The organism is Micromonospora globosa (genome assembly GCF_000717585.1).
In the GTDB taxonomy this organism is placed as follows: Bacteria; Actinomycetota; Actinomycetes; order Mycobacteriales; family Micromonosporaceae; genus Micromonospora; species Micromonospora aurantiaca.
Window position 1 is genome coordinate 57,672 of sequence record NZ_JNZR01000015.1, and the last position, 57,184, is coordinate 114,855.

Consider the following 57,184-nt stretch of genomic DNA (forward strand, 5'->3'; position numbering starts at 1 on the left):
AAGCGCTGGGTGAAGAAGACCACCGACGCCACCCCGGACGCCTGCGCCGCGTCGACCACCCGGTCGGCGTCGGCGAGGTCGAGCGCCAGCGGCTTGTCCAGCAGCAGGTGCCGCCCGGCGGTGGCCGCCCGCACGGCGATGTCGGCCTGCACGTCCGGCGGGAGCGCCACGGCGACCGCGTCGCAGGCGTCGATGAGCGCGTCGACGTCGGTGAAGGCCGGTACGCCGTGCCGGGTGGCCAGTTCCTCCGCCTTCGCCGGGTTGCGCCCCCAGACGCCGGCGAGCCGTGCCCGCGGGTGCGCCTCGATGGCCGCGGCGTGCGTCTCCGCCGCCCAGTAACCCGTGCCGAACAACCCGAACCGCACCCCGGCCCCCTGCCGTCGACGTCCGCCACCGGCGTACGCCGGGACCGTGATCCACGCTAGTCCCCCGGCCCGTCCGGCGCGCCCCGACCCGGCGGGCGAGCCGCTACTACACGGATTAGTAGGCTGTGCCGGTGAACGACACCGTGTCGACGACCAGCGCGGCGGCCGCCTCCGCCTCCCCGGTGGACGGGCCGCTCGCCACGGTCGCGATCGTGATCTCGCTGGCGCTCGCCGTCTGGGCCCTGGTGGCGGCGGTACGCCACCGGCCGCCGGACCGGATCCAGTTCGCCGGCCTGGCCGTGCTGGAGGTGGCGCTGCTCGCGCTCACCGTGACGGCGCTCGTCGCGCTCGGCGGCGGCGAGCGGCCGGGCGAGCCGGGCGCGTTCTTCGGCTACCTGGCGACGCTCGTCTGCCTGCCGCCGCTGGCCTGGGTGCTGGCCCGGATGGAGCCGACCCGCTGGGGCTCGGGCATCGTCTGCGCGATCTGCCTGGTCACGCCCGTGGTGGCGGTACGGCTCCAGCAGACCTGGGAGGTCCTCGGTGGCTGACACCACGACCGCGCACGAGCAGCGCGCCACCAACCGCGGCCCGGGACGGCTGCTGATCGCCGTCTACATCGTCTTCGCCATCGCCGCGACCTCGCGGGCCGGCTTGCAGATCGCCACGAAGTTCGACGAGGCGCCGGTGGCGTACCTGCTCTCCGCGCTCGCCGCGCTGATCTACATCGTGGCGGCGGTCGGGCTGGCCCGCGCCGGGCACACCGGCCGCCGGATCGCGCTCGCCTGCTGCACAGTCGAACTGGTCGGCGTGCTCGGCGTGGGCGTGCTGAGCATCGCCGACAAGGAGCTGTTCCCGGACGAGACGGTGTGGTCCGACTTCGGCAGCGGCTACGGCTACGTGCCGCTGGTGCTGCCGGTGCTCGGCCTGTTCTGGCTCTGGCGCACCCGGCGCGACCCCGCCTGAGCGGGCCCGCGCCGGGTCGGGCCGGTCAGTCCTTCGGACCGCCGGCGACGTAGATGACCTGACCGGAGACGAAGGACGCGCCCTCGCTGGCCAGGAACGAGATGGTGTGCGCGACGTCCTCCGGGCGGCCGGGACGGCGTACCGGGATCTCGGCGGCGGCGTGCTTCTGGAGATCGTCGAAGTCGACCTTCATCCGCGCCGCGGTCGCGGCGGTCATGTCGGTGACGATGAAGCCCGGCGCGACCGCGTTGACGGTCACCCCGAACGGGCCCAGCTCGATCGCCAGCGTCTTGGTGAAGCCCTGCAGGCCGGCCTTGGCGGCCGAGTAGTTCGCCTGGCCCCGGTTGCCGAGCGCGGAGGTGCTGGACAGGTTGACGATCCGGCCCCACTTCGCCTCGACCATGTGCTTCTGCGCGGCCTGGCTGAACAGGAACGCCCCGCGCAGGTGCACGCCCATGACCGTGTCCCAGTCGCCGTCGGTCATCTTGAACAGCAGGTTGTCGCGCAGCACACCGGCGTTGTTGACGAGCACTGTCGGCGCGCCCAGTTCGGCGGCGATCCGTTCCACGGCGGCCTCGACCTGGGCCCGGTCGGACACGTCGGCGCCGACGCCGAGAGCCCGGCCGCCGGCCGAGCCGATGGCGTCCACCGTCTCCTTGGTGGCGGACTCGTCGATGTCGACCACGGCGACGGCCATGCCGTCGGCCGCCAGCCGGCGGGCGGTCGCCGCCCCGATGCCGCGCGCGGCTCCGGTGACGATGGCGACGCGGGGCTCCTCCGACATGCTTACCTCCCGGTAACTTGTGGCTCGATCGAAGGAGCTTAACCCGCCGGTACGCCGCCCCCTACCGCTCGTGGCCCCGGCAGAGCCGGATCCACCGGTAGCCGTACCCGCCGAGCTTGAGCCGGTCGAGCTTGCCCACGTCCTCGTAGTTGCGGTCGCTGAGCACGTCGATCGGCAGGTCCGCCTCCGGCGCCAGCGTGCTCAGGTCGACCTCGACGTCTTCGGTGCCGAGGTTGTGCAGGAAGACCATGGTCCCGGTACGACCGTCGGCGCGGTGCGCGAGCACGCCCGGCGGCATCGGCACGTCGATGTGGGTGGTGCTGCCCGAGCCGGTCTCCGGCGCCTCGCGCAGCGTCCGGATCATCCGCTCGAACCAGCCGAGCAGCGACCGCGGATCCTTGCGCTGGGCGGTGACGTTGACCTTCTGGTAGCCGTACTCGCCCTTGTCGATCACCGGGCGGACCAGCTTCTCCGGCTCGGCCGTGGAGAACCCGGCGTTGTCCGCGTACGACCACTGCATCGGGGTACGGATCGCGTCGCGCCCGTCCAGCGACAGGTTCTCCCCCATGCCGATCTCCTCGCCGTAGCGCAGCACCGGCGTGCCGCGCAGCGAGAACTGGAGCGAGTACGCCAGCTCCATGTGCCGGCGGTCGTTGCCGAGCATGGGCGCGAGACGACGGCGGATGCCCCGGCCGTAGAGCTGCATGTTCTCGTCCGGCCCGAACTTCGCCAGCACGTCGTTGCGCTGGTCGGCGGTGAGCCGGGACAGGTCGATCTCGTCGTGGTTGCGCAGGAACGTCGCCCACTGGCCGCCGGTGGGCAGCTTCGGGGTGTCGCGCAACGCCTCGATGATCACCTCCGGGTCCTCCCGGGCCAGGGCGAGCATCAGCCGGCCGTTGAGCATGAAGTCGAAGAGCATGTGGATCCGGTTGCCCGAGCCGCTGCCGTCGCCGAAGTAGACGGGCAGCTCGTCCGGCTCGACGTTCGCCTCGGCCAGCAGGACCGCGTCGCCGCGCCGCCACTGCACGTGCTGGCGCAGGTCGGTGAGGAAGTCGAAGTCCTTCGGCGAGTTCGGGTTGCCCGGCTCGGTGCGCTCGATGATGAACGGCACCGCGTCCATCCGGAAGCCGGAGACGCCGAGCTGGAGCCAGAACGAGGTGATCTTCTTGATCTCCGCGCGGACCTTCGGGTTCTCGATGTTCAGATCCGGCTGGAACTTGTAGAAGCGGTGGTAGTACCACGCCTTGGCGGTCCGGTCGTAGGTCCACGTCTCGTGCTGCTCGCCGGGGAAGACCATGCCCTGGTGGCGGTCGTCCGGCTCGTGGTCGGCCCAGACGTACCAGTCCCGGTACGGCGAGTCGGGCGAGGACCGGGCGGACTGGAACCACGGGTGCTGGTCCGAGGTGTGGTTGACCACCAGGTCGATGATCACCCGGATGCCCCTGTTGCTCGCCTGATGCAGCAGTTCGGCGAAGTCGCCGAGCGTCCCCAGGCGCGGGTCGACGTTGTAGAAGTCGGTGGCGTCGTACCCGTCGTCCTCGTTCGGCGAGGGGTGGATCGGGTTCAGCCACAGGCAGGTCACGCCGAGCCGGGCCAGGTAGTCCAGCCGGCCGATCAGCCCCTGGAAGTCACCCACCCCGTCGCCGTCGGAGTCTGCGTACGTGTCGACGTCGAGGCAGTAGACGACCGCCTCCTGATACCACCTGTCACCCATGCGAGGACTACTTCTCCGAACGCGCGCGACGGCAAACCCGGTACGGTGCCGGGATGAGCGAGGAGGCGTACGACTGGTCCGCCGGCACCTGGCTGAACCCGCCGGAGCGGGCCGAGCCGGTCGACGGCGGCCTGCTGGTCGAGCCGCACGGCGGCAGCGACTTCTGGCGGCGCACCAGCTACGGCTTCGTGCACGACGACGGCTCGGCGCTACTCGCTCCGTTCGGCGTGGACAGCGCCGTGGAGGTGTCGTTCCTGCTCGACTACTCGGAGCAGTTCGACCAGGCCGGCGTGCTGGTGCGGGTGGACGAGCGGCGGTGGACCAAGGCCGGGGTCGAGGTGAGCGACGGTTCGCCGCAGGTGGGCGCCGTGGTCACCGACGAGTTCTCCGACTGGTCGGTGGCGCCGGTGCCACAGTGGTCGGGCCGGGAGGTGACGGTCCGGGTGAGCCGGGCCGGCGACGCGCTCACCGTGCGGGCCCGGTGCGCGGACGAGCCGTGGCGGCTGGTCCGCGTCGCCCCGCTCGATCCGGCGGCGCAGGCGTCGGCCGGGCCGTACTGCTGCTCGCCCAGCCGGGGCGGCCTGCTGGTCCGCTTCACCGGCTGGCGGCGGGGTCCGGCGGACGCCGCGCTGCACCCGGAGGGCTGAGTCACAGGTGTGACAGCCGCCGGTCCGGGTAACACCTTCGGATCTCCGGCTCTCGCGTGGAAGGACCCCCATGGCCCTGGCCCAGGACGTCGACCCGAACCAGTTCACCGGGCTGACCGGCTGGGTGGCGAGCGTGATCGACTCGCTCGGCGCGGTCGGCGTGGCACTGCTGGTGGCGCTGGAGAGCATCATCCCGCCGATCCCGAGCGAGATCGTGCTGGCGATGGCCGGTTACCTGTCCGCCGAGGGCCGGTTCAACGTGGTGTTCATCGTGGTCGCCGCGACGGTCGGCTCGCTGCTCGGCGCGCTGGTGCTCTACTGGCTCGGCGCGGCGCTCGGCGAGGAGCGGCTCAAGCGCTGGCTGGACCACATCCCGCTGGTCGACCTGCAGGATCTGGAGAAGGCCGACCGCTGGTTCGAGCGGCACGGCCGGTGGGCGGTGCTGATCGGCCGGGTGGTGCCGGTGGTCCGCAGCCTGGTCTCGATCCCGGCCGGCGCGAACCGGATGCCGCTCGGTGAGTTCATCCTGCTCACCACGCTCGGCAGCGGGGTGTGGAACGCCCTGATCGTCGGCGCCGGGTTCACCCTGGGCTCGCGGTGGGAGGACGTCGACAAGTACAGCCAGTGGTTCAACTACGCGATCTTCGCCGTCTTCGGTTTCATGATCGTGAGCTGGGCGGTGAAGAAGGTGCGCCGGCGGCGCGCCCGGCAGTCGGTGACCACCGGGCGCTGACCGCCGCGCGGGTCAGAAGCCCGCGGTGATGCCGGTGAACTCCCAGGTGTTCTGCGCGATGCCGGAGCAGTTGGCGACCACGCCGCCGCCGGGGCAGGGCCGGTCCCGGTTGACCGACCAGAACGTGAACCGGGCCAGGCCGCGCGCCTTCGCCCAGTCGCGGATCTGCGTCCAGGTGGCCGGCGAGGTCAGCTCCTGCTGGTCGGAGAGGCCGTTCATGCCGGACAGGCCCATGTGCGCGTACGCGGTGGCGTCCGACCAGCCGAACGCGTTGCGCAGCGCGGTCTTCAGGCCCTCGGCCGCGTTCACGGTGTTCTGGTACATGTTCGCGCCGCCGCCGAAGTCGAACGGCATGATGGTGAACACGTCGATCCCGGCGCCCTTGGCCGCCGCCTGGTTGATCAGCCGGGTGCCGTAGTACGACGGCCCGGTGGTCGAGGTGCCGAACGTGATGATCGTCTTGATCCCCGGGTTGTTCTGCTTGACGATCTTCAGGGCGTCCAGGATGCGGTCCTGCACCACCTCGTTCTCGAACTCGTCGCTGTTCTCGATGTCGATGTCGATCGCCTTCAGCCCGTACGCGTTGATGACCTGCTGGTACGCGCCGGCCAGGGCAGCGGCGGACGAGCAGTTCGGGCCGAGCTTGTTGCCGCTCCAGCCGCCGAAGGACGGGATGACGTCGCCGCCGGCCGCCTTGATCGCGGCGATGGTGGCGGCATGCGTGCCGCCGGTCAGCGGGCCGCTGCCGTCCCAGGCCGGGGTGCAGCCGCCGCCGGAGAGCACGAACGCGATGGTGAACCACTTGATGCCGGTCGCGCCCATCACGGTGGCGGGCGCGGGCGGGTCACCCCAGCCGGGGTAGAGATACGGCGCGGCGGCCATCGCGCCTCCGCCGCCACCGGTGCACCCGCTGGTGGTGGCCGCGACCGCCGCCGACTTCGCCGACTCGCCGGTGCCGTTGTACGCGGTCACGGTGTAGCTGTGCCCGCTGCACGCGGCCAGCCCGGAGACGGTGGCCGAGGTGCCGGTGACTGTGGCCTTGACCGTGCCGCCCTCGTACACCCGGTAGCCGGTGACGGTGCCGGAGACCGCGTTCCAGGCGAGCGAGACGGCGGACGCGGTGGTGCCGGTGACCCGCAGCTCGCCCGGCGTGGCCGGTGCGCCCGGGTTGCCGGGGTTGCCGCCGCCGGTGCAGGAGGCGCCGTTGACTGTGCAGTTCACCGGGTCGCCGGTGCCGCTGACGACGAAGCCGAAGCTGGTGCTGGTGCCCGGGGCGAGCGCGCCGTTCCAGGACTGGTTGACGGCTGTGACGTGCTGGCCGGAGGTGGTCAGCCGGGCGTCCCAGAACGAGCCGAGCGTGCTGCCGGACGGCAGGTCGAACTGGACGTTCCACGAGGAGATCGCGGCGGAGCTGTCGTTGGTGACTGTGAACCGGGCCTCGTACCCGCTGCTCCAGCTGGAGGTGCGGACGAACGCGGCGGTGGCGGCGGAGGCGGGTGGCGCGGCGAGCAGGGCACCGGCGACCACGGCGGTGGTCAGCGCGGCGGCGAGCGTCGCCAGGCGGGGGCGGAGTCTCACGGCGTCCTCCAGGGGACGGGCGGGGGTGGAGAGGGATTCACAACCGTCGACGTGCGCCTATTATTAAGAGTGTTAACTGTTTCTGTCCAGCACCGGTGCGGCCCGAACCCCGGAGGGGGTCCGGGCCGCGTCCCGGCCGCACTCAGCGGCGGAAGGTGAACCAGTTGACGTTGACGAAGTCGGACGGCTGGCCGCTGCTGAACGTCAGGTAGACCGTGTGCCGCCCGGTCACCGCGCCGACGTTGCCGGGCACCGAGCGCCAGGTCTGCCAGCCGCCGGTGTTGCCTACTGCGAAACTGCCGATCGGCGGCGCGGTCGGGCTGTCCACCCGGACCTCCACCAGCCCGCTCACGCCGGACGCCGCGCCGGAGGCGACCCGGGCCACGAAGTCGCGCGGCGGCGTCGAGCCGAAGTCGACGTTGTCGTAGCGGGCCCAGTCGCCGTTGGCGAGCCAGCCGATGTCCTGGCCGCCCTCGGCGCACGTCTCCACCTGCACGCCGTTCTGCGCGTTGAACGACTCGGCCTGGATCGTCGCGTACGCGTCGCGCACCCCGCCCGGCGGCGGCGTGGTCGGCGTCGGCGACGGGTTGCTCCCGCCGCCGCGGGTGTAGACGGCCACGTAGTCGACGAGCATCGACCGGCCGGGCACCGTCGCCGCGGTGGGCGTCGCGGAGCCGGCCACGCCGTCCGGGAAGCCGCCGCCCATCGCCACGTTGAGCAGCAGGAAGTAACCGGCGTGGTTGGTCATCTGACTCCAGTACGGCTCACCGATCTGGTTCTGCCCGACGGTGTGGAAGAGCTGGCCGTCGACGTACCAGCGCAGTTGCTGCGGGCTGGTCGAGGCGTCCCACTCGAACCGGTAGGTGTGGAACGCCGACTGGCAGGTGCTACCCGGGCAGGCCCGGGAGGCGCCGATGCCGTTGAACTCCCCGCACGGGCCGCCCGGCGCGACGCCGCAGTGCAGCACGCCCCAGACCGAGTTGATCCCGTTGACGTTCTCCATCACGTCGAACTCACCGATGCCCGGCCAGTTCTGGTAGTTGCCCCGGTACGGCGAGCCGAGCGCCCAGAACGCCGGCCAGTACCCGGACGCCGCCGCGCCCGTCACGTTCGGCATCTGGATCCGGCCCTCCAGGGCCAGCACACCACCCGACGGCGGCTTGAAGTTCGCCCGTACCGTCTCGATCCGGGCCGAGGTCCAGCGGCCGGCCGAGTCCCGCAACGGCGTGATGCGCAGGTTGCCCGAGCCGTCGTGGGCCAGGTTCGCGGTGCTGGACGTGTAGGTCTGGATCTCGCCGGTGCCCCAGTTGGCCGGGCCGCCCGGGTAGCCGGTGCCGGTGTCGATGATCCAGTTGGCGGACGAGGGCAGCGTGCCGGCGGAGCCGGTGAAGTCGTCGCTCCACACCAGGTTCCATCCGGACGGTGTCGGGGGCACCGCGGCCTGGGCGGTCATCGAGACGCCCGCGAGCGCTGTGGTGAGCGCGAGGACACCGGCGGCCAGGGCGAGCCGGCGGCGTGTTCGGGGCACGGTGGCGGAGGCGGCCGGAGCCGCCGGGATCGAATTCATTCGGGGTGCCTCTCTGCGGGGACGGGTCCGGGAGAGCGCTCTCTGAGAGCGATTTCTACGCGCCCGCCCCCGCACTTGTCAACGCTTGTCGATGGCCGCCGCCGGCTGCGGCCGGCGCAGCACCACCTGCTCCAGCGCCGTCCACGCCGTGGTGGTGACCAGATAGAGCACCGCTGCCAGCGGCACCACGAGCGCCACCAGCACCGTGCCGTACGGCAGCAGCGGCAGCACCCGCCCGAGCACCGCCGCGCCCGGACCCTCGGCCGGCGTCCCGGCCACGGTGCCGGTGGCGGCCGCCGCCCGGCGCATCCGCCGCGACGACCACCAGGCCAGCGCCAGCAGCGCGGCCAGCAGCACGCCGAACACCAGCGGCACCGGGCCGGCCAGGCCGTCGCCGAGATGCCACCCCAGCGGTACGCCGGCGAGCCGCTCCCCCAGCAGCTCCGGCGCGCCGTCACCGGTGGCGAACAGGCGGTACATGACCAGAAAGAACGGTGCCTGCAACAGAGCCGGCAGGCAGCCCGCCACCGGGCTGGCACCGGCGTTGCGGTAGAGCGCGAACAGCTCGCTCTGGAGGCGGGCCGGATCGTCGGCGTACCGGCGCTGGAGTTCCCGTACCTCGGGGGCGAGCGCGGTGCGACGCCGCTCCCCGCGGACCTGGGCCACTGTCAGCGGGGAGATCAGCAGCCGGACGGCGACTGTGAACAGGACGATGGCGGCCGCAGTCGCGGCGCCGCCGGTGAGCGGGGCGAGCACGTCGGCGAGCCAGGTGACGACTGTGGCCGCGGCCGAGGCCGCGGAGTGCAACGGTGCGAAGGCGAGCATGGGTGGACCCCTCGATGGCGATTCCGGGTGTCCCGGGCGGCGACGTGCCGCACGGCGGGACGGATGACGACGGAATCGGCCGCGGAAGCCGGGATGGAGGGATCTACCGGCCCGCCGACGCGGGCCGGAAGAAGGTGGCTACGCGGCCGAGGGGTGCAGGCCGGGAGCGCGGGGGCGCGGACGCCCCGGTGCGTCCGGGTCGACCTGCCGGGGCACCCCGCGGCGGCGGGCGCGGGCACGCAGCGCGGCGGCGAACCGGGTGCCGGGCGGCGTGGGCAGCGCGCGGACCCGCAGCGCGAGCAGCGTGGCGAGCAGCAGCGCGGCGACGACCGCCGCACCGGCGATCAGCCCGGCCGGCCGGTCGGCGAACAGGGCGAGCGCGTACGCCCACGCTCCCGTCAGCACCGCCAGCATCCCCGTCACACGGCCACCCTAGCCCGCCGTGTCACGCCCCGCGGGCCCGTGCACGCCCACCGGCGGCACGACCCGTTCGGGCGAACCGGCGCCGACACGCCCAGCGGCACGTTTCCCCAAACGGACACGGTGGGTAACAGGTCCTCGACCACGCGGCACGGTGCCGCGAGCGGTCCGGAGGAGACGGTGGTGACGATGAGTGGCTCAGTGGCGGAGCGGGAGCGGAGCGCCGCATCGGGCGGAACCGACCTGCTGACAGTCGGCGTCGAGGAGGAGTTCCTGCTCGCCGACCCGCACACCGCGACCGCCGTACCCGCCGTCGACCTGGTCATGGAGCAGGTGCCGGCCGAGCTGCGCGGTCAGGTGGAACGCGAGTTCCAGACCAGCCAGATCGAGATCGGCAGCCCGCCCGGGCTGGACCTGTCCTCGATCCGGCACTCGCTGTCGATGCTGCGCGCCGAGCTGGCCGACGCGGCCGAGCGGGCCGGCGTACGGCTGCTCGCGATCGGCACCGGGCCGGTCGACGGGCCGGTGCCGCCGGTGGTGGACAAGCCGCGCTTCGACCGGATGATCGAGCGGTTCCGGCTGCTGGTGCCCGGTCCCGGCAACAACGGCATGCACATCCACGTCGGCATCCCCGATCCGGACACCGGTGTGCAGGTGCTCAACCATGTCCGGCCCTGGCTGCCGATCCTGCAGGCGGTCACCGCGAACTCCCCGTTCTCCCGGGGCGAGGACACCGGGTACGCGAGCTGGCGCTCGGTGGAGTGGGAACGCTGGCCGTCGGTCGCGCCCACCCCGTACCTGGAGTCGCACGAGCACTACGAGCGGCTGATCCGGCAGCTCATCGCCAGCGGTGTGATGCTGGACGAGGGGATGCTCTACTGGTACGCCCGGCTGTCCGCGAAGTACCCCACGGTGGAGATCCGCATCGGCGACGTCTGCCCGTCGGTGGACGACGCGGTGCTGGTGGCGGCGCTGGTCCGCGCGCTCGTCGCCACCGCGCTCACCGACATCGCCGCCGGCCGCCCGGCCGTCAACACCGACCACCACCTGCTGGTGGCGGCGCACTGGCGGGCCGCCCACGACGGGCTGGAGGGCGAGGGCGTCGACCTCACCGACGGTGAGCTGCGCCCGGCCTGGGAGCTGGTGGACCGGCTCGTCGACCGGCTGCGCCCCGAACTGGAACGGCACGGCGACCTGGACCGGGTGACCGATCTGCTGGGCGGGCTGCGCCGGCACGGCAGCGGCGCGGCACGACAGCGGGCGGTGTTCGCGCGTACCGGCAGCCTCGTCGACGTGGTCGCGGACGTGGCGCGGCAGACCCGTGGCTGAGCGGCCACGCGGCCGTGGCCCGGCGTGACAGGATGGGCGACGTGGCCGAGCGCATGATCGTCATCGGCGGCGACGCCGCCGGGATGTCGGCGGCGTCGCAGGCGCGTCGCCGCCGCGACCGGTCCGAGCTGGAGATCGTCGCGTTCGAACGCGGGCACTTCACCTCCTACTCGGCCTGCGGCATCCCCTACTGGGTCAGCGGCCTGGTCGAGGAGCGGGACGAGTTGATCGCCCGCGACCCGAAGACCTTCCGCGACGACTTCGGCATCGAGGTCCGTACCCGGCACGAGGTCACCGCCATCGACCTGGACCGCCGCGAGATCCTCGCGCGTGACCTGGACGGCGGCGGCGAGGTCCGCGCCGGTTTCGACACCCTGGTGTACGCCACCGGCGCGTCCCCGGTGCAGCCGGACTGGGCACGCGACGACGTGTCAGGGGTGTTCGGCGTGCAGACGCTCGACGACGGCGCGGCGCTGATCGGCTGGCTCGAACGCGAGCCCCGGCCCCGGCGCGCGGTGGTCGTCGGCGGCGGCTACGTCGGCGTCGAGATGGCCGAGGCGCTCGTGCAGCGCGGGCTCTCCGTCCAGCTCGTGGAGCAGGCCGACCAGCCGATGTCGACAGTCGACCCGGACATGGGCGAGCTGGTGGCCGACGCGATGCGCGCGACCGGCATCGGCGTCCGCACCGGCCTTCAGGTCACCGGTCTCCAGGAGCGGGACGGCCGGATCTCCGCGGTGGTCACGAACGAGGGGCCGATCCCGGCCGACGTCGTGGTGCTGGGTCTCGGCGTACGCCCCAACACCGCGCTCGCCGAGGCCGCCGGCCTGCCGATCGGCCCCTCCGGGGCGGTCCGCACCGACCGCCGGATGCGGGTGCCGGGCGTACCCGGCGTGTGGGCGGCGGGCGACTGCGTCGAGTCGCTGCACCGGGTCAGCGGCATGCCGGTGCACATTCCGCTCGGCACGCACGCCAACAAGCAGGGCCGGATCGCGGGCATCAACATCGGTGGCGGGTACGCCACCTTCCCCGGTGTCATCGGCACCGCCGTCACCAAGGTCTGCGAGCTGGAGGTGGGCCGCACCGGGCTGCGCGAGCGGGACGCGCGGGAGGCCGGCTTCGAGTTCGTCACAGTGCTGGCCCAGTCGACGAACCGGGCCGGCTACTACCCGGGGTCGCGGCCGATGACGGTCAAGCTGATCGCCGAGCGGCCCAGCGGGCGGTTGCTCGGGGCCCAGATCGTCGGCTGGTCCGAGGCGGCCAAACGGATCGACGCGCTCGCGGTGGCACTGTGGAACGGCATGACAGTGGACGAGATGACGGCGCTCGACCTGGGGTACGCGCCGCCGTACGCCCCGGTGTGGGATCCGGTGCTGATCGCCGCCCGCAAGGCCGTCGACGCCCTCGCCGCCGTGTAAGGAAGGGCCCCCTATTAACGCCTCCGGTAGAGGAAGGGCCCCTTCTTAACACCGACACCCGGGTTTGTCGGTGCCGGGGGTTAGCGTGTGCGCGTTGCCGGTTCGGCACTTCCCCTCGGAGGTATACCCCCATGTCCCAGGAGACGACCTACCTCGAACTGTCCGAAGTGGATGGTGGAGCGCACAAGTTCTACGAGGTGGTGGTCGACGACACCGCGATGACAGTGCGCTACGGGCGGATCGGCGACCAGGGCCAGGTGAAGACGAGCACCTACCCGGACAACACCCGCGCCCGCGCCGCCGCCGCGAAGAAGATCGGCGAGAAGGTCCGCAAGGGGTACGCCCCGGCGGTGCCCGGCGTACGCCAGAAGCGGACGGTGTCGCGCCGGCAGATCGTCAGCACCCGCTCGACCGCCCGCACCGCCCCGGTCCTCTGGCGGTACGCCTCGGGCGCGCCCGCCTTCGGCATCTTCGTCGACGACCGGCACTGCATGGTCGGCAACGAGTACGGCGTGATCACCACGCTCGACCACGACGCCCGGCTGGTCAATCAGGTCCGGCTGCCCGACGGGGTGAAGTGCATCGTCGCCGACGACGCCTGGGTCTACGCCGGCTGCGACGACGGCAACGTCTACGACCTGTCCGGCAAGGTGCCCCGCGCGGCGTACGCGATCGCGCCCGAGATCGACATCTACTGGCTCGACATCCACGACGGCGTGCTGGGCGTGTCCGACCGCGACGGCGGCATCTCCGCGATCGACCACGAGGACGAGTTCCTCTGGCGCCGGCCGGGGCGGGGCCGGTCGGCGTGGATGGTGCGCTGCGACGCCGACGCGCTCTACCACGGCCACTCGCAGGGGGTCACCGGCTACGACTGGCGCACCGGGCGCGAGCTGTGGCACACCGGCACCGGCGCCGTCCTGTTCGGCTGGCAGGAGCGGGACGCCGTCTTCGCCGGCACCGGCACCCGCGAGGTGGTGCGCCTGCGCAAGGACGGCCGGGCCGAGCAGGTCTACCGCTGCGACGCCGCAGTCTTCTCCTGCGCCACCGCCGAGGGCGGCCGGTACGTGTTCGCCGGTGACAGCGCCTCCTCGATCTACTGCTTCGACCAGGCCGGCAACCGGCTGTGGAAGCTCGGCACCGGCTGCGGCTCGGCGTACTCGATGCAGTACCACGACAACCGGCTCTACGTGGTCACCACGAGCGGCTACCTGGCCTGCATCGACGCGAGCGAGGCGGCGATCCGGGCGGCCGAGGCGGGCAGCGTGCCCGACGTGGTCGACGTCAAGGCGCCGGCCCGGATGCCCGAGACGGCCGCCTGGACGTCGGTCGAGGTGACCACCGACGACCGCGACGGCGTGCTGGTGCAGTGCGTCGAGCAGGGCGGCCGGCTGCGGGTGCACGTCCTCGCCGACGGCTACCGGCGGGACTGGTCGGTGCAGTTCCCCAAGGGCATCCGCGAGCCGGGCGCGCGTTACCTGGTCACCGAGGTCCGCGAGTCCGGCCGGGGCGGCTTCTACCGGGCGTACGGGGACATCCGCCGGCTGCGCTGACCGCAGACCGCAGACCGGCGAGACCCGGCCCGGGACAGCGGATCGTCGCCGCACCGGTCAGGATGTGCCGATGCGGTGCGACATTCCTGACGGGCTGCGCTGGGTCGAGCAGACCGAGGCCGGCCGGGCGTGGCTCGCGGAGCTGCCCGGCCGGCTGGCCCACTGCGTCGCGCGGTGGGAGCTGACGGTCGGCCCGCCGTTCGCGTACGCGTTCGCCTCGCTGGCGCTGCCCGCGACACTCCCCGACGGCACCCGGGCGGTGCTGAAGCTCCAGTACCCGGACGACGACAGCGTCCACGAGGCAACGGCGCTGGCGCACTGGGACGGGCGCGGCGCGATCCGGCTGCTCGCCCACGACGCCGATCGGCGCGCACTGCTGGTCGAGCGGTGCGACCCCGGTACGCCGCTGCACTCGCTGGCCGCCGACGCGGCGCTCGACGTCGCGGTCGGCCTGCTACCGGGGCTCGCGGTGCCGGCCGGTGAACCGTTCACGCCGCTGGCCGAGGAGGCGGCCGGCTGGGCGGAGCGGATGCCTGGTAACTGGCGACGGGCCGGCTGCCCGTACGAGCGGCGCCTGCTCGACACCGCGCTCGGGCTGCTCGCGGAGCTGGCGCCGAGCCAGGGTGAGCAGGTGCTGGTCAACCAAGACCTTCACGCCGGCAACATCCTGGCCGCCGGGCGCGAACCGTGGCTGGTGATCGACCCGAAGCCGCTGGTCGGCGAGCGGGAGTTCACGGTGGTGCCACTCGTGCGCGGCGCCGAGCTGGGTCACTCCCCGGCGGCGGTCCGGCACCGGCTCGACCGGCTCAGCGCCGAGCTGGGCCTCGACCGGGAGCGGGTACGCGGCTGGGCGATCGGCCAGACGGTGGCCTGGAGCATCGGCGGCGACCAGGTCTTCCCCGGAAACGTCGAGGCGGCCCGCTGGCTGCTCGACGAGATGTGACTCAGCCCGCCTGGCAGGTGGGGCACCAGTAGAGGTTGCGTCCCGCGAGCGCGCCCCGGCTGACCGGGGTGCCGCAGACGTGGCAGGGCGCGCCGGGGCGGCGGTAGACGTACACCTCGCCGCCGTGCCTGTCGACGCGCGGCGCACGGCCGGTCACCTCCGGCAGGTCGGCGTCGCGCACGGTGTCGATGCGGCCCCGCTCGACCGCGCGGGTCATCAGCGTCACCAGGTCCGCCCAGAGCTCGGCCCAGCCGGCCGGCGTCAGCTCCCGGCCGGGCAGCAGCGGCGGCAGGCCGGCCCGGAACAGCGCCTCGGTCACGAAGATCAGGCCGGTGCCGGCCACCACCGACTGGTCGAGCAGCAGCGCGGCCAGCGGGGTGGGGCTGCGGCGGATCCGGGCGTACGCCCGGTCCGGGTCGGCGTCGGCGCGCAGCGGGTCCGGCCCGAGCCGGTCGCGCAGCGCCGCCACCTCGGGCGGGGTCAGCAGCTCGCAGGCGGTCGGGCCGCGCAGTTCCAGCCAGTGCCGGTCGCTGTGCAGGCGCAGCCGCAGCTGCCCGACCGGGGCCGGCGGCTCCCCCGGCCCGTCGGCGAACTTCCCGTACAGACCCAGGTGTACGTGCAGCGTCAACTCGCCCGCGTAGTGGTGCAGCAGGTGCTTGCCGTACGCCTCGGTGCCGTCCAGAACGGTGCCGCTCAGGCGGGCCGCGCCCTCGGCGAAGCGCCCCTGCGGGCTGTCGGCGTGCACCTTGTCGCCCGCGAACAGCTCGGCGTGCCGGGCGGCGAGGCGGTGGATGGTGTGTCCCTCTGGCACAACGACCAAGCGTAGCCAGCGGATCGGACCGCCGGCGACGTCGGGTCCTGGGACGACATTGAATCGATGTTCGTCGACTGAAAGACTGGCGGCGGCAGCGCTCGGGAGCCAGTGCGAGCCGCTCGATCTCGCCGGAGGGACAAGCGCGGGGTGATGCGCCACCCCGGTGCCGGGCAGTCGTCTCCGGCGCTCCGCCGTGTCGTCACGGCGGCGACATCGCGGTCCACCACCACTCCGGCGCCGACCGCCCCCGGCGCCCCCAGCTCGGGAGAGACAGATGCTCCGTACGCTCGGCGCGGCACTGGCCGCCGCCCTCGCCCTCACCGGCCTGGCCGCCTCGGCCGGCGCCGACCGGTCGCCCGCCACCACGACGACGACGCTCGCCACCGCGGCGACGCCGACCCCGACGCCCACGTTCGCGTGCCCGCCGGCGTTGCCGGTCAGCGGCCAGGTGACGGGGGCCACCACGACCAGCATCACCATCACCTACTGGATGGTGCTCAGCCCGCCCTGCGGATACGACCCGCCGCTGGTCGTCAGCCTCTTCGCCAGCCGCGAGGACGCCACCGGGTGGCGCGATCCGGTGGCCGAGGCCGTCACCGGGCCGGAACGATCCGGGACGGTGACCATCGGCGGCCTGGCCCCTGGTACCGAGTACTGGTTCCGGTTCGGCGACACCAAGGGCACGCGGGATCCGTACGTGATCGGCGGACCGGCGCGCACGCTGTCACTCTGCTCCGCGACGGCCACGATCGACAGCAGGTGGGGCGGTGGCTTCGTCGCCACTGTGACGGTGCGCAACGACGGCACCGAGCCGGTCCCGGGCTGGCTGGTCTCGTGGCGGTGGTCCGGTGACGAGCGCATCCAGTCGGTCTGGGGCGGGGTGGCCGAGGGCTCCGGCCAGGACGCCGAGGTCCGCAACGCCTCCTGGAACGGGACGCTGGCGCCGGGTGCTTCGACGACGTTCGGCCTGCTCGTGGCGACGAGCGCGACGCCCGCCGCCATCACGCCGGTCTGCGGGCGGTGACCGGCATGCGGTGGACGGCACGGCACGGCGGTACCGGCCGCCTCCTCGCGGCGGGGCTGGCGCTCGCAGTGGCCGTCGCGGCGACGGTGGTGGGACCGGCAGCGGGTGCGCTGGCGGCCCCGGTGACAGTCACCAACGGCACCCAGTTCACCGACACCACCGGCGCCGTGGTGCACGCCCACGGCGGCGGTGTCCTCAAGGTCGGCGACTACTACTACTGGTTCGGCGAGAACCGCAACCCGGACAACACGTTCCGGGCGGTCTCCGTCTACCGCTCCACGGACCTGCGCACCTGGGAGTTCCGCAACAACGTGCTCACCCAGTCGTCGGCCGCGGAGCTGCGGGTCGCCAACATCGAGCGGCCGAAGGTCGTCTACAACGCGGGCACCGGCCGGTTCGTGATGTGGATGCACAAGGAGAACGGGTCCGACTACAACGAGGCGCGGGCCGCCGTCGCCTCGTCGGCAACCGTGGACGGGAACTACACGTACCACGGCAGCTTCCGGCCGCTCGGGCAGCACATGTCCCGCGACATCACGCTCTACAACGACAACGGCACCGCGTACATGATCTCGGCGGCCGACGACAACTACGACCTGAACATCTACCGGCTCACCTCGGACTACCTCAACGTGGCCGCCCTGGTGGGCAACTTCTGGGACGGCGCGCACCGTGAGGCGCCGGCGATGTTCAAGCGGGGCTCCACGTACTTCCTGCTGACCTCGGGGGCGACGGGATGGAGCCCGAACCAGGCCCGGTACGCCACCGCGCCGAGCATCTCGGGACCGTGGAGCGGCTGGACCGACGTGGGCAACGGCACCACCTTCAACTCCCAGCCGGCCTTCGTGCTGCCGATCCAGGGCACGTCCGGCACCAGCTACCTCTATCTGGGTGACCGCTGGGCGGGCGCCTGGGGCGGGCCGGCCAACGACTCCCAGTACGTGTGGCTGCCGATCGCCTTCCCGACCGCCACCAGCATGAGCCTGACCTGGTATCCGTCAGTCACGGTCGACACGGCGGCGGGCACGGTCACCGGCAACTCGCCCACGTACTACCGCGTCACCGCCCGGCACAGCGGCCGGGTGCTCGACGTGATCAACGGCTCCACGGCGAACAACGCCGAGGTCAAGCAGTGGGGCTGGAACGGCGGCGGCAACCAGAGGTGGGAGTTCCAGGACGCCGGTGGCGGCTGGTTCCGCCTCGTCAACGCGGCGAGCGGCAAGTGTCTCGACGTCGCTAACGCGTCCACCGCCGACGGCGCCAACATCATCCAGTACACCTGCGGCAGCGGCGCCAACCAGCAGTGGCAGTGGGCCGCGCTCGGCGGCTGGTTCCAGCTGCGGGCCCGGCACAGCGGCAAGTGCCTGGACGTGGTCAACGCCGGCACCGGCGACGGCGCGGACGTCCAGCAGTACACCTGCGGTGCGGGCACCAACCAGCAGTGGTCACGCACGGTGTCGTGACCGGACGGCACGCCTGAGCGTGCGGAGCGAACCCAGGGGTGTCGATTTCGGCACCCCTGGGTACTTCCTGCATGTCATGCGCGGCCTCCGCGCCTGGATCAGGAGGTGCCATCGTGAAGATCTTGTCCCGCCGGAACTCTCCGGCGACCAGTACCGATACCAACGGCGACGGCGTGGTCGACGAGCGCGACCGGACCGCCGAGCAGCCGGCCGGCCAGCCCGTGGTCACCGACCGCGACGAGGAGCGGACCACGTACCGCAGCGCCGCCACCGCGACCGACGACGAGCGCGCCCGGGACGCGGCGACCGACCGGGACGCGCGCGACCTCGGCGCGACGACGACCGACGGCCGGACGGCGGCCACGACGACCGACGCCCGGATCGCAGCCGACGACGAGCGGGACGCGGAGGCCCGGCGACGGGCGGCGGACCGGGGCGCGGCGGCGCGTGCGGTCACCGGCCGCCGGGTCGACGCCGACACGCGGACCGCTCCGGTGACCGACGCCCGGACCGTCGGCGCAGCGCCCGCCGCCGAGCGCACCGTGGACCTGGACCGCGACGGCCGTCCGGACCGCACCGACCTCGACCGGGACGGCCGCCCCGACGGTACGGATACCGACCGCGACGGCCGGGTGGACCGTCCGGAGCCGTACACCACCAAGCGTCCCCGGGCCAGCCTGCTCGCCACGCTCGGCCTGATCGTCTCGGTGGTCGGGGCGCTGTTCGTGCTCTCCGGCACGCTCGCCGGGTACGGCATCGGCGTCGGCGCGGTCGGCGCCGTGCTGGCGGTGCTGGGCCTGATCGCCACCCGTCGCCGGCACGTGGCGGGCAAGACCGACGCGCTGATCGGCATCGCTGTCGGCCTGGCCGCCGTGGTGCTCGGCATCGTGGCGATGACCGGCCAGTTCGACTGGCCGACCACCGACGGCGACTGGGTGGGCCGCTTCCGCGAGTGGCTCGACTCACAGTTTGGCAACTGGTTCTGACGGGCACTGTCCCGATCGCCGGCAGGGCCGGCCAGCCCGATCAGTTCCGGTGGTTCACCGGCGGGCAACACCTCTTTCGGGGGCGGCGGTTCGCCGCCCCCGAAGTGTGTCCGGCGTCGGCGCAACGATCACTCGCTGCTGACCGATTCAACGCAACGATTCGCTGCTCAACGCAACTTCCCGCGGTGGATGTCGTCTACCCGGGCCGCATAACGTTGGACCACGGCGCCAGCCCGTGGGCCGACGGTGGCCGGGCGCGCCCGACTCTGGGAGCACGACATGACGATGGACGCCATCCGCCAGCGCTTTCTGATGTGCCGGCCGACGTACTTCGCCGTCGACTACGCGATCAACCCGTGGATGGACCCCACCGCCCCGGTCGACGCCGACCTGGCGATCCGGCAGTGGGAGCAGCTTCGGCGCACGTACCTGGACCTGGGCCACGAGGTCGACCTGATCGAGCCGGTCGCCGGCCTGCCGGACATGGTCTTCGCCGCGAACGGCGGCACCGTGATCGACGGCAAGGCCATGGCGGTGCAGTTCCGCGACCCGCAGCGCGCCGACGAGGCGCCCGCGTACCGGGCCTGGTTCGAGGGCGCCGGCTTCGAGATGTACGACCCGAAGCACGTCAACGAGGGCGAGGGCGACGTCCTGCTGGCCGGTGACCACCTGCTCGCCGGCACCGGGTTCCGCACCGCGCACGCCTCGCACGCGCAGCTCCAGGAGGTCTTCGGCTATCCGGTGATCACCATGCAGCTCGTGGACCCCCGGTTCTACCACCTGGACACCGCGCTGACAGTGCTCGACGAGCGCACCGTGGCGTACCTGCCGGAGGCGTTCTCCCCCGGCAGCCGGGCGGTGCTGCGCCGGTTGTTCCCGGACGCGATCCACGCCACCATGGCCGACGCCGAGGTGCTGGGCCTGAACGCGGTCAGCGACGGCCGGCACGTGGTGCTGCCCGCGCAGGCCACCGACCTGGCCGCGAAGCTGCGCGACCGGGGCTACGAGACCATCGGGATCGACCTGTCCGAGCTGCGCAAGGCCGGCGGCGGACCGAAGTGCTGCACGTTGCGACTCCGTCAGGGAAAGGCGAGCAAGTGATCATCGACGACATGCTGCGGACTCCGTCCGCGGTCCGGGACGCGGAGCGTCACACGGCGCACAACTACCACCCGCTGCCCGTGGTGATCTCGTCGGCCGAGGGCGCCTGGCTGACCGACGTGGACGGCCGCCGCTACCTGGACTGCCTGGCGGGATACTCGGCGCTGAACTTCGGCCACCGGCACCCGAAGCTGATCGAGGCCGCGCACGCGCAGCTCGACCGGCTCACGCTGACCAGCCGCGCGTTCATCCACGACCAGTTCGCCGACTTCTGCCGCGAGCTGGCCGCGCTGTGCGGCAAGGACCTCGTGCTGCCGATGAACACCGGCGCCGAGGCGGTGGAGACCGGCATCAAGGTGGCCCGCAAGTGGGGCTACCAGGTCAAGGGCGTCACGCCGGGCCAGGCCAACATCGTGGTGGCGGAGGGCAACTTCCACGGCCGTACCACCACCATCGTCAGCTTCTCCACCGACGAGGACGCGCGCGCCGACTTCGGGCCGTACACCCCGGGTTTCACAGTGGTGCCCTACGGCGACCTGGACGCGCTGACCGCGGCGATCGACGAGAACACGGTGGCCGTGCTGCTGGAGCCGATCCAGGGTGAGCAGGGCGTCGTGGTGCCGCCGGAGGGCTACCTGCCGGGCGTGCGCCGGGTCTGCACCGAACGCAACGTGCTGTTCGTCGCCGACGAGATCCAGTCGGGTCTGGGGCGTACCGGCGCGACGTTCGCCTGCGAGCACGAGGGCGTCGAGCCGGACATGTACCTGCTGGGCAAGGCGCTCGGCGGCGGCATCGTGCCGGTGTCGGCGGTGGCGGCGAACCGCGACGTGCTGGGTGTGCTCCAGCCGGGCCAGCACGGCTCGACGTTCGGCGGCAACCCGCTGGCCTGCGCGGTCGCGACCGAGGTGGTCCGGCTGCTCGCCACCGGCGAGTTCCAGCGCCGCTCGGCCGAGCTGGGCGAGCGGCTGCACGCCGGGCTGCGCGGCCTGATCGGCAAGGGCCTGGTGGCGGTACGCGGGCGCGGGCTGTGGGCCGGGCTGGACATCGACCCGGAGCTGATGACCGGCCGGCAGGCGTGCGAGCGGCTGATGGAGCGGGGCGTGCTGGCCAAGGACACGCACGGCTCGACCATCCGGCTCGCCCCGCCGCTGGTGATCACCGCCGACGAGATCGACCACGCGGTGGCGCAGCTCGCCGCAGTCCTGGCCGGCTGAGGCCGTACGCGGCCGACTCCGTACGCGAGAAGGCGCCGGGACCGCGACGGTCCCGGCGCCTTCGCACGTGCCCGTCAGGGACGCGGCAGCCGCATCGCCATGGTCGGCGCCTCGGCCATCACCGAGTTCGGGGTGTACTTCGCGTCGCTGCTCATGTCGTCCGCGCGGCCCACCTGCACGCCCGGGTACAGCTCGATCAGGTCGCTCTCGGCGAGCACCCGGGACTGCTGCGGCGCCAGCGCGATCCGCTCGTGCTCGGCCATCGAACCACCGGGGCGTACCCCGGAGCCGTTGGTGCTGGTGTCGGTGACCACCACCTCGCCCACCCGCAGCTCCAGCCGGATGTGGCTGCGGCTGATCCAGCGCCGGGCCTCGTCGTTGAGCCACTGGCCGAGCGTCACCCCACCCGGGCCGTCCGGTGCCCGGCCGATCGCCACCGGTTCGGTCTCGGTGAGCACGAACCGCTTGCGGACCAGACCGCCGATGCGCACGGCGAGCACAGCGGTACGTGGGCGCGGGCCGGCGTCGGAGAGCCGTGCGCCGTGCCGGGGGCAGGTCGGCGCGCCGGTACGCAGCGTGGGCGGCGGCTGCTCGGCCGGCACCCGGTCCACGGCGGCCAGGTCGGCGAAGGCGCCACCGCCCCCACCGCCCCCGAACAGCGCGCAGCCCGGCTCGGGGCAGCGCCACTTCCGGGAGAGCACCTTGACGCCCGCGGGTGAGCGACTGCCGGTGGCCGGGTCCTGGCCGCCGCCGACGTGCGCGATGAACACCGGCCCGCCGGCGCCGGGCACCGGGGCGAGCACCCGGCCCGCCTGCGCGACCCACGGGTACCGCCCGACGAGCCCGTCCAGCCGCGCCCGGGTGAGCACCGGCAGGCCGAGCAGGTCGGCCACCTCCAGCATCCGGTCACCGGGCTGGTCGAGCACCTCCACCAGGCCGTCGTCGGCCCACCGGCGCACCACCATCCGCTCGTTCGAGGTCAGGTCGGCGTCGGACAGCAGAGCCCGGTGCACGATCGCGTAGACCGGGACGCTGTCCTCGCCGATCTGCCGGGACAGCGCGTCGATCACCATCCCGAGTCGCAGCAGGCTGGCCGGACGGCCGCCGTCCAGGTTCTGCCAGCGGATCACCTCGGCCAGGTCGACCACGGCCCGGGCCAGCGACGGATCGGTGCAGACCCGACCCTCGATGGCGTCGAGCACCTTGCTGATCTCGAATCTCATGCCGCAGCTCCGCACGATGTCGTCCCGTGACGCGGCCGGGGCCGGTCGGCCCGCCGCGCCGCGCGCCACCACCGCGGCGCGTCCTCCACCATGCGACGACCCTACCGGCCACCCCCGTCGGCGGCGTGGCGGCGCACTCCCGAAAGGGGCGCACGCCACCGGGCTGGCGCCGCTCGCCCCCGCCCGGCCCGCCGCGCTCAGGCCGCGCGCAGCGGCCGGCCTACGTCGTGCAGGTGCGCCAGCGCCTGCCGGTACGACTCGAACAGCCCGGTCTCCGCGTACGGGACGCCCTGCTCGGCGCAGTACGCCATCACGAGCGGCCGTGCCCGGCGCAGGTTGGCACGCGGCATGTTCGGGAACAGGTGATGCTCGATCTGGTAGTTGAGCCCGCCCAGCGCCAGGTCGACGAACCGGCCGCCGCGTACGTTGCGCGAGGTCAGCACCTGCTTGCGCAGGTAGTCCAGCTCGTCGTCGGCGGTGGGCATCGGCATGCCCTTGTGGTTCGGGGCGAACGAGCAGCCCATGTAGAGGCCCCACAGCCCCTGGTGCACGGCGACGAACAGCAGCGCCTTCGCCGGTGACATGACCGCGAACAGCAACCCGAGGTAGCCGGCGGCGTGCGCGGCGAGCAGCAGCGCCTCCACGGCCCGGTGCCGCATCGGCACCCGCCACCGCCCGTCCGGTTCCCGGCCGACGAGCGCCTGCACGCTCGCCACGTGCAGCGCCAGCCCTTCCAGCAGCAGCAGCGGGAAGAACAGCCACGCCTGGCGGCGGGCCATCCACCGGCTCAGGCCGCGCGTCGCCATCGCCTGCTCGTACGTCCAGACCAGCGCGCCCGCGCCGACGTCCGGGTCCTCGTCGGTGTGGTTCGGGTTGGCGTGGTGCCGGTTGTGCTTGTCCACCCACCAGCCGTAGCTGAGCCCGACCGCGAGGTTGCCGGCGACCAGCCCGGCCGCCTCGCTCGGCCCGCGCCGGCGGAACATCTGCCGGTGCCCGGCGTCGTGGCCGAGGAACGCCACCTGCGTGGTGGCCACCGCCATCACCACCGCCAGCGGCACCTGCCACCACGAGTCACCGACGAGCGCCACCACGATCCAGCCGGCCAGGAACGCGCCGAGCGTGAGCGCGATCCGCAGCGCGTACCGGCCGGGCCGCCGCTCGAGCAGTCCCGCCTCGGCGATCCGGCGGGACAGCCGCGCGTAGTCGCTGCCCCGCCGTGCCGCGGGTTCCGTCGACGTGGAAGTGGTCATGTCGCCCCCGATGCCGCGAGCCACGCTCCGTACGCGACTCTCCGTCACCGATTCTGGCAATGACCGTCGCCGTGGGTAATCCCGCAGACCCCCGGCTCGGAGGTGGTGCTGGCCCTACCTCTCCGGGCCGGCGCGGCGCAAACGATCTTCGTCACACCGCAGCGAGCCCGTACGACGGTGGGCGCACCCCCTCTGACCAGCTAATCTGTACGTAAAGATGAGTACCACTCAGCTGAACGGCCGATAGGCAGGCTGCACGGTCATCGACAGACGGGAGACAGCGCGGTGCGTGGATTGACGGAAAAGGTGGTGTTGGTGACGGGCGGCGGCTTCAGCCCCGACCAGGTGGGCTCCGGACTCGGCATGTCCATGTGCGTCGAGCTGGCCGCCGAGGGCGCGAAGGTGGTCGTCTCCGACCTCTCCCTGGAACGCGCCGAGGCGACAGTCACGCGCGTCAAGGAAGCCGGCGGCGACGCGGTGGCGGTGGCGGCCGACGTCACCGACGAGGACTCGGTGCGCGCCATGGTGAGCGCCGCCCTCGACGCGTACGGGCGCATCGACGTGCTGGTGAACAACGCCGGCGTGTTCGGCGCGTACGTGCCGCTGCTGGAGATCGAGAACAGCCAGTGGGACCGCGTCATGGAGGTCGACCTGAAGGGCGTCTTCCTGGCCACCAAGGCCACGCTGCCGCACATGCTGGAGCGCGGCAAGGGCGTCGTGATCAACGTGTCGTCGGCGTCCGGCGTGGTCGCCAGCGAGGTCGGCGCGGAGTACACCACCGCCAAGCACGGCGTCATCGGGCTGACCAAGCAGATCGCCTACGACTACGGCCACCAGGGCATCCGTGCGGTCGGCATCGGCCCCGGCGTGATCAAGACCGCCGCCTTCGAGGGCGCGGAGATCACCAGCGACTTCCCGTTCTACGACCTGACCATGCAGGCGCCCGCCGGCCGGTACGGCGAGCCGCACGAGATCGCCCGTGCGGTCTGCTTCCTCGCCAGCGACGACGCGTCCTTCATCCACGGCCACACCATCCCGGTCGACGGTGGTTCGCCGATCAGGTGAGGCGAACGGATCGGCCCGGGCGGGATCGTCTCCCGCCCGGGCCGCATCCCCGCCGGGTCAGCCGAGCCGGGCGACGGCGTCGCGCAGCCGGACCAGGTCGCGCCGGCGCCGCTCGTAGGTGGCGGCCAGCCCGATCAGCAGCAGCCCGCCGAGGCCCAGGAAGATCCAGCGGGGCAGCAGGTCCCAGCCCCGGGCCAGCTCGTGCAGCGCCAGCGGCACCAGCGTGGCCGCGCCCAGCACCACTGGCGCCTGCCAGCGCCGGGCCGCCCCACCGAGCACGACGGCGAGCGCCGCCGCGCCGAGCGCCAGCCGCCGCCACGGCTGCGGCTCACCTGACACCAGCACCGACACGAGGCTCGGCAGGAACGCCGCACCGAGTCCCGGACCGAGCGCCAGCCAGCTGGTCAGCCCGGGCCGGCACCGCAGCGCCAGCAGCCCGGCACCCAGGGCGAGCGCCGCCGCCGGCAGCGTGTACGCCTCCAGCACGACCACCCCGCCCGCGGCGAGCAGCAGCCACCCGCCGACCAGCTCGCTGCCCGCGGCCACCGCCGCCAGCACGCGACGCCCGGCCGGCGACTCGCCCCGGCGCGGCACCCGGACCGCGACGGCCACACCCCACAGCACGCAGACCGCCGCCGCGTACCGCAGCGAGCCACCGGTGAGCAGCAGCGCGAGCAGCGCCACGGCCTGCGCCGCCGCCTCCAGCGCCCACGCACCGGCCAGCCCCGCGCCGACGCCGCCCGGCCCTCGGACCACGCGCAGCAGCGGCGCCGCGTGCAGCGTCACCGCCGCGACGGCCAGGGCGGCGAACGCCGCGGTACGCAGCGGCAGCCCCGCCGCCAGCGACGCGGTGACCGCGAACCCGGTGGCAGTCCCGACCGCGCCCAGCCACCCCGCGATCCGGACCACCGCCGGCCGCCCGCCCGCCCCGGTCACGGCACCGGCCACCACCAGCGCCCCGAGTGCGGCGAGCGTCCCCGCCCGGGTGGCGAGCAGGCCACCGAACCCGGGTACGGCCAGCACCGCCCCGAGCGGCACGAGCACCACCGGGCGCGCACCGGTGAGCGCGACGACCAGCAGCGCGGCCAGCCCGACGCCGAACGCGACCGCCGGCACCACCGGCCAGGGCGCACCGGCCGCCTCCGCCAGCACCGGCAGCGCGACAGCGCCGAACGGCAGCGCGGCGAGCCACCAGGCGACGCGGCGGTCCGTGGCGGCGTACGCCCCGGCGGCGACGCCCAGGAGCAGCAGCACCAGCCCGGCGCGGGCGGTCCCGGCGGACGCCGCCGGGGCGGCGGGCACCCCGGACCAGGGTTGCACCGGCAGGTCCACGAGCAACGTCAGCACCACCGGGGACACGGCCAGCAACGCCACGACGGCCAGCACGCCGCCGACCGCGCGCAGCGCGACCGCCGGCCGGGAGCCGGCCCCGGCGGCGAGCGCCAGCAGCACCCCCACCGCTGCGTACGGCGCCACCGGTTCCCCGCCCGGCGCGACGAGCGGCCCGAGGCCGACCCCGGCGAGCGCGACGGCGAGCCCCGTCGAGGCGTACCCGATCAGGTCGGTCCACAGGCGACGGACGGCGAGGACGACGACGACCGGCACCACGACGGCGGCGGTCGCGCCGCGCAGCTGCCACCAGGCCGGCGCGCCGAGGCCGAGCAGCGCGACCGCCACGCCCGCCGGTACGGCGAGCAGCGAAACGGCCAGCGCGACGCCGCCGACGACCGGCTGCGCGCCCTGTCCACGCCGGCCCAGCGCGGCGAGCGCCGCGCCGAGCACCGCCGTGACGGCGAGCACGGCCACGGCCCCGCCCGGGGCGGCGCAGCCGACGAGCAGCGCGTGCCCGAGCAGTACCGCCCCGGCCGACGCGGTGACCGGCACGACGACCCGTCCTCCACGCGGCCGGGCCACCGCCGCCAGCAGCAGCGCGGCGGCCGTCGCGAGGTCCACGACCAGCACCAGCGGCCACGGCGTCGCCGTCACGGCCGGCGCGGCGAGGGCGACCAGACCGGCGGCGGCCACGCCGGCGAGCGGCCGGACGGCCCGGGGCGTCAGTAGCGCGACCGCCCCGGCGGTCAGCAGCAGGGCCACCGGAAGCTGCCAGCCCCAGGACGGGACCGGCACGTCCCGGCCGCCCTGCCAGGCCGGGAAGCCGACGCTCGCGGTGGACGCGCCGACCAGGCCGGTGAGCACGACCGCCACCTGGCCCAGCGCGGCGGCCACGGCGAGCGCGCCCACGAGCGGACCGGTCCGGACCGGCGCCGGCAACGCCCGGACCGCACCGGCGAGCGCCGCCACCACGAGGCCGGCGGCGATCAGCAGCAGCCCGGACCGCCACTCGGCGACCGGCCGGATCAGCGCGACCGCGAGCACCGGCACCAGCAGCCCGGTGGTCGTCGCGCGCCAGAGGCGGCCACCCGCGGCGAGCCCGCCGGCGACCAGCGCCAGCGCCACCACCAGCAGCGGACCGCCGGCCAGCAGCGGCGTGCCCGCCGCGTGGCCGACCGCCAGCGGCACCAGCGCGCAGCCGGCCGCCAGGACCAGCGCCGTGCCGTGCCCGGTCCAGCCCAGCACCCGCCCGGCCACCAGCGCCGTGCCATTGCCGGAGGTACGGCGGCGCAGCACGACCACGACCGCGAGGTCACCGAGCGCCACGGCGGTCAGCACCAGCGCCCAGCCGGCAGCGGTGGGCCGGAACGCGGCAGCGGCCAGCGGCAGCACCGGCTGCGCGAGCAGCCACGCCGCGAACCAGGGTGCGGTGAGGCGGCTGACCAGCGCGTAACCGGCGGCCACCGCGGCGCTGCCCGCCGCCACCAGCGCCGCGTACCGGCTGCCGGGCAGGCCGGTCACCCCGAACAGGTCCACCGACCAGGCGGCGGATCCGTCCAGGACCACCAGGAGCAGCGCCACCGAGGCGAGCGTCTCGGCGGTGCCGCGCAGCCCGCGGGCCCGGGCGACGAGCGGCGCGACCAGGGCCAGCGCGGTGACGGCGAGCAGGATCAGCGCCCGGCCGGCCACCCCGAACGTGCTCCAGGCGACGGCGGTGAACACCACGGCGGCGGTGCCGAGCAGCAGGCCACCGAGGACGAACAGCAGGCCCTGGACCGCGCGGGTGGAGGTCTCCGCGCCGCCGGGGCGTACCGCGACGGGGGTGGGCGGAAGCTGACGCGGCGGCGCCGGCGCCGGGAACGGCGCGGGAGCGGCGGCGCGCGGCGCGGGGATCTCCTGCCGGATCCGGGCCGCCAGCACCGCCCGCCGCTGCCGGGCCGTGACCAGCCGGCCGGACAGATCCTGGTACGTCAGCCGGGCCGCCTCGACGCGCGGCACCAGCTCGGTGATCTCCCGGTCCAGCCGGACAACCTCGGCGGCGGGCGGGTAGGGCGGGCGGCCGCAGGCGCGGCATCCGGCGACGAGGTCGGCCGGGGCGCCGCAACCGGGGCAGGGGTAGCCGGTGTTCTCCACCCCGCCAGCTTCGTCAGCGGCGGAGCGGACCGACAGAGTAGGAGTACCTAGGGCCGGGTCTGCTCGTGTACCCAGGCGGTGTAGCCGGGGTTGCCGCTGTCCTCCCGGCTGACCAGGATCTCCGGCACCTCGTACGGGTGGTTGGCGCGGAGCTGGTCGACCAGGGCGTCCACCCGGTCCGGCGCGGTCTTGAACCGCACCTGCCACTCGGCGGTGGTCTGGATCGCCGACTGCCACCAGTAGGTGCTGTCCACCGGGCCGCCGACCTGGGCGCAGGCCGCCAGCCGGCCGGCGACGGCCGCGGCCGCCAGCACGTCCGCGACCCCGCGGGCGTCCACCACAGTCGTCACCACGCAGATCTGATCCACCAGCGCACCCTACGTGGCGTACCGCCGCCACGCCGAGCAGGCGCGGGGGAATCGGTCAGGTGTCGGCCGCGCCGTTGCGGTTGGCGGCGATCCACGTGTCGATGCGGGCCCACCAGTCGAACAGCCAGTCGATGCGTTCCTGCTTGCCGGCCGGGATCTCCTCCGGCGGCACCGACCAGAACCGCATCACGATCCGCTTGTCCATCGGCAGCTCGCGCCACACGTCGGCGACGGTGAGCATCTGGTCCAGGCCGGTGTGCGCCACGAAGATCACGCCGGCGTCCGGCGCGGCGTCGAGCGCGGCGAGCAGCCCGCCCGGCTGCGGGGCGAGTACGTGCCGCAGCCGCTCGGCGCGCCGCGCCATCCGTTCCAGGCCGAGCGACCGCAGCCGGTCGATCGCGCGCAGCCGCCGCGACGGGGTGAAGTTGCCGCCCTCCGGGAAGATCACGAAGGCGTCGTCGTCGTCCAGGCCGGTGGCCAGGTGCCCGATCTGCCGCACCACCGACTCCCGCCCGTCCGGCCCGGCCGCGATGAACCGGTTGGGCAACCGGTTGAGCAGCACGTCGATGGCCGGATCCCACTGGAGGGTCTCCTTGAGCACGATCCGGGGTTCCCGCCTGAACCAGTTCACCAGCGCGTGGATCAGGATGAACGAGTCGCCCGGCCCGGCGTGCCGGCAGACCACGAGTTCGGGACGGCCCGGCAGGGCGGTGTCCGGGTCGGTGCCGACCACGTCGATGCTCAGCCGCAGCGTCCACCGGGCCTGCCAGAACATGATCCGCAGGAACCACCCGGCCAGGACGTAGTGGGCCCGCTGGAAGGCCGGCGCGCGTTTGTACGCGCCGAAGCCCGAGGCGAGCCAGAGCAGGAACAGGGCGAGCAGCGCGGCGGCGTCCCAGACCAGGTAGACGGTGCCGATCCAGAGCAGCCGCAGCGGGCGCAGCCGTCCCGGCACCAGCGGGGACGCGGCGAGCGCCAGCAGCGCCCAGGCCGGCAGCGTGGTCACCACGAAGAAGGCCAGCAGCACCACACCAGGGGCGAGCACCAGCCGGCGTAGCCAGCGGGGTGGCAGCGGCATTCAGCGCTCCAGCGCGGTGTCCAGGTATCGGCGGGAGGCAGTGTACGCGCGACTGATCCGCCGTCCCACCGCCGCCGTGTCCCGGTACGCCCACGGGCTGTCGTCGCGCGGCTCCAGCCCGCCGGTGGGCAGCACGTGCACCTCGACGTCCTCGGGCAGCGCCGCCATCTCCCGCGCGAACCGGTGCCGGCGGGCGATCTCGAACGCCACCTGGGCGATCTCCCAGGGGCGGCGCGGCGGCGTCAGCTCGCGTTCGATCCGGCCCACCTGGAGCACGAAGATCTGCTTCGCGCCGAGCAGCACCGCCTCGCCGACCGGGATCGAGTTGACCACCCCGCCGTCGATGTAGTGCTGGCCGTCGAGCTGGGCCGGGGGCAGCAGCCCGGGCACCGAGGCGGACGCGAGCACCGCCGGCACCAGCGGTCCGGTGTGGAACCAGTGCTCGGCCGCGCGCTCGATGTTCGCGGCGCAGCAGCGAAACGGCACGGCCAGGTCGGCGAACGTGGTGTCCTCGCCCAGCGCGCTCTCCAGCAGGCGGTACAGCGGCCGGGGCGAGTGCAGGTGGGTACGTGCCGCGAACCGGCGCAGCTGCCGGGCGACCGAGTCGCCGTACACCTCGCTGGCCTCGGGCGACGCCCAGAGCCGGACCAGCCGGTCGGTGACCGCCTCGGTCGGGTCGGCGGCGACCAGGGCGCCGTTGACCGCGCCGATCGACGTACCCAGCACGAGGTCGGGTCTGATCCGGGCGCGGAACAGGGCACGCAGCATGCCCACCTCGACCGCGCCGAGCACTCCCCCGCCGCCGAGCACGAACGCCACCGGACCTGCTGCCATGCCGTTCATCCTGGCACGCGGCCCACACCCGGCCGGGTGGCCGCCCCGACCGAGGTGGGAGCGTCACGCGACGCCGCCCGGGCTATGACACAGCGCGATCGTCAACGGGACGACTGTTGACAGGTCAGACACATTCCCGCAACCTGATAGCGCTCCCGAGCCCAGGCAGGTGCGAGCTGATGGCGACACTCCAGGCCGGCCGTCTGCTGGCCCGGCGGTACCGGCTCATCGACCGGATCGGTGCCGGTGGCATGTCGGTGATCTGGCGTGCCCGCGACGAGGTGCTCGACCGGGTGGTGGCGGTGAAGGTGCTCGCCCCCTCGCTCGCCGCCGACGCGCGGTTCCGCGACATGGTGCGCGAGGAGGCCCGCTCGGCCGCCCAGCTCGACCATCCGCACGTCACAGCCGTGCACGACTACGGCGAGACGGTGGCCCCGGACGGTTCCATCACCTCGTTCGTGGTGATGGAACTGCTCAGCGGCGAAGAGCTGGAACACCTGCTGACCCAGGGGCCGCTGCCCTGGCCGGCGGCGGTGGAGACGGGCGCGCAGGTGGCCGAGGCGCTGGCCGCGGCGCACCGGCTCGGCATCGTGCACCGCGACGTGACCCCGGCCAACGTGATGATGACCGGCACCGGCGCGAAGGTGCTCGACTTCGGCATCGCCACCCGGATCGGCACGCCGGACGACGACGAGGACGGCGGCACGTTCGGCACCCCGGCGTACGTGGCCCCGGAGCGGCTCGACGGCGCGCCCGCCCAGCCGGCCACCGACGTGTACTCGCTCGGCGTGCTGCTGTTCGAGACGCTGACCGGGCACCCCCCGTACCCGGCGGAGACCTGGGAACAACTGAGCGCGGCGCTCGCGGACTGTCCGGAGCCCACACTGGACGACGTACCGGGCCTGCCCGGGCCGGTCGCTGACATCTGCCTGCGCTGCCTGGCCCGCGACCCGCGTCACCGGCCCACCGCGCACCGGGTGGCCGCCGTGCTGCGCGACCAGATGCTGCCCGCCGACCCGCAGGCGGCCACCATGCTGGCGCCGACCATGACGCTGCCCGCGCTGACCTCCCCGCCGCCGGCCGGCCCGGAACCGGCGGGGCCGCCGGCCCCGGGCCAGGCCCCCGCGGCGCAGCCGATCCCGGAGCCGGGGCAGGATCCCGCCGCGCAGCCGGTTCCGGGCCGGCGGCGGACCCTCACGCTGGCCGCAGTCGGCGTGACTGTGGTCGCCGCGGCGGCGCTGCTGGCGTCCGCGCTGACGCCGGACCGGCCCGCCGGCCCCCGGGTGCTGCCGACCGCCGGGCCGGTGCAGCCGTCGCCCGCCGAACCGCCGGTGACCGAGGAGCCGGCCACCACGCCGCCGGCCGGGCCGACCACTCTGCCGTCGACCGGCGGCGTGCGCCCGCCGGCCGCCGGTCAGGCCGACGCCGCCGAACGGGTGGACGGGCTGATCGAGGCCGGGCTGACCGAGGGCCAGATCCGCGAGGACGTCGGGGTGGACCTGCGCAACCTGCTGCGCAACGCGGTCGCCGCGAACGGCGAGGGCGAGGTGACAGCCGCCGTGGACCGGCTCCGTGGCAAGATCGACGAGCGTCGCCGCGAGGGCAGCATCAGCCCCGGGTACGCGCGGCGACTCGACGCCGCCGCGGCGGAACTCGTGGCCGGGCAGACCTGACGGGTCAGCCGGCCACGACCGGCGCGACCGCCCGCTGTGCCCGTGCGGGCGCCCGCGCGGCCAGGAAGCCCCGGTAGACCGCCTCGTAGTCGGCGGCCATCCGCTCCACCGAGAAGTTCTCCGCCACGTGCGCCACGCAGTCCGCCGGGTCCAGGTCCGCCGCCGCCCGCAACGCCGCCGGCAGCTCGCCCGGGTGGTCGCAGACGAAACCGGTCACCCCGTCGCGGACCAGTTCCGGCACCGCGCCCCGGCCCAGCGCCACCACCGGCGTACCCGTCGCCATCGCCTCCACCATCACCATGCCGAACGGCTCCGCCCACTGGATCGGCATGATCAGGCAGCGGGCGTCCAGCAGCAGCCGCAGCGCGGTCACCCGATCCGCGTTCACCACGGGCGTCACGTCGTCGCCGAGCAGCGGCCGGACCACCTGCTCCAGGTAGCGGCGCTCAGCGGGCTCGTTGCACTTGCCCGCGAGCGTGAGCGGCAGCCCGGCCGCCCGGCAGGCCGCGATCGCCACGTCCGGGCCCTTGTCCGGGCTGAACCGGGCCAGCCAGAGCACCGGGCCCGCGCCCGGGCTGCGCTTGCGGGGGATGTCCCGCAGCGGCATCGCGTTGTGCACGGTGCCGGCCCAGGGCAGCCCCGGGTTGGCCCGGCGCTGGGCGTGCGAGATCGCGATCAGGCCCACACCCCGGTCGGTGTTGCCGAGCACAGTGCCGTACTCGCCGACCGGGTTGCCGTGCACGGTGGCCACAGTGGGCACGCGGCGGCGGCCGGCCACCATCGGGCCGATCGTGGTGTGGTCGTGGATCAGGTCGAAGTCGGCCGGGTCGACCAGGCGGTCCACGTGGGCCAGGTGCGCCAGTTCGGGCAGCGACTCGCCCATCCGCTCGTACTGGAGGTCGTCGCAGGTGGAGACGAAGTCGGCGGCGGTGCCGTGCTCGGTCCCGGCGCCGAACAGCGTGACGCGGTGCCCCCTGTCGACGAGCGCGTCGACGAGCCCCGCCACCACTGTCTCCAGCCCGCCGTAGCCGGGCGGCGGCACCGACAGCCACGGCGGCACCACCATGGCGATCCGCAACGGCCCGGCCCACGCGCGCTCCGAGGACTGCTGGTTCACGGCCACGAGTCCTCCCCGTCGGTCCCCGGCGTACCCCGCTGCGCGCGGGTTCCCGGCCCGGCCCGCGGTAAACGACGGGCGGTCAGCCGGACACCACGATCGCGACGTGCACCTCCCGTACGCCGGGCAGCGCCCAGGCGGCCCGTTCCGCGTCCTCCCGCTGCCACCAGGCGCTCACCACACCGTCGAGCACCACCGTGTCGCCGTCGACCCGGGCGTCGATCCGCTCGGTCCCGGTACGCCGCAGCAGCAGGCGGCGCAGGTCGATCCGCTTCTGCTCGTCACTCGGCGGGGTCGGCGGCCGCACCTCGACCAGGTTCGTCACCCCGCGTACGCCGCGCAGCCGGCGCAGTTCCCGTTCGGCGGTACGGCGCTGGAAGCCGAACTCGACCTCGCCGCGCAGCATGATCCAGCCGTCGGCGACGGTCACGTCCAGCCGCTCGGCGGGCACGAAGCTGTCCCACTCCAGCGCCCGGCTCGCAGCGATCGCGATGTCGGCGTCGGTACGCCGGTCCGTGGCCGGCAGGTCGACCGCCAGGTCACTGGCGACCGCCCGGACGCCGCGTACCCGGTGGGCGCAGCGCTCGACGGCCCACCGCCGGGCGTAGCTGTCCACCTGGCCGGTGAGCGTCACGACGCCCCGCGCGACTGTCACGCCGACCTCGGTGGCCCGGGTCTGCGCGTCCCAGTCCAGTTCGGCGAGGACGTCGCGCTGGATCTGCTGGTCGGTACGCACGGCGGACGTGGTGGTCATGCCCCGACCCTCCCGCCGGTACGGGTGAGGCGCGCTCACCCGTGCCGGGTGAGAAACGAGGAGGGGCGGCGGGTGACGGAGCCAACCCCCTTGGCTCCGTCACCCGCCGCCCGGGAGGGAGGCAGGTCCTCGGGACTATGACGTCTCGGCGAGCGTCACGGTTGCGTTCTCGGTGGATCCGTTTCGCTTGTACTGCACCTCGACCCGGTCGCCGACCTTGCCGGCCTGCACGGCGCCGACCAGGTCGTTCGAGTCGTTGATCACCTTGTCGCCGAACTTGGTGATCACATCGCCGCGCTGGATCCCGGCCTTCTCGGCGGGGCTGCCGGGCGTGACCGCGGCGACCAGCGCGCCGCCGTCCTCGGCGCCGTTCACGCTCACCCCGAGCGAGGGGTGGCTGATCTTCTCGCCGCGCTGGAGCTTCTCGGCCACGTTCTTGGCCTTGTTGCTCGGGATGGCGAAGCCCACGCCGATGTTTCCGGTGCTGCCCTGCCCGGCGGTGGCGATGGCGGTGTTGATGCCGATCACCTCGCCCCGGGTGTTGACGAGCGCGCCGCCGGAGTTGCCCGGGTTGATCGGGGCGTCGGTCTGGAGCAGGCCGGAGATCGAGCTGGCGCCCTGCTGCGGGTTCTGCTGGCCGCCCTCCCCCGCCTGGATGGTGCGGTCGCGGGCGCTGAGGATGCCGGCGGTGACCGAGCCCTGGAGGCCGAGCGGGCTGCCCAGGGCGAGCACCTGGTCACCGACCTGCATGGCGTCGCTGTCGCCGAACTTGGCCGCCTTCAGGTTGCTCACGCCACTGGCCTGGACCACAGCGAGGTCGGTCTTCGGGTCGGTGCCGACGATCTTCGCGGAGGCGCTCTTGCCGTCGGCGAAGACCACCCGCACGGTGTCACCACCGGCGCCGGCGACGACGTGGTTGTTGGTGAGCACGAACCCGTCGGCGCTGAGGATCACCCCGGAGCCCTCACCGCTGTTCGTCATGATCGTGACGATGCTGTCCTGGACGGAGGCCGCGATCTTGGGCAGGTCGGCGCTGTTGATCACCGGCGCGGCGGAGTAGGTGCGGGTGGGGCCGTCCCCGTCGAGCGCGAGGGCGAGCGCGCCACCGGCCGCGCCGGAGCCGAGCATCAGGACCAGCGCCAGCGCGCCCGCGCCGACGAACTTCCCGGCCCGGCTGGGGCGGGCCGGCTGCTGCGGGCCCCACTGCGGCATCGGCTGCCCGGGCTGGTACGACTGGTATCCCTGCTGCGTCTGGTACGGCTGTGCCTGGTACGACGGCACCGGCCCACCGTGCTGCGTGGACGGGTAGCCCGCGGCGGTCTGCTGGTTCCAGCCGCCCTGCTGGTGCTGCTGCCCGTACCAGGGGTGCGGCTGCCCCGAGGCCGGGTACGGCGGCGCGGACGGCGTCGCCGGCTGCGGCGGGTACGGCCCGGCGGGCGCGGTGTTTCCGGCGCTCTCCGCCGGGTTCGTGTGCCCGGCGGGCGTGCTGGTTCCGGCGGCCGGGGAGTCGGCCGGAACCGACGCCGCGGCCGGGGTGCTGGAGGAGTCCGACGTCCCGCTCTCGAGGCGGGGCAGCTCGGCGGTGTGGTGCGACGGCTCGGCGTCGGCGGGGGCCGGCGACCGCTGCGGATCGGTCTCGTGGTCGGTCATGCCACCAGCTTTCCCCGTAGCACTGTCACCAGCCTGGAATCCGCCTGGAAGTTTTCTGAATGTCACTCGCCGGGCTCGGGCTCCTCGGGCAGCAGCGGCAGCTTCACCCGGAAGGTCGCCCCTCCGCCCGGTGTCTCCGCCACCTCGACGGTGCCGTGGTGCGCGGCGACGAGCGCGGCCACGATGGCCAGGCCGAGGCCGGTGCTGATCGGCCCGCCGGCCCGGCGGGTACGGGCGGCGTCCACCCGGTAGAACCGCTCGAAGACCCGTTCGGCCTGCTCCGGGGTGAGGCCGGGACCGGTGTCCGCCACCTCCACCACGGCGAGGTTGCCCGCCTCGGCCCGCAGCCGCAGCGTCACCGAGGTGTCCGGCGGCGTGTGGGTGAGCGCGTTCGTCATCAGGTTGCCGATCACCTGGCGCAGGCGCGCGTCGTCGCCGAGCACCACCAGCGGCCCGGCGCCCGGTTCCCGCTCCAGCTCGATCCGCCGGTCCGGGGCGACCACCCGGGCCGCCTCGACCGCGTCGGACGCCAGCACCGGCAGCTCGACCGGGGCCAGCGCGATCGGCCGTTCCCGGTCCATCCGCGCCAGCAGCAGCAGGTCCTCCACCAGCAGACCCATCCGGGACGCCTCGTCCTCGATGCGGCGCAGCAGGTCGGCGGTCTGCTCCGGCGCCCGCGCCGCGCCCTGGCGGTACAGCTCGGCGAAGCCCCGGATGGTGGTCAGCGGCGTGCGCAGCTCGTGCGAGGCGTCGGCGATGAACTGCCGCATCCGCTCCTCGGACCGGCGGGCCCGCGCCTCCGACGCCTGCGCGTACGCGGCGGCGTCCCGTGCGCCCATCTCGGCGCTGCGCGCCGCCGCCTCGGAGGCGGCCCGCGCGGTGAACGCGGCCTCGATCTGCGCGAGCATGGCGTTCAGTGCCCGGGACAGGCGGCCCAGCTCCGAGGTGGGGCACGGCCGCCCCATCTCCGGGTCGGGCACCCGCCGGGTCAGGTCGCCGCCGGCGATGGCGGCCGCCGTACGCTCTATCTCCACCAGCGGCTTCAGGCTGGTACGGACGATCCCGGCGCCCACCGACGCCAGCGAGATCAGCACCGCGCCGCCGACCAGGAGGTCTATCCAGACCAGCCGGCCGACCGCGGAGTCTACGCCGGTGAGGTGCTGCCCGAGCGCGATGATCCGCCCGTCGGGCAGGGCGGTGTAGAGCATCCGCCACCGGCTACGACCGTCCTCGGAGCGCACGGTGAACGGGTCGCCCACCCGCTCCTGGTAGCCCGCGTAGTCGGCGGGGAACCGGGGCAGTTCCTCTTCGCGCAGGCCCTCGTAGCGCGTCGGCTCCTCCGGCAGCTCACCGGGCGCCATGACGGACGCCACGTAGTCCGACGGAATGGTGATCTTGATCCCGCCGCCGCCGGCCTTGTCGAGCGTGTTGGCCACCGTGTACGCGCCGCCGCGGAGCTGGTCGTCCGCCTGCCCGATCAGATAGTTCCGCAGCAGGAACGCCGTCAGGCCGCTGATCACCACCAGCGCCACAGCCACGAGCGCGAGGACCGCGGCGACGAGCTTCAGCCGGAGCGGGACGCTGCGCAGCCTGCCCTTCGCGTCGTGGACGACGTTCACGCCGCCGGCTTGCGGAGCACGTATCCCACTCCCCTGAGCGTGTGGATCAGCCGGGGCTGGGTGTTGTCGACCTTGCGCCGCAGGTACGAGATGTAGGACTCGACGATGTTGTCGTCACCGCGGAAGTCGTAGTTCCAGACGTGGTCGAGGATCTGCGCCTTGCTGAGCACCCGGTTGGCGTTGAGCATCAGGTAGCGCAGCAGCTTGAACTCGGTCGGCGACAGCTGCACCCGCTGACCGGCCCGGTGCACCTCGTGGGTCTCCTCGTCCAGCTCCAGGTCGGCGAAGGTGAGGCGGGACGGAGCCTGCTCACCGGTCGCGGTACGCCGCAGCACGGCCCGGATACGGGCGGTCAGCTCCTCCAGGCTGAACGGCTTGGTGACGTAGTCGTCGCCGCCCAGGGTGAGCCCGCGGATCTTGTCGTCGGTGGCGTCACGCGCGGTCAGGAACACCACAGGGGTACGCGTACCGCCCTCGCGCAGCATCCGGATGACCTCGAAGCCGTCCAGGTCGGGCAGCATCACGTCGAGCACCACCAGGTCGGGCCGGTGGTCCTTGGCGGCGTTGAGTGCGGCGCTGCCGCTGGTCGCGGTGGCCACGTCGAAGCCCGCGAAGCGCAGGCTCGCGGAGAGCAGTTCGAGGATGTTGGGATCGTCCTCGACGACGAGAAGCCGGGCCTCGGTCTGGGTAGCCGCCATGGCACCCATCATCCGTGCTCCGGCTGCGGCCGCGCTGGGTGCTCCCTGGAAACAACCTGTGAGATCAGCGGAGCAGCCGCCGCAGCCCTTCCAGCGCACCGTCGAGCAGCCGGATCGCGGTACGGAGCTGGTTGTCGCTGAGCCGCCGGGCCCGGACCAGCGCCCCGACCTCGACGGTGAACGCGGCGAGCCGCTGGTCGAAGTCGGCGAGCAGCGGCGACTCGTCCGGGCGGGCCGATCCCCCGTCGCCCGCCGGCCGGGTGGTCGCGGACGCCGTCCAGCCGCCCTGCCGGGTCTGCCGGGCCGCCTCGCGCAGCTCCCGCTTCAGGTCGCGCACCGATCCGCGTACCTCGGTGCGTATCTCACCGGCCAGCGCGGAGAGGTCCTCGACGGCGGCGCCGATGTCGCTCTCCAGCGTCGACAGCTCGTCGGCGCGCTGCCGCAGTTCGGCGCGGCCCGCCTCGGTGATCTCGTAGACCTTGCGCCCGCCCGCGGCGGTGTGCGTGACCAGCCCTTCCGCCTCCAGCCGTTGCAGGCGCGGGTAGATGGTGCCGGCGCTGGGCGCGTACAGGCCGAGGAAGCGCTCCTCCAGCAGACGGATCAGCTCGTAGCCGTGCTTCGGGCCGTCGTCGAGCAGCTTCAGCAGGTAGAGCCGGAGCCGGCCGTGGCTGAACACGGCGGTCACGGCACGTCCTCCACATGGTCGGCGGGCGCGACCGGGCGGGCGAGCAGCGCGATGCTGCCGGAGGTCGCGGAGGCCCAGAGCCTACCCGCACCCCCACCGAGCACACCGTGGCTGTCCTTGATCGAGCCCAGCCCGCGCCCACCGCCGTCCACCTGGGGGAAGCCGCTGGTGATCTTGCCGGAGGTGGTGTGCAGGTGCACTGTGAGGTCGCTGTCCTCGCGGACCCGCACGGTGATGCTGCCGGAGATGGCGCTGAGCCGGATCTCGCTGCCGCGCGGGTTGTCCAGGTCGCAGGTGATCGAGCCGGAGACGGCGTGCGCGCGGACCCGCTCGGGCGCGCTGTCGGCGAGGATCAGCTCACCGGAGACCGTCTCCAGGTCCAGGTCGCCGCCGATGCCGAGCGCCTCGACCGGCCCGGAGATGACCTTCGCGCTGGTGCGTCCCCGCAGACCGCGCAGCGTGACCTGCCCGGAGGTGACGTCGACCCGGGTCTCCCGGCGCAGCCCGGAGGCGACGAGCGCGCCGCTGACCACCGACAGGGTGGCGAGCACGTCCGGCGGAACGGCGACCGACACCTCGGCCCGGATCCGGTTGCCGAACCAGGAGAAGATGCCGAGCAGGCCGGGCTTGCGCTTGTGCCGGATCGTCAGCCGCCCGTCGCGTACCTCGACGAGAAGCGGCCGGCTGCTGATCCGGGTCACGTCGACCCGGGCCGGACCGTCGGCGCCGACCACGTTCAGCCGGCCGCTGATCAGCTCGGCGTCGAGCCGGGTGATCGGCTCGTCCAGCGTGATGCGCTGCGGGTTGTCGACCGTCCAACTGGCCATGACACGCTCCCCTCGTCGGCGTACCGGCCCACGGCACGCCAGGTGTTGCGAGGAGCATAACGCGATACATCGCGACTGAACAAGATACTATCGCGACTATGTCGCGTCCCCGACGACCGAGCGGTCAGGCCGCCAGGTCGAGCTGGGTCGCGAGCACGGGACGCGGGGCCGGGCGGACCGCGGCCTCGGCGATCCGGGCCAGCGCCCGGCGGTCCGCGCCCTCGGCCGGGTGCAGCGCGGCGCTCACCGTCACCGACACGGTCAGGTCCCGGGCGGCGAGCACCCGGCGCATCGACGCCCAGAGCGTCTCCTCGCCGAGGAAGGCGGGCAGCGTGCTCGGGTCGCCCGCGTACCGGTAGCCGAGGCTCAACGGCACCACCGGCGCACCCGCCGCCACGGCGGCCTCGAACATCGCCGGGCGGAAGCCGCGGCTCGGGCGGCAGTCCGTCGCGGCGCCGCACCAGGTCGTACCCTCCGGGAACACCGCCACCGACCGCCCGGACCGCAGCGCGCCGGCCACCCGCGCGACGGTGGCCGGCAGGTCACGCGGCCGGGACCGGTCCACGAAGACGGTGCCCGCCGCGGCGGCCAGGGCACCCACCAGCGGCCAGCTCCGGACCTCGCGCTTCGCCAGCATCCGGGCCGGCGACACGGCGATCACCGCCAGGACGTCCAGCCAGGACACGTGGTTGGCGACCAGCAGCGCGCGCCCGCGCGGCGCCCGGCCGCGGACCAGCAGACGCACCCCGAGGGTACGCAGCGTCCACCGCGCCCAGCCCCGCAACGCAGCCCGGCCCCGGGCGGCGGGCAGCACCGGCAGCAGCGCGACCAGGCCCGTCCCCGCCAGGAGCATTCCGAGTACGCCGAGCAGCCGCCCGGCCCGGCGCAGCCACGACACGTCCGGGGCGGCGTGCGGCGGCAGACAGTCCGGCCCGCAGCCCGAGGCGGGCCGCCACAGGCCCTCCGCGTCGGCGCCCGCGCACGGGTCCGCGCCGAGCCCGGGGACAGCGGCGGTCACGACCCGGCCTCGCCGAGGAAGTGCCGCAGGTAGCGCGGGTTCATCCGGTCCAGCGAGAACAGCACGTAGAAGTCGGCGCAGCCGAAGTCCCTGTCGTACGCGGGCTCGCCGGCCACCCAGGCGCCCAGCCGCAGATAGCCGCGCAGCAGCGGCGGCACGAGCGCCCGGCGTCGCGCCGGGGTGAGCGCGGCGAGGTCGGCGGCGGGCGCCTCGGCGAACCAGGGCCGGCGCGGGGTGACCCGCAGCAGCGGCGGGGCGAGGTGCCGGGCGGTGACCTCGGCCCACACCTGCGCGGCGGCGGTCCCGCCGTCGGCGACCGGCACCGAGGCGCAGCCACCGAGCCAGCGGGCGCCGCGCAGGTGCAGGTAGCGGCAGATCCCGGCCCACATGAGGTTGATCACGGCGCCGGTGCGGTGGTCCGGGTGGACGCAGGAGCGGCCCGCCTCGACCAGGTCGTCGCGGAGCGGGGCGAGCGGGCCCAGGTCGAACTCGGCGTCGGCGTACCGGCGGTCGGTGCGGCCGGGCGGCAGCAGCCGGTACGTGCCGACGACCTCCCCGGTCCCCTCGTGCAGCACCACCAGGTGGTCGCAGTACGCGTCGAACCCGTCGGTGTCGAGCCCGGTGGCGGCGGTCGGCAGGGTGGCGCCGAGTTCGCCGGCGAACACCTCGTGGCGCAGGCGTTGCGCGGCCGCGACCAGTGTCGGGTCGTCGGCGATCAGCAGGGTGTAACCGCTGGTCGTGAGCGGTGCGCCAGCGGCGTGCAGAACGGCCATGACTCCTGTGTAGGTGCCCCGGGTTGCCACCGGGCGGGATGAGGGGTGTCGATCCGGTGAACGCCGGTCGGCGGCGGCGTGCGAACCGGGACGGCCGGGACGGGACCGACGTGTGCGAGGCTGCCGGGCGGACCGCCCGCGACGGCGCCGGCGGAGGGGAACCGGAGGTGCACATGCTGGTCGAGGCCCGCTTCCAGGGGCCGGACGGCTCCGGCAACGGCGGCTGGAGCGCCGGGATCTTCGCCGCGCTGATCGACGACCGGGGCCCGGTGGAGGTCACGTTGCGCCGGCCGCCGCCGCTGGACACGCCGCTGACCGCCGCCGACGGCGAGGTACGCGATCCGGACGGACACCTGATCGCCCAGGTACGCCGGGTCGAACCGGTCGACGCGGTGGTGCCGCCGGTGGACCGGGCGACGGCGGCCGACGCCGCGCGGGCGTACCCCGGTCTGGTCGACCACCCCTTCCCCCGCTGCTACGTCTGCGGCCCGGCGAACCCGGACGGGTTGCGGATCTTCCCCGGGCGGCTGCCGGACGGGCGGACCGCCGCGCCGTTCCGCGCGCCGGCCGACGTGGTGCCCGCGACTGTGTGGGCGGCGCTGGACTGCCCGGGTGGCTGGGCGGTGCTCGCGCCCGGCCGGCCGTACGTGCTGGGGCGGATCGCCGCGCAGGTCACGGCGCTGCCACGGCCCGGCGACGAGTGCGTGGTGACGGGCCTCGCGGTCGGCGGTGAGGGACGCAAGGCCGAGGTGCACACCAGCCTGTACGGTTCGGACGGCGCGCTGCTCGGCCGCGCCCGGGCCACCTGGGTGGCGCTGCCGACCCGGTGATCTCCTCCCTGAGGAGGACGGCGCGTACGCGTCCCGCCTGATTGACCCCCTTGCGCCGGGTTGGAAGGCTGTTGCCGGGTGCCCCCGCAACGGCGCCCCCACCGGCGCGCGACGAGCCCGCCGGGGCAGGAGAGGAGAATGATGTCCGACGGGCAGCCACGCCCCAGTGCCGGGACCGGCCAGATCATCGTGTCCGGCCTGACCAAGCAATACAAGACCGTCCGCGCGGTGGACAACCTGTCGTTCACGGTCGAGCCGGGCCGGGTCACCGGCTTCCTCGGCCCCAACGGCGCCGGTAAGACGACCACGCTGCGCATGCTGCTCAACCTGGTGACGCCGAGCGCCGGCACGGCCACCATCGGCGGCAGCAGGTACGCCGACCTGCCCGATCCGCTGCGTACGGTCGGCGCGGTGCTGGAGGCGTCCAGCGCGCACAAGGGCCGCACCGGCATCAACCACCTGCGGGTGATCTGCGCTGCGGCGGGCCTGCCGAAGGAGCGCGCCGACGAGGCGCTCGCCCTGGTCGGGCTCTCGCCCGCCGCCAAGCGCAAGTTCAAGGGCTACTCGCTCGGCATGAAGCAGCGGCTCGGCATCGCCGCCGCGATGCTCGGCAACCCGCAGGTGCTGATCCTGGACGAGCCGGCCAACGGCCTGGACCCGGAGGGCATCCGCTGGATGCGCGGCTTCCTCAAGGGGCTGGCCGCCGAGGGACGGACGGTGCTGGTCTCCAGCCACCTGCTCTCCGAGATGCAGCTGCTCGCCGACGACGTGGTGATCATCGCGGCCGGCAAGCTGGTCCGGCAGGGCCCGGTCGACCAGGTGATGGCGTCGATGACGCACGACGTGCGGGTGCGGGTGCGCACCCCGCAGGCCGACGAACTGACCGCGGCGCTGCGCGAGCAGTCGGCCGTCGTCGACACCGACCCGCACGGCGCGCTGCTGGTGACCGGCGTGGACGCGCCGGCTGTGGGCCGCGTCGCGCTGGCCGCCAAGGTCGAGCTGCACGAGCTGACCACCGAGCGCCCCGACCTCGAAGGGGTCTTCCTGGAGCTGACGGCCGGAAAGGCGGAGATCCGATGACGCTTGTCCGATCCGAACTGCTCAAGATCCGTACCACCAGCACCTGGTGGATCTTCGGGCTGATCAGCCTGGCGCTGTGGGCGCTCACGCTGTTCTTCAACTGGTTGCAGACCGAGGCGCTGGCCGGCGGGGACTTCGGCGAGGTGCCGGCCGACCAGTCCGACCAGTTGCAGGCCATCTCGGCCGCCGACAACCTGGCGGCCAACCTCTACACGAACGGCCAGTTCTTCGGGCTGCTCATCGTGCTGCTGCTGGGCATCGTGGTGGTGACCAGCGAGTTCTTCCACCAGACGGTGACCACCACGTTCCTCACCGCGCCGCACCGCACCGCTGTGATGCTGGCCAAGCTGGCCGCGGCCGGCGTGCTGGCGCTGCTGTTCTGGCTCGTCACCACGGTGCTGAACCTGGTCACCGCGCCGCTGATCCTCAGCTCGGTGGACGTCGGCTCGCAGCTCGGCAGCGGCGCCGTGTGGCGGGCGATCGCGCTCAACGGCCTGGCGTACCTGCTGTGGTCGGTGCTCGGCGTCGGGCTCGGCGTGCTGATCCGCAGCCAGATCGGCGCCACCGTGACCGGCATCCTGTTCTACCTGGGCGGCGCGATCGGCGCGGTCATCGTCCTCAGCCTCCTCGCGGCGCGGTACGGCGACTGGATCAACAAGCTCCAGCTGCTGGTCCCGTCGCTGGCCTCCGGGCTCATGGTCGGCGGTGACACGGACATCCCTGGTAACCCGCCGCAGTGGGCCGGCGCCCTGGTGCTGATCGGGTACGCGGTGGTGGCCGGCGCGATCGGCGTGGCCACGATCCGCAAGCGCGACATCTCCTGACCTCGCGTCGGGGACGGACCCCGGTCGGTGACGGACGTCATCGGCCGGGGTCTCGCTCGTCTAGCAGGAGTCGGCGGATCACGCAGCGTTTGCCGAACTTCTGGCATCTTCTGTGAAACGGACCACCAGCCGGAGGCGAGAATGCCTGCGCGCAGCGCACGGCGTAGCCTTGGCATCGGTTTACCCAGCGTCGGCAACCGGGGGTCACCGGGGGCCACCGTGACATTCACAACCGCGTGAAAGAGGCGATTAGCGGCCGTGTCGACCCAGCAGACTTCGCAGGAGAACCCACTGGCGGGTTTCGGCCCGAACGAGTGGATCGTCGAGGAGATGTACCAGCGCTACCTCGCCGACCCCTCGAGCGTCGATTCGGCCTGGCACGACTTCTTCGCCGACTACCGGCCGGCCCCGGGCGCCGCCACACCGCGCCCGGACGGGCAGGCCAAGCCGGCCGCGAAGCCGGAGCCGGCCGAGCAGCAGGAGGCGGTGGCGACCGTCACCGCGCAGCCCGCCAAGACCGAGCCGAAGGCCACCCCCAAGGCCGCGCCCGCTCCGGCCAGGCCCGCCGCCAAGCCGGCGGCGAAGGCGCCCGAGCCGGCCAAGAAGTCCGCCCCGGCCAAGCCGGCCGCCAAGGCGCCGACCGCGAGCGCCGCGGGCACCACGCCGCTGCGCGGCGTCGCCGCCAAGATCGTGCAGAACATGGACGCGTCGCTCGCCGTCCCGACCGCCACGAGCGTGCGCGCCGTCCCGGCCAAGCTGCTCGTCGACAACCGCATCGTGATCAACAACCACCTGACCCGCGGTCGCGGTGGCAAGGTCAGCTTCACCCACCTGATCGGGTACGCGCTCGTCCGCGCGGTCGTCGAGCACCCGGAGATGAACAACTCCTTCGCCGAGGTCGACGGCAAGCCGGCGATGGTCCGCCCGGAGCACGTCAACCTGGGCATCGCGATCGACCTGGTCAAGCCGGACGGCTCGCGCAACCTGGTGGTGCCGTCCATCAAGGGCTGCGAGCAGATGGACTTCCGGCAGTTCTGGCAGGCGTACGAGGACGTGGTCCGGCGCGCCCGCCGCAACGAGCTGACCATGGAGGACTACTCCGGCACCACGATCTCGCTCACCAACCCGGGCGGCATCGGCACGGTGCACTCGATCCCGCGCCTGATGCAGGGGCAGAGCGCCATCATCGGCGTCGGCGCGATGGAATACCCGGCCCCCTACCAGGGCATGAGCGAGGCCACCCTGGCCGAGAACGCGGTCAGCAAGGTCATCACGCTGACCAGCACGTACGACCACCGGATCATCCAGGGCGCGCAGTCCGGCGAGTTCCTCAAGGTCATGCACGAGCTGCTGCTGGGCGAGCGCGGCTTCTACGACGACATCTTCACCTCGCTGCGGATCCCGTACGAGCCGGTGCGCTGGATGCGCGACGTGGCCGTCGACAGCGAAGGCCAGATCAACAAGACCGCTCGGGTGCACGAGCTGATCCACGCGTACCGGGTGCGCGGCCACCTGATGGCCGACACCGACCCGCTGGAGTTCAAGATCCGTAAGCACCCGGACCTGGACGTGCTCCAGCACGGGCTCACGCTCTGGGACCTCGACCGCGTCTTCCCGGTCAACGGCTTCGCCGGCCAGCAGCGGATGAAGCTGCGGTCGATCCTCGGCGTGCTGCGCGACTCGTACTGCCGCCGGGTCGGCATCGAGTACATGCACATCCAGGACCCGGAGGAGCGGCGCTGGATCCAGGAGCGGGTCGAGCGCAAGTACGAGAAGCCCAGCTCCGACGAGCAGAAGCACGTGCTGAACCGGCTCAACGCCGCCGAGGCGTTCGAGACGTTCCTCCAGACCAAGTACGTCGGCCAGAAGCGCTTCTCGCTGGAGGGCGGCGAGTCGCTGATCCCGCTGCTCGGCGAGGTGCTGGAGTGCTCCGCCGAGGCCGGGCTGGACGAGGTCGTCATCGGCATGGCCCACCGCGGCCGGCTCAACGTGCTGGCGAACATCGTCGGCAAGCCGTACGAGAAGATCTTCTCCGAGTTCGAGGGGCACCTCGACCCGCGGTCCACGCAGGGCTCGGGCGACGTGAAGTACCACCTCGGCCAGAACGGCAAGTTCACCACCCCGGACGGCGAGCACGCGGTCAAGGTGTCGGTGGTGGCGAACCCGTCGCACCTGGAGGCCGTGGACCCGGTGCTGGAGGGCATCGTCCGGGCCAAGCAGGACCGCATCGACCTCAAGCTGGAGGGCTACACCGTGCTGCCACTGGCGGTGCACGGTGACGCCGCCTTCGCCGGCCAGGGCGTTGTGGCCGAGACGCTCAACCTGTCCCAGCTGCGCGGCTACCGCACCGGCGGCACCGTGCACGTGGTCGTCAACAACCAGGTCGGCTTCACCACCGCCCCGGAGTACAGCCGGTCCAGCCTCTACAGCACCGACGTGGCCCGGATGATCCAGGCGCCGATCTTCCACGTGAACGGCGACGACCCGGAGGCCGTGGTCCGGGTGGCCCGGCTCGCGTTCGAGTACCGGCAGGCGTTCAACAAGGACGTCGTGATCGACATGGTCTGCTACCGCCGGCGCGGGCACAACGAGGGCGACGACCCGTCGATGTCCAACCCGGAGATGTACAAGATCATCGACTCGAAGCGGTCCGTCCGGAAGCTCTACACCGAGGAGCTGATCGGGCGCGGCGACATCACCGTGGAGGACGCGGAGGAGCTGCTGCGCGACTACCAGGGGCAGCTTGAGCGGGTCTTCAAGGCCACCCGGGACGCCGCGACCACCCCGCGTCAGCTCAGCCGCCCGGCGCGGGAGGAGGAGCCGGAGCCGCAGGTCGACACCGCCACCGACGCCGCAGTGGTCAAGGCGATCGGCGAGGCGCACGTCAACCTGCCGGAGGGCTTCACCCCGCACAAGCGGATCCAGCAGCTGCTGGAGCGGCGCCGCAAGATGTCCGTCGAGGGCGGCATCGACTGGGGCTTCGCCGAGATCATCGCGTTCGGCACGCTGCTGCACGACGGGGTCACCGTCCGGCTCGCCGGGCAGGACTCGCGCCGCGGCACGTTCGTCCAGCGGCACGCCTCGGTGGTCGACGCCAAGACCGGCGAGGACTACCTGCCGCTGAAGTCGCTCACCGCCGACGGCGAGCGGTCGCGCTTCTTCGTCCACGACTCGCTGCTCTCCGAGTACGCGGCCATGGGCTTCGAGTACGGCTACTCGGTGGAGAACATCAACGCGCTGGTGGCCTGGGAGGCCCAGTTCGGTGACTTCGTCAACGGCGCCCAGTCGGTGATCGACGAGTTCATCTCCTCCGGCGAGGTGAAGTGGGGCCAGCGCTCCGCGGTGACCCTGCTGCTGCCGCACGGCCACGAGGGCCAGGGCCCGGACCACACCTCCGGCCGCCCGGAGCGGTTCCTCCAGCTCTGCGCCGAGGACAACATGCGGGTGGCCATCCCGACCACCCCGGCGAACTACTTCCATCTGCTGCGCCGCCAGGCCCTGTCGCCCAAGCGCAAGCCGCTGGTGGTGTTCACGCCGAAGTCGCTGCTGCGGCACAAGCTCTGCGTGTCGCCGGTGGAGGACTTCACCACCGGGACGTTCCAGCCGGTGCTGGCCGACACCGCGGCTCCGGCGCCGGAGCAGGTGAAGCGGGTGCTGCTCTGCTCGGGCAAGGTCTACTACGACCTGTTCCAGGCCCGGCAGGAGCGGGGCGTCACCGACACCGCGATCCTCCGGATGGAGCAGCTCTACCCGCTGCCCGTCGAGGAGGTCCGGGCCGCGCTGGCGCAGTACCCGAACGCCGAGGACTTCGCCTGGGTCCAGGAGGAGCCGGCCAACCAGGGCGCCTGGTCGTTCGTCGCGCTCAACCTGCTGGAGCACCTGCCCGAGGTCCGGCTGCGCCGCATCTCCCGCCCGGCCGCCGCCGCCCCGGCGGTCGGCTCGGCGAAGATGCACGAGGTCGAGCAGAACGCGCTGATCGAGGCGGCTCTCCCCCGCCCGTGACATCACCGGCAGCGGCCCGTCCCGACCCGGGGCGGGCCGCTGCCGTACGACGACGAGAGGAACACCGTGTACTTCACCGACCGTGGCATCGAGGAGCTGGTCGAGCGCCGTGGCGACGAGCAGGTCAGCATGGAGTGGCTGGGCGAGCGGCTGCGTGACTTCATCGATCTGAACCCGGAGTTCGAGACCCCGATCGAGCGGTTCGCCACCTGGCTGGCCCGCCTCGACGACCCGGACGACGACTGACCGGGCGACGGACCGACGCGCCGCGCGGCCGGGTCTCAGCCGGTCGCGCCCCGCCCGGCGACCCGGAGGTCTCCGGTACGCCGCAGCTTCTGCCAGCCGAGCCGGCCGCCCGTCAGCGCGGTGCCGACGGCCTGGAGCAGCACCAGGTACATCACCTGCCGGTAGACGAACTGCTGCAACGGCAGCACCCAGAGCACGCCGAGCTTCTCCCGGTCCAGCCGGAAGGCGAGCACCGCGGTGAGGAACTGGAGCGCGAGCATCGCCAGCCAGGCCACCACTGTGTCGCTGCGATCCAGGAAGATCAGCCCGTAGATCGCGAGCAGGTCGATCACCGGGGCGGCCAGCGGCAGCAGCACACCGAACAGCGTCAGGAACGACAGGCACCGGCGGCCGAACCGGCCCGACCGGCCGCTGTCGATCACCGAGCGCCGGTGCTTCCACATCGCCTGGAGGGTGCCGTAGCTCCACCGGTACCGCTGCTTCCACAGCTGGCCGACGGTGGTCGGGGCCTCGGTCCAGGCGCGGGCGCTCTCCTCGTACACGATGTGCCAGCCGGCCCGGCCGAGGGCGATGGTGACGTCGGTGTCCTCGGCCAGCGTGTCGTCGGTCATGCCGCCCACCTGCTCCAGCGCCTGGCGCCGGAACGCGCCGATCGCACCCGGGACGGTGGGCATGCAGCGCAGCGTCTCGTAGAGGCGGCGGTCGAGGTTGAAGCCGATGACGTACTCGATGTGCTGCCACTTGGCGATCAGGCCGCGGCGGTTGCCGACCTTGACGTTGCCGGCGACCACGCCGACCCGGGGGTCGGCGAACGGCCGAACCAGCCGGCGCACCGAGTCCGGCTCGAAGATCGTGTCGCCGTCGACCATGACGATCAGGTCGTGCCGGGCCAGCGCGACACCCGTGTTCAGCGCACTCGGCTTGCCGCCGTTGGGCTTGCGCACGACCCGGACGTTCGGCAGGCGCAGCGCCGCGACGATGTCGGCGGTGCCGTCGGTCGAGCCGTCGTCGACCACCACCACCTCGATGCCGCCGGGGTGGTCGCCCAGGGCCAGCGAGCGGACCGCCGCGGCGATGCCTTCCCGCTCGTTGTACGCGGGCACGATCACCGAGACCGGTTCGGTGACCGGCGGCCCCCAGGACCAGTCGCGGCGACGGCGGCGGGCCGCGTGCCGTGGTGCCATGACGAACAGCAGCAGGGTCCGGCCGACGGTGAGCACCCCGACGAGCACGAAGAAGACGCCGAGCATCCCGAACATGCCGTCTGCCACGCGTACCGCGCCGACCAGCACGTGTCCCCGCCACCGCTCGTCGAGCGGGGCCGCCGTCTGCCCGCCGACCGGGCCTGATACGCCTGCCGCCGCGAACGTCTGGTTGAGCCCTTCGCTGACCGTGGTGAAGCGGTAGCCGCGCTCCAGCATCATCGGGATGTACCGGTCCAGCGCGGCCACGGTGCCGGACCGGTCGCCGCCCGCGTCGTGCCAGAGCGCGATCGTGCCGGCCGTCCCGTCCGGCGTGGCGTTGGCGACCATCTCCTCGACCGACGGAAGCTCCCAGTCCCGGCTGTCGACGTCGTTGACCACTGTGAGGTAGCCCAGTTCGCCGGCCTGCCGCAGCATCGGCCAGTCCCGGTCGGTGTAGGCGTCCGCGCGGGACGAGTACGGGAACCGCAGCAGCGACGGCCGGACGCCTGTGGTGCTGGCGACGGCGAGCTGCGTCTGTGCGTACTCCAGTTCCCGCCGCCAGTCCGGCAGCGCGGCGAGGTCGGGATGGGTGAACGTGTGCACGCCCAGCTCGTGTCCCTCGGCCACCAGCCGGCGGGTCACCTCCGGGTTGCGGACGACCTGTGAGCCGATGACGAAGAAGGTGCCCTTCACCTGGTACTTGTCCAGGACGCGCAGCACCTCCGGCGTCCACCGCGGGTCGGGCCCGTCGTCGAAGGTGAGCGCGACGGTACGCGGCGGCAGCCGGTGCGACTGGGTCCGGCCCTCCGCGCCGACGTTGACGATCGGGCCGCCCCCGATGACCGAGCTGGGGACCTCCCGCTGGCTGCCGGGCGTCACCCGGTTGTCGGGCACGAACGCGGCGTTCGTGTACGCCTCGACGACCAGCAGACCGGCCAGGACGACCACGACCATGGTGACCAGGGCCCAGCTCGGCCGGGGCAGCAGACGCCGCCCACGGGACCGGCGCGCGCCGGGGATCTGCCGCGCGCCGGGGATCTGCCGCGCGCCGGGGGTCTGCCGGACGTCCAGCACGACTGTGGACGCGTCGTCCGGCCGCCGCCCGGCCCGGTGCCGGCGGGCGGCGTGCACGCGGCGCGGGTCCAGTGGGGCGGTGGGCTGGTCACCTGTCGACGGGCGGGCGGGCGCCTCGTCACTCATCGGCGGGATCGGCCGGCGCGACGGGGTCGGCGGGCGGGTCGACGACCGGCGGTGGATCGACAGCGGGTGGCGGCGGCACCTCGGCAGTGGGGGCGGTGGGCGGCGCGGTGGTGGCCGCCGGGGTGGTCCGCGGCACGGTCGGGGCGGTCCGGGTCGGCCGTGGGTACCGAGGGCTCGGCGAGGCCGTGGCGGCGGGGGCGACGGAGGTGGCCGGCACCCGCACCGGAGCGGTCCGGACGTCGGCGGGCGCGTCCGGCGTGGGACGGGTCACAGCGGGCGCGGGCGACGCCGGCGGGTTCGGCGAGGGCAGCCGCTGCTCGCTGGTCGGCTCGACGAACGGGATGACGCTGTCCGGGGTGATCGGCCCGCCGGCGAAGCTGACCCCGACCATGACCGTGTAGACCACACCCGCCGCGCCGGCGCAGTAGGCGAGACGGCGCAGCCGCCGGCGTCGCCGTCCGCTCGGGTCGACGAAGACGGGGGGCGATTCCGGTACGACGGGAATCAGTGCGGTCGGGCCATCCACGCGGCAAGTGTAGATGCGAAAAAGTCCCGCCTTCTCCCCTGGCTAGCCGGTGTGACCAGGCAGAACGGGCAGCACTGACCTCGATCTTGTAGGTTGGGTGCCGTGGCGCGCAGCGTGTACCTGACCGGCGTTGGTTCGGGCGGGGGAAAATCGACAGTGGCGCTCGGCCTGGCCGAGTTGTTGTCCCGCCAGGTGGAACGGATAGGTGCGTTCCGGCCGCTCGTCGCCGGTGACGGCACCGACCCGATCCTCGCCCTGCTCACCGAGCGCTACCGGATGGAACTGCCGGTCGACGAGCTGTACGGCGCCACGTACGCCGAGGCGAGCGCGCTCGTCGCGGACGGCCGCCGGGAGGAGCTCATCTCCCGGATCGTCACCCGCTACCGGGAGGTCGAGCGGCGCTGCCCGGCGATAGTGGTGGTCGGCAGCGACTTCGCCTACGGCGACGGCACCGGCCCCCGTGAACTGGCCTTCAACGCCCGGCTGGCGACCGAGTTCGGCAGCGTCGTGGTGCCCGTCGTGGACGGGTTCGGGCAGACGCCCGACACGATCGCGGCGGCGCTGCGCGGCGCGTACCACGATCTGGCCGACCTCGGCGCGACGGTGATCGCGGCGCTGGCCAACCGCGTGCCGGAGCCGATGACGCTGCCCGAGCTGCCGGTGCCCGCGTACGCGATCCCCGAGGTGCCGACCGTGTCGGCACCGACGGTGGCCGAGGTGGCGGCGGCGCTGCACGGCACGGTGCTCACCGGCGACGAGACCGCACTCGACCGCGACGTGCTCGACTACGTGGTGGGGGCGGCGCACGTGCCGACGCTGCTGGACCACCTCACCGACGGGGCGCTGGTGATCACCCCGGGCGACCGCGCGGACCTGCTGGTGGCCGCCGGCGCCGCGCACGTGGCCGGGCAGGTGTCGCTGGCCGGGCTGGTGCTCACGCTCGGCGAGCAGCCCGATCCGCGGGCCATGCGCCTGGTCGAGCGGATGAACACCGGGCTCCCCGTGCTGTCGGTGCCGAGCGACAGCTACGACACGGTGGCCGCGTCCAGCCGGATCGAGGGCCGCCCCAGCACCGCCAACCCGCGCAAGGTCGAGGCCGCGCTCGGCGCGTTCGAACGCTGCGTGGACACCGACGACCTGGCCCGCCGGCTGCGGGTCAGCCGGTCCGCGCGGGTCACCCCGCTGATGTTCGAGAACGATCTGATCGACAGGGCCCGCGCCCGGCGCCGCCGGCTGGTGCTGCCCGAGGGCGCGGACGAGCGGATCCTGCGCGCGACCGAGGTGCTGCTGCGCCGGGGCGTCGCCGAGATCACCCTGCTCGGCCGCCCGGACGAGATCGCCCGGCGGACCCGGGAGCTGGGCGTCGACCTCGGTGACGCCCAGGTCGTCGACCCGGTGACCAGCCCGTGGCGGGACGAGTTCGCGCAGGCGTACGCGCAGTTGCGCGCCCACCGCGGCGTCACCGTGGAGCTGGCGCACGACATCGTGGCGCAGCCCAACTACTTCGGCACGATGATGGTGCAGACCGGCCACGCCGACGGCATGGTCTCCGGCGCCACCCACACCACAGCCGCCACCATCCGCCCGGCCTTCGAGATCATCCGGACCGTGCCCGGCGTCTCCGTCGCCTCCAGCGTCTTCTTCATGCTGCTCGCCGACCGGGTGCTGGTCTACGGCGACTGCGCCGTCAACCCCGACCCGGACGCCGACCAGCTCGCCGACATCGCCATCTCGTCGGCCGACACGGCGGCCCGGTTCGGCATCGAGCCGCGGGTGGCGATGCTGTCGTACTCCACCGGCAGCTCCGGCGCCGGCGCCGACGTGGAGAAGGTCGCGGCGGCCACCAAGCTGGTCCGGGAACGCCGGCCGGACCTGCTGGTCGAGGGCCCGATCCAGTACGACGCCGCGATCGACCCGCAGGTGGCGGCCACCAAGCTGCCGGACAGCCCGGTCGCGGGGCGGGCCACGGTGTTCATCTTCCCGGACCTGAACACGGGCAACAACACGTACAAGGCGGTGCAGCGGTCGGCCGGAGCGGTGGCGGTCGGGCCGGTCATGCAGGGCCTGCGGCGGCCGGTGAACGACCTGTCCCGCGGCGCCACAGTGCCGGACATCGTCAACACGGTGGCGATCACCGCCATCCAGGCCGCCGCGGAGGCGTCGGAATGAGCCGCATCCTGGTCCTCAACAGCGGATCCTCGTCGGTCAAGTACCGGCTGTACGACGGCGACGACGTCCTGGACAAGGGCACGGTCGAACGGATCGGCGAACCCGGCGGCGGGCCGGCCGACCACGAGAGCGCGGTCCGGGAGATCATCGGCCGGCTCGACCTGACCGGGCTGACCGGCGTCGGCCACCGGGTGGTGCACGGCGGGCGGAAGTTCAGCGCGCCGGTACGCATCGACGACGCGGTCGTCGCCGCGATCGAGGATCTGGTGCCGCTCGCGCCGCTGCACAACCCGGCCAACCTCGCCGGCATCCGGGTGGCCCGGGAGGCGCTGCCGGACGTCCCGCAGGTGGCCGTCTTCGACACCGCGTTCCACCACACGCTGCCCGAGGCCGCCGCCACGTACGCGATCGACAAGGCCATCGCCGAGCGGTACGGGGTGCGCCGCTACGGCTTCCACGGCACCTCGCACGCGTACGTCTCGCGTCGCGTCGCCGACCTGCTCGACCGCCCGTACGACCAGCTCAACACGATCACGCTGCATCTGGGCAACGGGGCTAGCGCGTGCGCCGTCCAGGGTGGGCGCAGCGTGGCCACCTCGATGGGCATGTCCCCGCTGGAGGGCCTGGTGATGGGCACCCGCAGCGGCGACCTCGACCCGACAGTCATCTTCCACCTGCGCCGCGAGGGCGGCATGGTGGTGGACGACATCGACGACCTGCTCAACCACCGCAGCGGCCTGCTCGGGCTGACCGGCGTCAACGACATGCGCGAGGTGCTGGCCCGCCGCGACGCCGGTGACCCGGACGCGACGCTCGCGTTCGACGTCTACTGCCGCCGCATCACCGGTTACGTCGGCGCGTACTACGCGCTGCTCGGCCGGGTCGACGCGATCGCGTTCACCGCCGGGGTGGGCGAGCACGCCGCGCCGGTACGGGCGGCGTCGCTGGCCGGGCTGGAGCGGCTCGGTGTCGCCGTCGACCCGGCGCGCAACGACGGCCACGGCGACCGGATCGTCTCCCCCGAAGGCGCGGAGGTGGCGGTGCTCGTGGTCGGCACCGACGAGGAGCGGGAGATCGCCCGCGAGACCCGCGAGGTGCTCGGCGTCTGACCGCCCGGCCCTCCGCGCGGCCGGGCCGGGTCAGCCACGGTCAGCCCGGGTCAGCTCGGGTCAGCCCAGGGCGATCCAGGCGACCAGGGCGACCACCACGACGGCGGCGACGGCCACGCCGGCGATCAGCGGCAGGCGGGACGGCGCCGACGCCGACGCGGCCGGCTCGGGAGAATCGACGAAAGCGCGGAACTGCGCGGTGTTGCCACTCGGGTCGGTGTAGTTCTCAGCCATGCGGCTGACCCTAGCGAAGCCGACCGGACCGGAATGTCCCGCCGGGCCGCCACCTGCGGATCCGGGTGGCGGGATCGGGCAAACCCGGCCACCCGGTGGAGGCGGGAGCCGCCCGGGTGGCGGCACCGACCGGCCCGGACGGCGGGCGCGGGCCGACCGCTCGGCTGCCTACCGTGCAGGTGTGAGGGGGCAGCGGCTGGTCGCCGCGCTGATGACGGCGCTGCTGGCCGGTTGCGGCCCGGCCGTGGCCACGCCCGACCCGGTCCCGGCCGCCGTCGGGCCCGCGCCGGAGCGCCCGTACTCGGTCGGGATGCGACAGTTCACGCTCGACCCGGACGGCAGGCGGCCGCTGCCGGTCACCGTCTGGTACCCGGCGCAACCACCGTCTCCCGCACGGCCGCACACGGCCGGCCCCGGCCCGACTGGTTCCGGCTCGGCCGGCCCTGGCTCGGCCGGTCCTCCTTCGGTCGGCCCTGGCTCGGCAGGTGCCGATCAGGCGCCGGTCCTGCCGGGCCCGCGCGGGCCGCGCGCTTCCTCCCTGCCGTCCGTCGTCGCGGCTCCCTCCGGACGCGCCACACCGGCGAGCCCCGGACCGCGTGTGCGGCCGGGTGCGCCGTTCGCGGCCGGACGCTTCCCGGTGGTCCTCTACAGCCACGGGCTGCGCAGCCTGCCCGCCCTGCACGCCGCGCTGACCACCCGCTGGGCCGCCGCCGGGTTCGTGGTGGTCGCACCCACCTATCCGCGTACGAACCAGCGCGCCCGCGCCTACACCCGCGACGACGTGCGCAACCAGCCCGCCGACGCCTGGCGATTGATCCGTCATCTGGTCCGGCTGGGCGCCCGCCACGGGGATCCGCTCGGCGCGCACATGGCCGTGGACCGGTTCGCCGCCGCCGGGCACTCGGCCGGCGGGCACACCACGCTCGGCATGTTCGCCTCCGGGCAGCCGTCCCCGGTACGGGCCGGAATCGTGATCGCCGGTGGCCGGATGGTCGCCGGGCTCTCCCGCCCACTCGCACCGATGCTGTTCGTGCACGGGAGCGCCGACCGGATCGTGCCGGAGTCGATCGGCCGGGCCGCGTACGCCCGCTGCCTCGGGCCGGCCGCCTTCCTGAGCCTCACCGGCCAGGGCCACGGCGAGTACCTGACGCCGGGACGGCCCGGCTTCGCCCAGGTGCTCGCCACCACCACCGACTTCCTGCGCTGGACGCTCTACGCCGACCGCGCCGCCCTGCACCGCCTCCCCACCGACGCGACAGCGCCCGGCACCACCCTCACCACCCGCGCCCTCCCCACCTGAAGCGTCCCGCCTCCCCCCTCCCCCCTCCCACCCTCCCCCTTGTCCCGTCGATCATGAAGTTGACGGCGTCCGCTGTCCGGTTTGTCGCCGCCAACTTCATGATCGACCGGGTCTGGGCGGGGGTGAGGGTCTGGGCGGGCAGCGGGGTCCGGGCGGGGTGGGTAGCGTGCGCGGGGTGGACGGGGTGGCGGGCCGGCAGCTGAGGGCCATTCGGGAGGTCGTCGACGTCGCGGGCGCGTGCGGGATCGACGTGTGGCTGCGCGGGGGCTGGGCGATGGACTTCCACCTCGGCGAGGTGACCCGTCCGCATGTCGACGTCGACTGGTACTGCTGGCGGCGCGACGCCGAGACGCTGGCCGACCGGCTCGGCGCGCTCGGCTGGCGCCCCGACCCCCGGATGCCCGCCACGACGCAACTCGACCTGCTGCGCGACGACGTCGAGCTGAGCTTCGCGTACCTCGACCGGGACGCGGACGGCCGGGTCGTCGTCGGCGCCGGACCGTGGGCGGGCACCGCCCTGCCGGAAGGCATGCTGGCCGGGCCGCCCGGCCGGATCGGCACGCTCGCGGCACCGGTGATCAGCGTCGCCGCGCAGATCGAGTTCAAGGAGATGTTCCCGGTCTGGATGCCGGAACGCCAGCGCCGGGCCAAGGACGCCGCCGACCTGGCTCGTCTCCGGGCGTCAGCGGGCGGTCACCCGCCGCGCTGACCGGGCCTGGTAGCCGCGATCGCGAGGCACAATCGAGTTCATGCGCCGTCGTCCCGCCGCCCTGATCACCGCCGCCGTGCTCGGCGCCGCCCTCACCGGCTGCTCGGAGCAGCCCACCGCCCCGGCCGGGCGGCCCGCCCCCGACGCCCCACCGACCAGTGCCACGCCGGCGCCGCGCGTACCCGCCGGCAAGGCGCCCACGGAGAGCTTCGCGGTCGGCGTACGCCAGGTGAAGC

The 57,184-nt window shown here is 73.6% G+C and carries 50 protein-coding genes and 1 pseudogene (2 of these 51 only partly in view); 25 read left to right on the top strand and 26 right to left on the bottom strand.

The window, feature by feature from the left end:
* Window positions 1-365 carry the start of a Gfo/Idh/MocA family protein gene (locus IF06_RS0115520; protein ID WP_030271814.1) on the bottom strand. Its footprint begins 532 nt before the window's first position, so only the first 365 of its 897 coding nucleotides appear in the window; the start codon lies at window positions 363-365; its stop codon lies beyond the left edge, outside the window.
* Between the two features lie 131 nt (window positions 366-496).
* Between IF06_RS0115520 and IF06_RS0115525 the strand changes: the two genes are divergently transcribed.
* Both IF06_RS0115525 and IF06_RS0115530 read left to right on the top strand, forming a co-directional pair.
* A complete protein-coding gene (locus tag IF06_RS0115525; protein WP_084588818.1) occupies window positions 497-913 on the top strand; it encodes a hypothetical protein in 417 nt (138 codons plus the stop codon).
* Window positions 906-1,381: pseudogene (locus tag IF06_RS0115530) on the top strand (hypothetical protein). The gene IF06_RS0115525 and the pseudogene IF06_RS0115530 overlap by 8 nt, the downstream one beginning before the upstream one ends.
* On the opposite strand, the gene fabG reads toward IF06_RS0115530, so the two are convergent.
* Together fabG and IF06_RS0115540 are read right to left on the bottom strand one after the other, a co-directional pair.
* Entirely contained in the window at window positions 1,354-2,112 is a 759-nt protein-coding gene (fabG, locus tag IF06_RS0115535; RefSeq protein ID WP_030271818.1) for a 3-oxoacyl-ACP reductase FabG, read from the bottom strand. The pseudogene IF06_RS0115530 and the gene fabG sit on opposite strands and share 28 nt — an antisense overlap.
* A gap of 61 nt (window positions 2,113-2,173) precedes the next feature.
* Entirely contained in the window at window positions 2,174-3,826 is a 1,653-nt protein-coding gene (locus IF06_RS0115540; RefSeq protein WP_013475313.1) for an alpha-amylase family protein, read from the bottom strand.
* 53 nt (window positions 3,827-3,879) lie between these two features.
* Between IF06_RS0115540 and IF06_RS0115545 the strand changes: the two genes are divergently transcribed.
* Complete coding sequence (locus IF06_RS0115545; RefSeq protein WP_030271820.1) at window positions 3,880-4,473, top strand: DUF1349 domain-containing protein; 594 nt, start codon at window positions 3,880-3,882, stop codon at window positions 4,471-4,473.
* Window positions 4,474-4,543: 70 nt separating this feature from the next.
* Complete coding sequence (locus tag IF06_RS0115550; RefSeq protein WP_013288304.1) at window positions 4,544-5,206, top strand: DedA family protein; 663 nt, start codon at window positions 4,544-4,546, stop codon at window positions 5,204-5,206.
* Between the two features lie 12 nt (window positions 5,207-5,218).
* On the opposite strand, the gene IF06_RS34745 is transcribed toward IF06_RS0115550, so the two are convergent.
* From IF06_RS34745 to IF06_RS0115570, 4 genes are all read right to left on the bottom strand, one after another.
* Entirely contained in the window at window positions 5,219-6,784 is a 1,566-nt protein-coding gene (locus IF06_RS34745) for a cellulose binding domain-containing protein (protein ID WP_013288305.1), read from the bottom strand.
* A 142-nt stretch (window positions 6,785-6,926) separates the two neighbouring features.
* The gene (locus IF06_RS0115560; RefSeq protein ID WP_013288306.1) at window positions 6,927-8,351 is read right to left on the bottom strand and encodes a carbohydrate-binding protein; all 1,425 of its coding nucleotides are present in this window, start codon (window positions 8,349-8,351) and stop codon (window positions 6,927-6,929) included.
* Window positions 8,352-8,429: 78 nt separating this feature from the next.
* Complete coding sequence (locus tag IF06_RS0115565; protein WP_013288307.1) at window positions 8,430-9,176, bottom strand: YidC/Oxa1 family membrane protein insertase; 747 nt, start codon at window positions 9,174-9,176, stop codon at window positions 8,430-8,432.
* A gap of 138 nt (window positions 9,177-9,314) precedes the next feature.
* A complete protein-coding gene (locus IF06_RS0115570; RefSeq protein ID WP_013288308.1) occupies window positions 9,315-9,590 on the bottom strand; it encodes a DUF6412 domain-containing protein in 276 nt (91 codons plus the stop codon).
* A gap of 186 nt (window positions 9,591-9,776) precedes the next feature.
* On the opposite strand from IF06_RS0115570, the gene IF06_RS0115575 reads away from it, so the two are divergent.
* The 4 genes from IF06_RS0115575 to IF06_RS0115590 all read left to right on the top strand — a co-directional run bounded on the left by IF06_RS0115575 (window position 9,777) and on the right by IF06_RS0115590 (window position 14,836).
* Window positions 9,777-10,925: a carboxylate-amine ligase gene (locus IF06_RS0115575; RefSeq protein ID WP_030271822.1), complete on the top strand. Its 1,149-nt coding sequence runs from the start codon at window positions 9,777-9,779 to the stop codon at window positions 10,923-10,925.
* Between the two features lie 41 nt (window positions 10,926-10,966).
* Window positions 10,967-12,340, top strand: a complete 1,374-nt coding sequence (locus tag IF06_RS0115580) for an FAD-dependent oxidoreductase (protein WP_013288310.1) — start codon at window positions 10,967-10,969, stop codon at window positions 12,338-12,340.
* Between the two features lie 131 nt (window positions 12,341-12,471).
* Entirely contained in the window at window positions 12,472-13,893 is a 1,422-nt protein-coding gene (locus IF06_RS0115585) for a WGR domain-containing protein (RefSeq protein ID WP_030271825.1), read from the top strand.
* 70 nt (window positions 13,894-13,963) lie between these two features.
* The gene (locus IF06_RS0115590; RefSeq protein WP_013288313.1) at window positions 13,964-14,836 is read left to right on the top strand and encodes an aminoglycoside phosphotransferase family protein; all 873 of its coding nucleotides are present in this window, start codon (window positions 13,964-13,966) and stop codon (window positions 14,834-14,836) included.
* 1 nt (window position 14,837) lies between these two features.
* Here the strand turns inward: IF06_RS0115590 and IF06_RS0115595 are convergent, their stop codons facing one another.
* On the bottom strand, window positions 14,838-15,647 hold the full coding sequence (locus tag IF06_RS0115595) for an Fpg/Nei family DNA glycosylase (RefSeq protein ID WP_030271826.1): 810 nt from the start codon (window positions 15,645-15,647) through the stop codon (window positions 14,838-14,840).
* A 277-nt stretch (window positions 15,648-15,924) separates the two neighbouring features.
* Here IF06_RS0115595 and IF06_RS0115600 point away from each other — a divergent pair, with 277 nt between their 5' ends.
* The 5 genes from IF06_RS0115600 (at window position 15,925) to rocD (ending at window position 21,438) form a co-directional block, all read left to right on the top strand.
* On the top strand, window positions 15,925-16,674 hold the full coding sequence (locus tag IF06_RS0115600) for a cellulose binding domain-containing protein (protein WP_030271829.1): 750 nt from the start codon (window positions 15,925-15,927) through the stop codon (window positions 16,672-16,674).
* A gap of 5 nt (window positions 16,675-16,679) precedes the next feature.
* Window positions 16,680-18,137: an RICIN domain-containing protein gene (locus tag IF06_RS0115605; RefSeq protein WP_030271831.1), complete on the top strand. Its 1,458-nt coding sequence runs from the start codon at window positions 16,680-16,682 to the stop codon at window positions 18,135-18,137.
* A gap of 113 nt (window positions 18,138-18,250) precedes the next feature.
* Window positions 18,251-19,123, top strand: a complete 873-nt coding sequence (locus tag IF06_RS0115610) for a thrombospondin (RefSeq protein WP_030271833.1) — start codon at window positions 18,251-18,253, stop codon at window positions 19,121-19,123.
* A gap of 285 nt (window positions 19,124-19,408) precedes the next feature.
* Window positions 19,409-20,224 (top strand): dimethylargininase, encoded by an 816-nt coding sequence (gene ddaH, locus IF06_RS0115615; RefSeq protein WP_030271835.1) that lies wholly within the window; start codon window positions 19,409-19,411, stop codon window positions 20,222-20,224.
* Window positions 20,224-21,438, top strand: coding sequence for an ornithine--oxo-acid transaminase (gene rocD / locus IF06_RS0115620; RefSeq protein WP_030271837.1), 1,215 nt, complete (start codon window positions 20,224-20,226; stop codon window positions 21,436-21,438). The genes ddaH and rocD overlap by 1 nt, the downstream gene beginning before the upstream one ends.
* A gap of 74 nt (window positions 21,439-21,512) precedes the next feature.
* Here the strand turns inward: rocD and IF06_RS0115625 are convergent, their stop codons facing one another.
* Window positions 21,513-22,661: an FHA domain-containing protein gene (locus tag IF06_RS0115625; protein WP_030271839.1), complete on the bottom strand. Its 1,149-nt coding sequence runs from the start codon at window positions 22,659-22,661 to the stop codon at window positions 21,513-21,515.
* Window positions 22,662-22,858: 197 nt separating this feature from the next.
* Window positions 22,859-23,911: a fatty acid desaturase family protein gene (locus tag IF06_RS0115630; protein WP_030271840.1), complete on the bottom strand. Its 1,053-nt coding sequence runs from the start codon at window positions 23,909-23,911 to the stop codon at window positions 22,859-22,861.
* Between the two features lie 285 nt (window positions 23,912-24,196).
* Here IF06_RS0115630 and IF06_RS0115635 point away from each other — a divergent pair, with 285 nt between their 5' ends.
* Window positions 24,197-24,976 (top strand): SDR family NAD(P)-dependent oxidoreductase, encoded by a 780-nt coding sequence (locus tag IF06_RS0115635; protein ID WP_013288322.1) that lies wholly within the window; start codon window positions 24,197-24,199, stop codon window positions 24,974-24,976.
* 57 nt (window positions 24,977-25,033) lie between these two features.
* Here IF06_RS0115635 and IF06_RS0115640 read toward each other — a convergent pair whose 3' ends face one another.
* From IF06_RS0115640 to IF06_RS0115655, 4 genes are read right to left on the bottom strand one after another with little or no spacing between them, the layout of a single operon-like run.
* Window positions 25,034-28,441 carry an SCO7613 C-terminal domain-containing membrane protein gene (locus IF06_RS0115640; RefSeq protein WP_030271842.1) on the bottom strand — a complete coding sequence of 1,136 codons (3,408 nt, stop codon included), beginning with the start codon at window positions 28,439-28,441 and terminating at the stop codon, window positions 25,034-25,036.
* Window positions 28,442-28,488: 47 nt separating this feature from the next.
* Window positions 28,489-28,809: a divalent-cation tolerance protein CutA gene (cutA, locus tag IF06_RS0115645; RefSeq protein ID WP_013288324.1), complete on the bottom strand. Its 321-nt coding sequence runs from the start codon at window positions 28,807-28,809 to the stop codon at window positions 28,489-28,491.
* Window positions 28,810-28,864: 55 nt separating this feature from the next.
* On the bottom strand, window positions 28,865-29,887 hold the full coding sequence (locus IF06_RS0115650) for a 1-acyl-sn-glycerol-3-phosphate acyltransferase (protein WP_030271844.1): 1,023 nt from the start codon (window positions 29,885-29,887) through the stop codon (window positions 28,865-28,867).
* A complete protein-coding gene (locus tag IF06_RS0115655; protein ID WP_013288326.1) occupies window positions 29,888-30,721 on the bottom strand; it encodes a patatin-like phospholipase family protein in 834 nt (277 codons plus the stop codon). It lies immediately after the preceding gene.
* A gap of 179 nt (window positions 30,722-30,900) precedes the next feature.
* Here IF06_RS0115655 and IF06_RS0115660 point away from each other — a divergent pair, with 179 nt between their 5' ends.
* Window positions 30,901-32,394, top strand: coding sequence for a serine/threonine-protein kinase (locus IF06_RS0115660; protein ID WP_013475294.1), 1,494 nt, complete (start codon window positions 30,901-30,903; stop codon window positions 32,392-32,394).
* Between the two features lie 4 nt (window positions 32,395-32,398).
* On the opposite strand, the gene IF06_RS0115665 is transcribed toward IF06_RS0115660, so the two are convergent.
* The 9 genes from IF06_RS0115665 to IF06_RS0115705 form a co-directional block, all read right to left on the bottom strand.
* On the bottom strand, window positions 32,399-33,511 hold the full coding sequence (locus IF06_RS0115665; RefSeq protein WP_369830089.1) for a glycosyltransferase family 4 protein: 1,113 nt from the start codon (window positions 33,509-33,511) through the stop codon (window positions 32,399-32,401).
* Window positions 33,512-33,593: 82 nt separating this feature from the next.
* Window positions 33,594-34,265 carry a BON domain-containing protein gene (locus tag IF06_RS0115670; RefSeq protein WP_013288329.1) on the bottom strand — a complete coding sequence of 224 codons (672 nt, stop codon included), beginning with the start codon at window positions 34,263-34,265 and terminating at the stop codon, window positions 33,594-33,596.
* A gap of 135 nt (window positions 34,266-34,400) precedes the next feature.
* Window positions 34,401-35,915: a S1C family serine protease gene (locus tag IF06_RS0115675; RefSeq protein ID WP_013288330.1), complete on the bottom strand. Its 1,515-nt coding sequence runs from the start codon at window positions 35,913-35,915 to the stop codon at window positions 34,401-34,403.
* 62 nt (window positions 35,916-35,977) lie between these two features.
* Window positions 35,978-37,534: a sensor histidine kinase gene (locus tag IF06_RS0115680; RefSeq protein ID WP_013475292.1), complete on the bottom strand. Its 1,557-nt coding sequence runs from the start codon at window positions 37,532-37,534 to the stop codon at window positions 35,978-35,980.
* On the bottom strand, window positions 37,531-38,232 hold the full coding sequence (locus IF06_RS0115685; RefSeq protein ID WP_030271847.1) for a response regulator transcription factor: 702 nt from the start codon (window positions 38,230-38,232) through the stop codon (window positions 37,531-37,533). Before IF06_RS0115685 ends, IF06_RS0115680 begins: the two co-directional genes overlap by 4 nt.
* A 64-nt stretch (window positions 38,233-38,296) precedes the next feature.
* Entirely contained in the window at window positions 38,297-38,917 is a 621-nt protein-coding gene (locus tag IF06_RS0115690) for a PadR family transcriptional regulator (RefSeq protein WP_030271849.1), read from the bottom strand.
* Window positions 38,914-39,744, bottom strand: coding sequence for a DUF4097 family beta strand repeat-containing protein (locus IF06_RS0115695; RefSeq protein ID WP_013475290.1), 831 nt, complete (start codon window positions 39,742-39,744; stop codon window positions 38,914-38,916). The genes IF06_RS0115690 and IF06_RS0115695 overlap by 4 nt, the downstream gene beginning before the upstream one ends.
* A 124-nt stretch (window positions 39,745-39,868) precedes the next feature.
* Window positions 39,869-40,762, bottom strand: a complete 894-nt coding sequence (locus tag IF06_RS0115700; protein ID WP_030271851.1) for a lysophospholipid acyltransferase family protein — start codon at window positions 40,760-40,762, stop codon at window positions 39,869-39,871.
* Window positions 40,759-41,535: a GNAT family N-acetyltransferase gene (locus tag IF06_RS0115705; RefSeq protein WP_013475288.1), complete on the bottom strand. Its 777-nt coding sequence runs from the start codon at window positions 41,533-41,535 to the stop codon at window positions 40,759-40,761. Before IF06_RS0115705 ends, IF06_RS0115700 begins: the two co-directional genes overlap by 4 nt.
* 173 nt (window positions 41,536-41,708) lie before the next feature.
* Between IF06_RS0115705 and IF06_RS0115710 the strand changes: the two genes are divergently transcribed.
* The 5 genes from IF06_RS0115710 to IF06_RS0115730 all read left to right on the top strand — a co-directional run bounded on the left by IF06_RS0115710 (window position 41,709) and on the right by IF06_RS0115730 (window position 48,517).
* Complete coding sequence (locus IF06_RS0115710; RefSeq protein WP_013288337.1) at window positions 41,709-42,365, top strand: hypothetical protein; 657 nt, start codon at window positions 41,709-41,711, stop codon at window positions 42,363-42,365.
* 138 nt (window positions 42,366-42,503) lie between these two features.
* Window positions 42,504-43,445: an ABC transporter ATP-binding protein gene (locus IF06_RS0115715; protein WP_013288338.1), complete on the top strand. Its 942-nt coding sequence runs from the start codon at window positions 42,504-42,506 to the stop codon at window positions 43,443-43,445.
* Entirely contained in the window at window positions 43,442-44,269 is an 828-nt protein-coding gene (locus IF06_RS0115720; RefSeq protein WP_013288339.1) for an ABC transporter permease, read from the top strand. The genes IF06_RS0115715 and IF06_RS0115720 overlap by 4 nt, the downstream gene beginning before the upstream one ends.
* 258 nt (window positions 44,270-44,527) lie before the next feature.
* Complete coding sequence (locus IF06_RS0115725; protein ID WP_030271853.1) at window positions 44,528-48,271, top strand: multifunctional oxoglutarate decarboxylase/oxoglutarate dehydrogenase thiamine pyrophosphate-binding subunit/dihydrolipoyllysine-residue succinyltransferase subunit; 3,744 nt, start codon at window positions 44,528-44,530, stop codon at window positions 48,269-48,271.
* Window positions 48,272-48,337: 66 nt separating this feature from the next.
* Window positions 48,338-48,517 (top strand): DUF6104 family protein, encoded by a 180-nt coding sequence (locus IF06_RS0115730; protein WP_013288341.1) that lies wholly within the window; start codon window positions 48,338-48,340, stop codon window positions 48,515-48,517.
* 35 nt (window positions 48,518-48,552) lie between these two features.
* Here IF06_RS0115730 and IF06_RS0115735 read toward each other — a convergent pair whose 3' ends face one another.
* Both IF06_RS0115735 and IF06_RS33935 read right to left on the bottom strand, forming a co-directional pair.
* The gene (locus IF06_RS0115735; protein ID WP_030271855.1) at window positions 48,553-50,901 is read right to left on the bottom strand and encodes a bifunctional polysaccharide deacetylase/glycosyltransferase family 2 protein; all 2,349 of its coding nucleotides are present in this window, start codon (window positions 50,899-50,901) and stop codon (window positions 48,553-48,555) included.
* Complete coding sequence (locus IF06_RS33935) at window positions 50,894-51,427, bottom strand: hypothetical protein (protein WP_176921721.1); 534 nt, start codon at window positions 51,425-51,427, stop codon at window positions 50,894-50,896. The genes IF06_RS0115735 and IF06_RS33935 overlap by 8 nt, the downstream gene beginning before the upstream one ends.
* Before the next feature lie 93 nt (window positions 51,428-51,520).
* On the opposite strand from IF06_RS33935, the gene pta reads away from it, so the two are divergent.
* Complete coding sequence (gene pta, locus IF06_RS0115745) at window positions 51,521-53,596, top strand: phosphate acetyltransferase (protein WP_085985949.1); 2,076 nt, start codon at window positions 51,521-51,523, stop codon at window positions 53,594-53,596.
* A complete protein-coding gene (locus IF06_RS0115750) occupies window positions 53,593-54,705 on the top strand; it encodes an acetate/propionate family kinase (RefSeq protein WP_030271856.1) in 1,113 nt (370 codons plus the stop codon). The genes pta and IF06_RS0115750 overlap by 4 nt, the downstream gene beginning before the upstream one ends.
* Before the next feature lie 60 nt (window positions 54,706-54,765).
* On the opposite strand, the gene IF06_RS33940 is transcribed toward IF06_RS0115750, so the two are convergent.
* Window positions 54,766-54,939 (bottom strand): hypothetical protein, encoded by a 174-nt coding sequence (locus tag IF06_RS33940; protein ID WP_013288346.1) that lies wholly within the window; start codon window positions 54,937-54,939, stop codon window positions 54,766-54,768.
* 181 nt (window positions 54,940-55,120) lie between these two features.
* Between IF06_RS33940 and IF06_RS0115760 the strand changes: the two genes are divergently transcribed.
* From IF06_RS0115760 to IF06_RS0115775, 3 genes are all read left to right on the top strand, one after another.
* Window positions 55,121-56,239: an alpha/beta hydrolase family protein gene (locus IF06_RS0115760; RefSeq protein ID WP_030271859.1), complete on the top strand. Its 1,119-nt coding sequence runs from the start codon at window positions 55,121-55,123 to the stop codon at window positions 56,237-56,239.
* Between the two features lie 166 nt (window positions 56,240-56,405).
* Window positions 56,406-56,948 carry a nucleotidyltransferase domain-containing protein gene (locus tag IF06_RS0115770; protein WP_030271861.1) on the top strand — a complete coding sequence of 181 codons (543 nt, stop codon included), beginning with the start codon at window positions 56,406-56,408 and terminating at the stop codon, window positions 56,946-56,948.
* Window positions 56,949-56,988: 40 nt separating this feature from the next.
* Window positions 56,989-57,184, top strand: partial view of an alpha/beta hydrolase family protein gene (locus IF06_RS0115775; protein ID WP_030271863.1) — the start only. The gene runs 770 nt beyond the window's last position; 196 of the gene's 966 nt are visible here — the first part of the coding sequence; its start codon is at window positions 56,989-56,991; its stop codon lies beyond the right edge, outside the window.

What these genes read in the sequence shown, in the direction of transcription:
- fabG (WP_030271818.1), bottom strand. Translation starts at nt 2,112, where the DNA reads ATGTCGGAGGAGCCCCGCGTCGCCATCGTCACCGGAGCCGCGCGCGGC.
- IF06_RS0115540 (WP_013475313.1), bottom strand. Translation starts at nt 3,826, where the DNA reads ATGGGTGACAGGTGGTATCAGGAGGCGGTCGTCTACTGCCTCGACGTC.
- IF06_RS0115545 (WP_030271820.1), top strand. Translation starts at nt 3,880, where the DNA reads ATGAGCGAGGAGGCGTACGACTGGTCCGCCGGCACCTGGCTGAACCCG.
- IF06_RS0115550 (WP_013288304.1), top strand. Translation starts at nt 4,544, where the DNA reads ATGGCCCTGGCCCAGGACGTCGACCCGAACCAGTTCACCGGGCTGACC.
- IF06_RS0115560 (WP_013288306.1), bottom strand. Translation starts at nt 8,351, where the DNA reads ATGAATTCGATCCCGGCGGCTCCGGCCGCCTCCGCCACCGTGCCCCGA.
- IF06_RS0115565 (WP_013288307.1), bottom strand. Translation starts at nt 9,176, where the DNA reads ATGCTCGCCTTCGCACCGTTGCACTCCGCGGCCTCGGCCGCGGCCACA.
- IF06_RS0115570 (WP_013288308.1), bottom strand. Translation starts at nt 9,590, where the DNA reads ATGCTGGCGGTGCTGACGGGAGCGTGGGCGTACGCGCTCGCCCTGTTC.
- IF06_RS0115585 (WP_030271825.1), top strand. Translation starts at nt 12,472, where the DNA reads ATGTCCCAGGAGACGACCTACCTCGAACTGTCCGAAGTGGATGGTGGA.
- IF06_RS0115590 (WP_013288313.1), top strand. Translation starts at nt 13,964, where the DNA reads ATGCGGTGCGACATTCCTGACGGGCTGCGCTGGGTCGAGCAGACCGAG.
- IF06_RS0115600 (WP_030271829.1), top strand. Translation starts at nt 15,925, where the DNA reads ATGCTCCGTACGCTCGGCGCGGCACTGGCCGCCGCCCTCGCCCTCACC.
- IF06_RS0115605 (WP_030271831.1), top strand. Translation starts at nt 16,680, where the DNA reads ATGCGGTGGACGGCACGGCACGGCGGTACCGGCCGCCTCCTCGCGGCG.
- ddaH (WP_030271835.1), top strand. Translation starts at nt 19,409, where the DNA reads ATGGACGCCATCCGCCAGCGCTTTCTGATGTGCCGGCCGACGTACTTC.
- IF06_RS0115625 (WP_030271839.1), bottom strand. Translation starts at nt 22,661, where the DNA reads ATGAGATTCGAGATCAGCAAGGTGCTCGACGCCATCGAGGGTCGGGTC.
- IF06_RS0115630 (WP_030271840.1), bottom strand. Translation starts at nt 23,911, where the DNA reads ATGACCACTTCCACGTCGACGGAACCCGCGGCACGGCGGGGCAGCGAC.
- IF06_RS0115650 (WP_030271844.1), bottom strand. Translation starts at nt 29,887, where the DNA reads ATGCCGCTGCCACCCCGCTGGCTACGCCGGCTGGTGCTCGCCCCTGGT.
- IF06_RS0115655 (WP_013288326.1), bottom strand. Translation starts at nt 30,721, where the DNA reads ATGGCAGCAGGTCCGGTGGCGTTCGTGCTCGGCGGCGGGGGAGTGCTC.
- IF06_RS0115660 (WP_013475294.1), top strand. Translation starts at nt 30,901, where the DNA reads ATGGCGACACTCCAGGCCGGCCGTCTGCTGGCCCGGCGGTACCGGCTC.
- IF06_RS0115670 (WP_013288329.1), bottom strand. Translation starts at nt 34,265, where the DNA reads ATGACCACCACGTCCGCCGTGCGTACCGACCAGCAGATCCAGCGCGAC.
- IF06_RS0115675 (WP_013288330.1), bottom strand. Translation starts at nt 35,915, where the DNA reads ATGACCGACCACGAGACCGATCCGCAGCGGTCGCCGGCCCCCGCCGAC.
- IF06_RS0115685 (WP_030271847.1), bottom strand. Translation starts at nt 38,232, where the DNA reads ATGGCGGCTACCCAGACCGAGGCCCGGCTTCTCGTCGTCGAGGACGAT.
- IF06_RS0115695 (WP_013475290.1), bottom strand. Translation starts at nt 39,744, where the DNA reads ATGGCCAGTTGGACGGTCGACAACCCGCAGCGCATCACGCTGGACGAG.
- IF06_RS0115705 (WP_013475288.1), bottom strand. Translation starts at nt 41,535, where the DNA reads ATGGCCGTTCTGCACGCCGCTGGCGCACCGCTCACGACCAGCGGTTAC.
- IF06_RS0115710 (WP_013288337.1), top strand. Translation starts at nt 41,709, where the DNA reads ATGCTGGTCGAGGCCCGCTTCCAGGGGCCGGACGGCTCCGGCAACGGC.
- IF06_RS0115715 (WP_013288338.1), top strand. Translation starts at nt 42,504, where the DNA reads ATGATGTCCGACGGGCAGCCACGCCCCAGTGCCGGGACCGGCCAGATC.
- IF06_RS0115720 (WP_013288339.1), top strand. Translation starts at nt 43,442, where the DNA reads ATGACGCTTGTCCGATCCGAACTGCTCAAGATCCGTACCACCAGCACC.
- IF06_RS0115735 (WP_030271855.1), bottom strand. Translation starts at nt 50,901, where the DNA reads ATGAGTGACGAGGCGCCCGCCCGCCCGTCGACAGGTGACCAGCCCACC.
- IF06_RS0115750 (WP_030271856.1), top strand. Translation starts at nt 53,593, where the DNA reads ATGAGCCGCATCCTGGTCCTCAACAGCGGATCCTCGTCGGTCAAGTAC.
- IF06_RS33940 (WP_013288346.1), bottom strand. Translation starts at nt 54,939, where the DNA reads ATGGCTGAGAACTACACCGACCCGAGTGGCAACACCGCGCAGTTCCGC.